Raw genomic sequence first — 57671 nt, 5'->3', positions numbered from 1 at the left:
AAACTTTGCGCCTTTTGCGTCCACGGTTGATCTGATCAACATGCCGTACCTGTGTGGTTCCAACCAGCGTTTCACTAACCTTGTGAATTCCGGTTTCTGGAAGGGCAACGTTGAGCCAAAGGTTGAAGAGAACGGCTTTAAGGCCTTGTTCTATATCAACATCGACCCGCGTGTTGTTGCTGTCCGCAAAGGTGGCGCTGGCGCCGTTATCACACCATCCGATCTGGAAGGGGTTAAGTTCCGCGTTCCCGGCTCCAAGATGCTTCAGCAGTACTATCGCTTGGTCGGCGCAAACCCGACACCAGTTGCATGGGGTGAGACACCGTCCGCGATCAAACAGGGTGTGGCTGACGCGCTTGACCCGTCTGTCGGCGCGCTGTTCGTGTTCGGCTTCAAAGATATCCTGTCACACGTGACATTCACGCAAGCGGTTCCTGACTCGCAGGTTTTCTCGTGTAACCTCGAGTGGTTCAACTCGATGCCAGCGGATATCCAAGACGGCATCATGTGGGCATCCGAAATGACGTCACACCAGAACCTCGCCAAAGTTCCATCGGCACGTGCCTACGCGATGTCCGAATTGGCCAAAGCAGGCGTAGAATTCCACAGCCTGTCCGAGGATCAGCTGGGCGAATGGAAGGCCGCCGGTGGCTACCAACGTCCAGAATGGGATGAGTTCAAACTCGAGCTTGCAGGTTCGATGGACAACTTTGCTCAAATGGAAGAAGCGGCGAGCACGCAGGGCAAATACTACGTCCACGACGCTTAAGCCAAACCAACGGGCGCCTCATTGCGGGGCGCCCGTATTTCTTCAATGCTGCGCGCCTTGTGTCGGCTAGACCTTGGGGTCTGATATGGAAATTCTACGATCAATTGACCGAAACGCCGAACGGTGGCTGCTGCTAACGTTCTACGTGATGCTCGTCGCCACGATGGCCGTCGAAGTTTTGCGCCGCGAGGTCTTTTCTTATTCGTCCATTTGGGGCGAGGAAATCGTTCGCTATTCATTCATCTATCTCGCGTGGATTGGTGCCGCTGCCGCTGTCAAAGAACGTGCGCACATCCGAATTGATGTGTTGATGCATTACCTCGGGCCACGCACCAAAGCCTGTCTCTATATCTTCGGTGATCTGGTGATGTTCTTTGTCGCCGTCATCGCCCTTTATTGGTCCTATGAGGCAGTTCACGTCTCAGCCAAATTTGGCTCTGTGACGGACGGTTTGCGCGTCTCAAAGGTGTGGTTCCTGATGGCCGTACCACTGGGCTTTGCTTTGATTATTTGGCGGTTGGCCCAATCGCTGCTCCGCGATTTTCGTACCCTTCGGACAGGTGAACCTGTCTACGAAGGCGACACTCTGTTTGATTAAGGTAGACGCAGAATGCTCTTTAATACGCTTCAACAAACGGTAGAGCTGGGCTGGGATTTCTATCTGCCCGTGCTCGTCTTTGTGGGCCTGATTGCGCTGGCTGTGCCAGTTTGGGCCTCGATCGGATTTTCCGCAATCCTGATGCTCTACATGTCCGGCGACCTCCCTCTTAGCCTTGTCGGTGAAAGCCTGTTCTCAGGCATCGATGCGTTCGCCTTGACCGCCGTACCGCTGTTCATCCTGACGGGTGATGTCTTGGTGCGCACAGGTCTTAGTCGCAAATTTCTCGACGTGGCCGAAGCGTTGACCTGCTTTACCAAAGGCGGCTTTGGCTCTGCGACCGTCCTGGTTTGCGGCATGTTCGCCGCGATCTCTGGCTCGGACGCGGCTGGTGCCGCTGCTGTGGGTCGCATGACAATCGCGCGGCTGGTCGAAAGCGGCTATCCGCGTCCCTATGCCTGCGCGTTGGTCGCGGCGGGTGCCTGTACCGGCATCCTGATCCCACCATCCATAGCGTACATCATCATTGGCCTCGTGCTGGGAATATCCGCATCGACACTGTTTCTTGCGGCGCTGATCCCTGGCATTGCGATCTTGCTGGCAATCCTGATCACAAACCTATTCGTCAACCGGATCTATGCCTACGAGGACGGCGAGCCGATGACCTTTGGTGAATGGGCGAGCAACCTTGGTAAATCGCTGAAATCCGGCTGGTACGCATTCATCGTGCCGGGCATCATTTTCTACGGCATCTTCTCGGGTCGCCTCACCCCGACCGAGGCCGGTGCGACAGCCGTTGTCGTGACCATCGCGATGGGCTTTTTGCTGCGCACGCTATCATTGGCAGACTTCCCTGCGATGCTCTTGAGCTCTGCCAAGGTGAACGGTGTCATTCTACCGATCATCGCCTTCTCTGCCCCGTTGGCCGAAGCGTTGGCAATCATGGGTGTGCCACAAGGGTTTGTGACATCTGTCACCGGCCTTACAGACGAGCCTTGGTTGCTGATTTTGCTGATGATCGGCATTCTGATCGCCGCAGGTTGCGTGATGGAGACGACACCAAACATCGTGATCCTAGCGCCGATCCTCAAACCACTGGCCGACAATATCGGCATGAACGAAATTCAGTTCTGTATCATGATGATTACAGCTCTGGGCGTCGGCTTCATCACGCCGCCGCTAGGGTTAAACCTATTTGTCGTGGCTGGCATCACCGGAGAATCCATTCTCAAGATTGCAGCCCGCGCTGTGCCGTTCGTGTTGTGTATGTTTATTGTCGTACTGTTAATCGCATACATCCCTGCGATTTCGACAACGCTCTTGCCAGAAATCTATAAATAGCTCTGACACCTTGGGTCGTGGGTTGGTCTGCAAACCCACTCACGGCCTGACTACCAGTATCGCAGAGACCGCCAGCGCCGGGGATGGTTTCATTCCAGTCGATCGCCCCTGCCCTTTGTGATGTGTCCAAGCAGGTCATGCCGACCTCAAAGCCGAGGTCCAACCCTATCCGCCAGAACCCAATTAGTTTGGCCAGATCAGAACCGCAGCAGCCGCCAACGCACCAATCACGAAAGTCCCAAGCGCCGTTCGAATTTCACCAAAGTTTTTGATGGCCTTAATCGCCAAGTTTTCTGCAGACTGAAAACCATCTCTCCAAATGGTGGACGTGTCATAGGGGGTGACAGGCATCTCCCCCATTAGAATTTGAATGCATAACCAGCACGTAAAAAACATGACGAATGCACACCAGAAATACTTCATTTTCTCAGTAGCTTGTTGATCCAATTTCTTAAGGCTTTCTGAGGTGCCCCTAGTTTCCTATACGCCTGCCTCGTTCATTTTCCTTTGTTCTGTTTCATAGTCAACTGGCGACAGCATGCCGTTGTTGGTGTGCTTGCGAGTCGGGTTGTAAAACATCTCGATGTAATCGAACACGTCCTGCCTTGCTGGACCTGTCACGCTTTTGTGCCGCTCCAAGTGCTCGTTTAAGCCACCTTCCGTTCAAAAGCGACCGGGCTTTTCCAGCCTAATGTTGAGTGTCGGCGGCGCGGATTGTAGAATCCGTTAATGTATTCAAAGATCGCCATCTCTGCCTTCCTCCGTGTTTCCGATGAATGCCGCCAGATCAGTTCTGACTTGATCGTTTTGAAGAAGGTTTCGACTGCCGCGTTGTCATAGCAGTTACCCTTGCCGCTCATCGACACCTTGAACCCGTGCTGGCGCAGGATCTTCTGGCAGTCGTGCGAACAATATTGCGACCCGCGATCCGTGTGATGAATGCAGTCCTTGGGTGGTTGTCGGAACGCGATTGCCATTTTCAACGCCCGGATCGCCAGGTCACGTTTCATCCGGTTGCTTACAGCCCATCCAATGACACGACGGGAATGCAGGTCCAGGATCACCGCGAAATAAAGCCACCCCTCGCGTGTCCAGACATAGCTGATATCGCCAGCCCATTTTTGATTGGGCTTGTCGGCGTTGAAGTCGCGATCCAACAGGTTCGTGGCAATGTTGAACTTTTGATCGCTGTCGGTTGTGACCTTGTGTTTGCGCGTTCTCACAACAGATATGCCGTTCTGACGCATCAACCGTCCGACACGACGGCGACCGACTGAACCGCCCCTTGTTTGCCGGAGACCCAGAAGTAAGGATACTGGGTTATGGAAAAGAACAAATGTGGAAACAGATGTTCGCCAGAGGTACGCGAACGTGCTGTACGGATGGTGTTTGAGCATCAGGGCGAATTTGACAGTCAGTCTGCAGTGATCAAATCGATCGCGCCTAAGATTGGTTGTGGGCCTGATACGCTTCGGGCGTGGGTTCGACGAGCTGAGGCGGACAGCGGTCGACGTGATGGTGTGACGACGGCTGAACGTGACCGGATCAAAGCCCTGGAGCGCGAGAACCGCCAGCTTCGGCAAGCCAATGAGATACTGAAGAAAGCATCAGCGTATTTCGCTCAGGCGGAGCTCGACCGCCCGTTTCGGAAGTGATCAGCTTTATCAAAGAACATCGTGATGTCTGCGGGGTCGAGCCGATTTGTCGCGTTTTGCAGATTGCCCCTTCGACGTTCTACGCGCATCTGGCCGTCGAGGATGATCCAGACAAAGCGTCGGATCGCGCCAAACGTGATGCTGAATTGCGCGCTGAGATGAAGCGGATTTGGGACGATAACCAGTCTGTCTATGGTGCCCGTAAACTGTGGCATGCCATGCGCCGCGAAGGCTATGATTTGGCGCGCTGTACGGTTGAGCGGCTCATGCGTGACATCGGTATCGAAGGTGTCCGTCGCGGCAAGAAGGTCAAAACGACTTGGGCAGACAAGGCTTTGCCGTGCCCGATGGACCGAGTGAACAGGCAGTTCCGCGCAATAATGCCCAACCAACTCTGGGTGTCAGATTTTACCTACGTCTCGACCTGGCAAGGGTTTGTCTATGTGGCATTCGTCATCGATACCTTCGCCAACAAGATCGTCGGTTGGAAGGCCTCCAGATCGCAGCAGACACAGTTTGTCTTGGACGCGCTTGAACAGGCCCTTTACGAAAGACGGCCTTCAGAGAGCCTGATCCATCACAGCGATCGGGGCAGCCAGTATCTGTCGATCAAATATACCGAACGCCTCGCTGATGCGGGCTTGGAGCCGTCTGTTGGAACAGTCGGTGACAGCTATGATAACGCGCTGGCCGAGACGATGATTGGCCTGTTCAAAGCCGAAGTCATCCACAGATTGGGGCCATGGAAATCCGCTGACGCGGTCGAGTGGGAAACGCTCAATTGGGTCGACTGGTTCAACAATCGCCGACTGCTCGAACCCATCGGATACATCACACCAACTGAGGCAGAGGAGGCCTTCTATGCAAACATGAACACACTCGATAAAGTCGCTTGAGAAGAACTAAACAGTCTCCGGTAAAACCGGGGCGGTTCAGGAAGAAGCCCTTAAGAATTCCGTACGGGAAGAAGCTCTAGAGCTGTCTCCCAGCCAAAGTGCCTACAGAAATTTTGCTTACCTAGCCAACATTCTTGCGGTGGGAGCAGGGGCGATCCTTTTTTGCGTCATACTGGTCGACGTTGGCACTATCACACCTGTTGAATTCCTCATTTGCCTTGCCATAGCCACACCACCGATTTCAGCAGTTCTCGCACTACGCAAAATAGCTCAACCGAAAGGCGCGAACGAAGAAAAATCAACTTACGCACTTGCGCGAGAAGTCGTTAGAGCAAAGCTACGGCGTGCTGCCCAAGACTGACGGAGACCCTCTGGTAAACTCTGGAGGGTCACACTCTGACCTTAAACCGTCAAAAACATCCCAACCTGCTGACATCAAGGTTCCTATGATGAACCGAGGCTTTTTATGAAAATGAAAGTCAAAAAAGAAAATGCTAATCAGGAAACAAGAGGACTTTTGCGAACAGCTCAAGACCATGACGAACCGCTCGACAGGTGTACGAGGACTATACCACGACAGCTTCACTGGGTACTTCACTGTGCGCTATCCGGGACGTAAGGCTGAGGGGAACGGTGAGGTATCATAAGGGTTGAATTTTCTTTTCAGAACTCTCGTTCGGAAGTATGGTTTCTAAGGGGCCGTAATCCGCCTTGTGCAACACTTTATGTCGAATAAACCACACCACCGCCAAGATTTCAGCAACATGGTACGCAATCTTAACCTCTCGGCATACACTCTGTCGCAACACAATTAGATGCGGCACCAAAGTCGTTTGAGGCCACGATGATAGACGCAAACCCTTACACAAAGCTGCCCCGCAGCAGCTACTGGCGCACCTCCGTGGTGCGGGCGGCCAAGTCACAAGGCACGGTCGCAGACCTCTGGACACCAAAGTTCGCCATTGCGCCCACCGACAAAACCCTCACCACCGGGTCATGCTTCGCGCAACACATCGGCAAAGCACTGACATCCGCAGGCTTCGCATGGCACGACGCCGAACCAGCACCTTTCGGCATCAGCGACGACCTCAAGAAAGAATTCCACTACGGCGTCTTTTCCTTCCGTGTCGGCAACGTCTACACACCCGAAGTCCTGAAATATTGGCTGTCATGGGCGATAAATCCAGACATCCAAGACCGGGAAGTCTGGGAACAAGACGGCGCCTTCTTTGACCCCCTCCGCCCCCAAATCGAACCGGATGGCTTCGAAACGGCAGAAGACCTGTTCGCCGCCCGCGACGCTACCTTCGAGGCGATCCGCAACGGCATCAAAGACGCCTCGGTTTTCGTCTTCACCCTCGGCCTGACCGAATGCTGGTTCAACCAACAAACCGGCCTCGTCTACTCCAGCTGTCCCGGCACCATCGCGGGCACCTTTGACGCGCAAAAACAGGCCTTCCGCAACCTCGACTACCCGACCATCCTGGACAGCCTGCATCAGGTCCAAACCCTCCTCAAACAAATCAACCCAGACATCCGCATGCTCCTCACGGTCTCGCCCGTTCCTCTCGCAGCCACAGCAGCGCCAGCGGCACACGTCCTGACAGCCACGGTCGCCTCCAAATCCATCCTGCGGGCGGCAGCCGGGGCCTTCACCGACCAGCACGGCGACGTCGATTACTTCCCGTCCTACGAAATCGTCACCCACCCCGGCCTCGGACGGGACATGTTCGAACCGGACCGGCGCGGGGTCACACCCAAAGCGGTGGCCTACGTCATGCAACACTTCTTCGAAGGCTTGGGGGTCACCCCAACAAACGCCCCACCCCAAGAAACAGACGCCGACAAAGCGGTCGCTGCCGCATTAGAGGCCGATGACCTCGTCTGCGAAGAAATCGAACTGGAGAAATTCAATGCCAACCCAGATTAACGCAGCCTTTGTCGGCGACTCCCACGGCATGATCATTCAGGCAGCAGCCGCCGATGCGGGCATCACCTTCAAGCACCCGATCACCGCCGCCAGTGCGATGTTCGCCGAATCTCGCTTTGCCCCTGATGACGCGGGCAAGCCAACATTCCAGCCTGCCGCTGGTCGCATCGACCCAGAGGTACACGCGGCCAACAAGATCGCCCAACGGCTTAAGAAGGCACACACTCTGACCGGCGCGTTCCAAAGTCTTTTCGCAAATCCTGTGCCTGTCTTCGCAAACATCGGAACCACTGCGCGCACCTTCGTGCAACGCATCGTCACCTCCCAGAAAAGCAATGGCCAGACCGGACAAGCCATGTCTATCAAGCTGGCGAAGCGCGCAGCAAAAGAATTCTTTCAAGATTTTCGCCAACAATACGCCGAAATCGCTTTGCACTGCCCAGAGGTCATCTTTTTCTACGGCCCAACCCGCTTTACGCCTGAAACCCGCGATCTCTGGCTCGCCTACGACGAAGCTATCGCAGCAGAACTCGCTGAAATCGCCGTCGACATGCTTGATTTACGGTCCACCCTTGGAGATGACGATCTGCTTTTGCTGCCCGAATACTACCCCGAGCCAGACGACGATGTGCACGCCAACGCCAAGTGGGGCATGGATGTCATGACAGCGATCCAAGCGCACAAAAGCCTGCAAACGGGCACCTAGACGTGCCAAACACCCTTCCCAGCGGCCCCACCAAAAAGGGCCAAGGCCACCTTGTCGCCTTCCGGGCCGACCGCCTTGGGGGGCGCCTGATCTCGCTCCTGAACACCTTCCGCCTTGCACAATCCCAGAACCTCCCCTGCCTCGTGCATTGGCGGGACGCAGACAACCTCGACGATCCTTGCGATATCTTCGCGCAGGATTTCGTCGATCAATACTTCGTCGACAAACCCAAATTCACCAAACTGCGCGAGGCAGCAGCTCCCATCGCCTCTGTCATCAGCTCACCAACCCCGGAAATTTTCGCAAAAAACCTGCAAAACAACCGCAACATCATCGTCGACCCGGCCTTCGACGTTCTGACGCTTCTCTTTGAGAACGCAGACGAAACCCAAGCGCATTTCGTCAAAATCGCCCAAGCGCTCCCGCTGAACCCACTCCTTGCGGAACGCCTTGCCCAGGCCAAACAGCTGTTCACCAGCGACATCCGCACCACGGCCTACCACATCCGCCGGGGCGACCTGACAGCAGACCGCCGGGCGATGAACAAGGCGTGGCCCAACAAATTCGTCCCCGACGAATTTTTTGAGGCGCACATGCGCGCCAACATCTGCAGCACCTCGCGCGTGATCCTTTACAGCGATAACCAAGAGGTGCTGACCCGCTACAAATCCATGTTCCCCGACCTGCTGACGTTCAACGACATCGCAGACAGCAGCGGGCTGAACGCACCCCAAGGCGACGCGCTCGAACTTCTGACCATGGCGATGGCCGACCAACTTATCGCGCCGCCGTCCAGCGCCTTCAGCTCCACGGCGAAAACCATCGGCGGGGCGGCGTTTCACGACGTGGAAAGCCAGCTCGACCCGCAAGTCCGCTCTGACGCGCTTGATCTGCTCACCCACCGCCTACGGGACGAACCGGAACTTTTCGCCAACGAAGGCGAGATCGGTCAATACCTCGTCTACGCACACACGCATCTCGTGGCCCAAGACCGACGCGGCGAATTCGCGGCCATCGCCTCAGACCACATCAAAGGTGGCCTGAACATCGCGTTCATCCACTCACTTGCGGCCCGCGAACTCTATCACGACGGGCAATACCAAGCGCTTTGCGACCTACGCGACCACATCGACCGGGGCTTCGTCGCGCACTCGCGCAGTTTCGCACATCTGACCTTCTTCCACTGCCTGTCCCTCCTGATGCTAAACCGCAAAGCAGAGGCGATCGCCCAAGTTTCCACCGCCTTCTGGCTAGAGCCGACCGAAGGCGAGATCAACGCGCTTGTCGGCATCATGGAATCCCAAGGCGACCTCGGTCGGCACAATTTCTGGTTCAGTGACCCAATCGTCGAGCGGGTCTTCGCAAACCGCTTTCTACTTGATTTCGTAAAGCAATATTTCCACCCGCTGATGGAAAACGGGTCTCTCAACATCACCAAAGCCGTCCCCAACAACCGCATCAAGATCTGGGAATGGCCCTATTTCGCTAAGTCCGACGTCGAGACGCAGCACCGCTACAAAGGGCACTTCCGCAAGCTCTTAAAGATCCTGCATCGCCATGACTGGTCCGGCAAGAACAAACCCCATTTCGATAGCTTCATCGGCCTGATGGCCCTGCGCGAAGGTGACATGGCGCTCGCGGAAAAACTGATATTGCCCGCCGCCAAAGGGCATCCTGACAACGCCCTTTTCCACAAACGCTGCGCCGATTTCTACTTCACCAAAAGGAAATGGGGCCAAGCGATCAAGGCCATCGACCAAGCCATTGCTTTGGAGCCGCGCACCGCCCTTTTCCAAGCCTTCAAAGGTCTCATTCAGGTTCACGCCAAAGACCGCAAAGGGGCCGCCACGACCCACACAACCGTCCTCGACACAGGCCTACAAATCCCCGGCCTCTTCTTCCTCGCAGGCGAAGCGTTAGAAGCCGCCAAGCAACCGCAAGCGGCGGCAAAGATGGTGGCAAAAGGCCTGCACCTCGCCCCAATGGACTGGAAACGGCAAGTGGCACTGGCCACCCTCGAACGCGATCTCGGCGACACCGATGCCGCCACCAAACGCATGCAATGGACCCTGCAATGGGCCGATGAACGCCCCCCCGTCGTCAAAACCCTGACCGACCTGCTCACCGACGCGGGGGACCCGCAAGAGGCGCTCAAAATCCTCGCCTACGTGCGCGACCGCTATCCAAAAAAAGAGCAGTTCGCCAAATTGCATGGCAAACTTGCCAAAAAGCTAGACCGTGACGCCAAGAAGGCCGTGCGCAAAAAATCAGGAAAGAACAAGCAATGACAAAGCGTTACGACAAAACGCATTTCATCGTCTATTCCAACAACGCCGAACCTTTCCAGGTCAACGGCGAGAATTACTGCGCGGCCGCCCTGCGCTGTGGATTCGACACTGCGACCCATTTCACTGAAGAAGACCTGCGCGAAACCCCCTTCTGGGCGGAAAACGCGGGCATCCTCGAACAAGAACGTGGCGCGGGCTACTGGCTGTGGAAACCCTATATCACGCTGCAAAAACTGCGCGAAGTCGGCCCCAACGACATCGTCGTCTACAACGACGTCGGCCGCTACGCCCCTGGCTCCTTCACGCCCTTCCCGCGCTTCCCGCAAGCCGCCGTCAATATGGCCGCGCTCTCGCCCAACCGCTATCTTTTCGGTTTCATCACCGACTGGCTGATCCAGGGCCACTACACCAAACGTGACTGCTTTATCGGCCTCGAAGCAGACACCGAAGACATGCACCTCGCCGCGCAAATCTCGGGTGGCCCCATCTTCGCCATGCCAAGTGAACAAAGCTTTAAATTTCTCGAATCCTGGCTCAAATACGCGCAAGACCCACACATTCTGACCGACATGCCCGACGAACGCGGCGACCCGCTGCAAGAATTCGAAGACCACCGGCACGACATGGCGATCTCTTCGATCCTTCTGCACCAACAACGGGGCAACTACCTCGATTTTTCCAAGACCGGGGGTTTCGCCTTCGCCGAAGAGGTCCGCCGCCGCAACCGGCACGTCCCGCGCGCGCAGACCCACGCTGGCTACTTTTCCCTCATGCTCGAACGGGCGCTGCCCGACGACTTCTTTATGCGTGAAGACCCGGACTTGGCCGAGGCCGCACACATCGTGCGCAACCTCACCGACGCCGACCCTTTGCCGGTGCATGAACGGATCACCCCCCGCACAGTACTCGCTGAAGAATTCCAGCAAATGCTGCGCACCGGCCAGGTCGCCATCTCGCAAGACCACCTGATCGCAGCGCTCTCAGAAAACCGTCTGATCAATTCCAAACTGCACGCGCTGTCCAAATTGCCGGAAGACATCACAGCACCCTTGTGGAAACACGCGGTGGATCAGGCCAACACCATTGCAAAATCCCTTTTCGATAGCGGTACGCCCAATACACCGATCCACACCGCGTCAGAGGCTTTCGGCGCCGCTGAATTGGCGCATCCATACCTGCAGACAGAAATCATGGTGCAAGTCGTCTGGGGTCTGCTCGATGACGACGCGCGCAGCATTTTCAAAGGCCGGCACAAAAACGTCAAAACCGGACAAGGACGGCAGGCGATGATCAATTTCATCACGGCAACTGGCCACGACACCCTTCTGCCCCGCGAAAACGAGCTGGGCGGCAGGCCAACACAGGAATCAGAGCGGATCTCAGCGCTTGTTCTGGCATGGCTCGCTGCCCTCGACCCTACCTGATGCACAGCACCATCACCCTCACCGGCACGCTGGACCAACCCCAACTTTTACCGTGGTTTCAAGACCATGCGGCTAAGCTGGGTGCGCGCATCCATACGAACCGTAGCGAGAACACCGTGGTCAATAACTAAGTCGCCAACAAGGTGCCAAGTCGTTTTGCTTCGGGCTGTTGGAGCGCCTGACTAAGTGGCCTGCAAATCCGGCGTTGCGGGATCAGGTGATCTCGTTATACCCTGAGCGCTGTATACCGCCGGGGAGTTGATGTCGTCAGCCCTTTCACAAAGGTTCCTTTAAGGAACAGGTCACGCTGCACGTGCTTCCTGTGCTATCCGGCGAGCCCGCTCAATTGTCGTCTCCCGTTCAGAAAGGGAATTGAGCGCACATTCCAGCTTTTCAAACAGGGGTAGATATACGTCACCGTTCTCGAGAACGATCGCCTTTGCAATGTAGAGCAAAGCATTCTCCAAGCTTGCTCTTTCACTTTTTGACGCAATGCTCGCAACCTTGTAGCCCATCGAATTCGCCTGACCTCTTGTTCATTGAGGTCAGGACATGGTTCCGAATAAATTAGGCAGAAAACGCCCGTGTTTAAGGTTCGATATCTATCAGATTCAGCATTGGAATTTCTGACTGGTGTTCAGTTTCCAACATGGGTTTGGGGTAACACTCTCACCAGCATCACCAAGGTTTCCGCCGAAATGGGCTCGGAGAGATGCAGTATCACGTCTTCTAAACGCCGCGCCCGATCGGTCATTCCTGAAATACGTATCTCCATGCGACGCTGTTCCGCGGCAATCTGCCCCTCGGTCATTTGGATTTGTTGTTTGTCTTGAATGTTGCGCGCTCGCAGCTGCTCGATTCTGAGCTGCTTCCATCGAACGTAAGTCTCGGTCTCGGACGTGAGGATCTGTCTTCTATCTGCAAGGGCGGTCAACGCCTCATCGCGCAAATTGGTAAGGCGCTCGCGTTCCTCTTTTGTCATTTCCCTTTCCAGCACGGATAGAAACTTTTGGACTGCGCGGAACGGTTTAATCGTCCTTTGAATTTTCTGGTTCTCCGTCGGCACGCATTTTTCACTCAACAGCGCTCGAATGTTCTTTTCAGAACCCAATTGAGGCTCACCATCGTCAGAGATCACAAGACACTTGGTCCTGACTGCGTCCGGAAACAGTGTGGTGACCCAGCGACGATCGGCAGCTCGTCCTATTTGGACGGCCGGAGCGTCGTCTTTGCTGCCCTCGAGGCGACGATCCTCTATCAAAGAAGGCCTCCAAGCAGCGCGAACCAAGAGCAGCGTCTTGCCAACCAACTCTGCCGCCGATTCCTCATCTTTAATATAAACGCCAACAGGCGTCGGAGAAATGGTTTCGGTTTTTGATGTTTTGAAAGCCTGATCTACCAGATCGTCGTGCAATTCATCGCCTGTCGAAAAAAAACGTGCACGTTTTCCAAGCCGGTCTCCCGGAAGGATAACATCCTTCTTGGGCGGTCGCCCGAGTCGGTCACGACGCCATCGAAATACCTCAGAATCCCGCGTTGTCATTGTGCCAAGGTTGTAAAGACAACTTTCCAAGAGGCGTGGCAATGATAGCGTAGCGACCCTCTCTCCATCGTTTGTTTTCGGAAATCCACCTTTTAAGGCACCACTTGCGTGCAAGAGATGCAGCCAAGCATTCCCCGCATGCTCAGCAGCACGAATACTGCCTACTATTGTGCCTTCGTTCTGGCTTTCCCGTTCCACTTTGGAAGCGCTGGCCACAGATGGCTGTAGCCCAAAAGACAGCTCCCCTTTCAATGCGATTGCAGACTCCTTGAAATCGGCCCGTCCTGCCGCCGCATCAGTGATGATCTGGTCGATGCGTTGGGAAAGGTCTTCGTCGAGGTAAGGCAATGGATGTTCGAACACGTCAAGGAGGTCGAGTGCCTCAAGCACCCTTTCATCTGCCGAGCCGACGACGACCATGCGCCAAATGCCGATCGTGCCCACGCTGCGGTCGTCCAAGTAGGACTTGAGCCCGCCAGAGCGCAGTCGGTCGAGGCGGCCAATAAGCTGGTCGATCCGCGCTGCCTGCCAAGGAAGATTGAAGAAGACCATGTCGGCAGCAAAGTTATGGAGATTGAGACCCGCTTCGACGAACTCCTCCATGATCAACACGGTCGCCTGACTTTGGACTGCGCCCACGACATCCACCAGATCCGTGCTATAGCGACCGCGCATGGTCGCTATGCCGTTATTTGCCAGATGGGGGAACATATCTCCAAGACGCCGTTCAAGCATGTCCACAGTGGGCGTATCTCCCGCAACAATGATGATGGGCCGCTCAGGATCCTTGTTCCAGAAATGGAGCAGCAAGTCGCACAGGTCATCAAGCAATGCATTGCCGGGATTGCGAGACAGGGTCGTTTCCACCTCGTCGCGCAGTTTCGAATGTGCCGCTAACGTCCGGTGACGCAGTACATCTCGAACACTGGATGTGGCGCGGAACAATTGACGGCACTGAAGCCATGGTGCGGACTCGAGAGCGTTGTCTTGGCCGTCACGACACGCCGCGTTCTGCAGCATGATCTTCGGCATCTCGGCATCGGAAGGTGCGGTCCGGACAGTGTGAACCTTTCGCACCGGCGCAATGCCCGGCCATTGGGCCCGAGTCTGGCGTAGGATGCGGCGGTCTGCCGCGAAGGCTGTCTTGTAGGCCTTAGCCGACAGGGACCCATCCAACACACGTTCCTGCGCCATAGCGGCGTCCTCAGCAAGAAAGTCGAGAGGTTCAAGTCCAAGAATGCCAGCGATCGCAGTGCGCTCTGGTTCAATTGCGCCGATGACAGCACGCGCCCACGCAGGATTTCCAAGTCGCGGCGTTGCAGTCAGCAGCAACACATGTCTGAAACGAGCAGAATTTCGGCGCTCGCGGCAAAGGCTTGAAAGGAACGCTGCGTCTTCAAGATTCATGGCGTGAATCTCGTCGACGATCAACATATCATAGTCTTCAGGAGAGGGGCGTGCTGGTTGCCTGCGGACCATGTCTGCTTTGATTAGGTGGACGTGGCCCTCACCATCCGGGACTTCTGGGGCTCCATCTGCATCCGAAAGGATTAGCGCTGCGCAATGTCCGCGAGCAGATAATTCAACCTGCCACTGATAGCAGATCCGGTCCGGAGCAACGATCGCGACCCTTAGTGATGGATCGCGCCGTCGCAGGATGTTCAAAATCATCAGTACCTGCACAGTTTTCCCCATGCCGACCTCATCAGCGAGCAGGTGGCGAATTTCCGTATCAGCAAGTATACGGCGCAGGTTTTCGATTTGGTGTGGATAGGGGTCGGCCGCGACACCAAGGGCACCACCCATCTCCGAGGATTCGGCTGCTACAAGGCGTTCGAGGGCGTAAAAACCCGATTGTGTGAGATGAAAGGTATTCATGAAAAGCCAACATTCGTCATTGCGCGGTAGCGCAGGGCAGCATATCGCACCGCGCGTGCAGTAAAACGATCCGCCCCGAAGCGTAGCAGTCTGCCCCTCCATTCCGGATCATCCATGACACGTTCCGGAGCAAGGAACAGATGCAACAGGGTTCGCAGATCAGCAGGGGCAATCCAGCGACCGCTGCGGGACTGCACGTCAAAGTGGGTGGAAACCAAGGCAGCAATTAGATCGTCAAAGTTGCTGGATTCATATGGAACCCTTTCGAGACTGACAGCACGCGCTGACGGCAACAGAAGCGCGGTCAATTCAGGAAGACGAGCCGCATCACGGGCAAGACCCACCGCCTTTTGCCAACTTCCATCGGCGTTGCCCGCGTCGAATTCGAGCTCCGAAGAGCCGGTAGATATGGCCTTCTCCGAAAGCCGCTCCCAGGCGTCAATAACCGCGTCGTCCATTTCCGGCCACATCTCGCCATCAGGAATGACAATCAGGTCTGGCGCGGGCAAAGCGCGGCGAAAGCGTTCCTCCAGAAAGTCGGCCAATTCGATTCTATCATGCTCACCCAACGGCGAGAAGGCGGTGGTGCCACAAACGAGACCTAACCTCATTGCTCCGGCGACCAGCCGCCGGTGAAAACTTTCATCCAGACCACGGCAGGATTTTTCCGCCTTCATCCAGAGATCACCGCAGAGCGCGGCGACCAGCCGTTCCTCAAGGCATCGACAAGCGCTCGATCTAATGCCTTCGCCCACCACAGTTTCTGCTGAGGCAAGGCTCCAACTTAGAAAAGCTTCAAACCCGCTGATCAAGCCACAGATGTCATCTCGGGTTTCGGAATGGCGTGCGATCGGATCTGCAGCCGTGCGGGGCAATCCCTCAAGAATCGTCCCAGCTTCGGGCTCTTCCACCAAGCAGCTTTGCAAGGTGCCATCGCTCGACCCACTCGGTTGTAAAAGCCGATATCCCGACGACCGGCTGGTGGATGATGGACTTTTTAGTTGAAAAATGGCGCACGATTTGACGGGATCGCAGACAAGCGACTCGACCGGCTCTTGGCCTTCCCTGTTCCATTTACCGCTTCGACGGTCATACTTCCATTCCGGCTCCGGCACCGCCAAATTCCAAGACCGGGTGTCCAGCGATGCTGCATGAGCCCGCAAGCGGGCGTGCATAGCGCCCCCGGCCCAAAGACGTGCCGCAGCCCGGAATTCAGAAAACTCGGGTCTGTCAAATGCAATCGTCGTGGGCGAGGTCGATGCACGGAAATGTACTGTTTTGGATTGACCGTCACTGGATTCCAGCGTGATATCGATGTCGATATCGTGCAACGTGATCGGTGTCATGAGATGCAGAGCACCTGCGCCTCGCGCCATTTCCGAAAGGCCGATCCCTTCAGGTTGAAGAGACAGGGTTGCAGGCGCGGGCGGTTCGATATCACGGAACAAGAGATCAATCGATGGAGCCTTCGGGTTTTCGATTGGGGATAGTGTCCAGATCCCCTCTGTCATTGGCAATTGGTGCCAGCGCTCATCAGTGAACCGGAACTCGGTGCTTTCCGGATGGTCAAGCCGCTCGGCGATGAGACCGATTGCGGTCCTACCCCGCGCCTGAATTGGTCGCCCAGAAGCCTGCGTTACGACCGTTGTGTCGTAATGCAGAGTTAGACCACCGAAAAAATCTATTGGAGGCTCGACGTTCACATGGAGCCCATGCCGAGCCAGCACGGTATCGCCCTCCTGAGTTCCGCTCACAAAATGGTAAAGCCCGTCCTCCCATTCATCGGGGGTTAGGCCTTCAAGCAGCAGTTCATAGAATGATATTCCTGCAGTCACCCTGTCTGTGGGCCGAAGTTGAGTCTGATACCCGTCGTCGCCTTCATCTCGAAAAAGCAGACTCTGAGCGGGAACAACGACGGCTTTCAACCACTCTGGCGCTTCAAGTCCTGTTACTTGTGGTTGAGGAATCTCGCGAACTGGGCGCCCTATGAATACGGCATCCCCGTTTAGGAACCGCTCGAGTGTAGTAGATCGGGCTCCGACTGTTACAGTAAAGTGCGATAGCGGGAGATCGAGATCGGACTGGACAGCTTCGATTTCTGTTTGGGTAAGGCGGGGGCCCCTGACGGCCAGACCGCGTGCCTCTGCATCATCGAGCAGAAGTTCATAAGTTGCCTTTGGAAGGCTTCCCAGCTCTTGATGCTGAGCAAGCCGCCGAGCCCTAATGACACGCTCAAGACGTTTGACTTCACTTTCAGAACGCAGGTCTACGGCGAGACGCTGCATGAAGTCGGTCTCTATACTCAAGTCCCCAGCCCGCCCGGTAGCGAGATAGCCGATCACTGAGAGTGCAAGGTCATCGTCTTGGAGCCACGCTTCAAGTCGTCGAGACCCAAAGCCGCGCGCGAGTTCACGCAAGCCCGGCAGCGTGGCTCGGTTCACACTCATACTTCTGGATTGGTTCAGGAACACTCTGACAAGGCGCGCCAATGGGGCATGAACCTCTCGGGGAACCATAGCATTGCGGATGGGCCAAGCTATATGTGGGAACACCGAGGACCATGCATCTTCAAACGGTCGCACCGTTCCGACACGCTTGGCGCATACTCGGAACAAATCAGAAATCACAGGTCGTTGCTGAATTGGAATTTCGATATTGATGGCCGTTTCAATCATTGGCCAGAAGTCAGTCCCCGTCCCCCGATATTCATAAGCTGCTTCCGTTATGGCCACACATGCAGAAAAGGGATAGTTTTGCCATGCCTGCTTATTGAATTGATGCCGCTCTACCCTTTGCCGCACAAGGTATTGTAGCTCCTCGATACTGTCGCGCGGAAGTCCGTGTTCTATTAGGTAAATACTTCCCCCGTCTCGTTGTCGGGACAGGTCCGAAAAAATACGTGCCAGAAAATTTTCATTGGTATTTAGTTCATTCATCTTTTCAAATCATCATTCAGACGCCACTAATGGTTGTGGAAGATTGAAGGTCTTCGAGAAATATTTCAATAGACATGGCCGTTTACCGGGTCGAATAGAAGACAAAATGTATAAAACCGATGCTGCCACCTTAGACGATCTCCCACCGATGCAAAAACTCGCAACGCAGTTGCGCAGGGATCTTCATGATCTGGGTGCCTTGCCAGAAACAAGGGCAATCGCAGCTCTTAGCGCCGCGGCCATTGTCTTCGGAATGGCGGAAACGGAAGCAAAGAAGCAGGCCGAAGTTGTCGTGGCTGCGCTCATCACTTGTGGTGATCTCGGGTCAGGCCGTTCTTACGGTGACAAGGTCCTCGTTAAACGGCGGGCGGTATCGATATTGCATCAAGGGGACCAATGCATCCTCTTGGGCGGAGACCCGTCGCAAGGCGAGCCTCATGGTTTATTGCGAGCTACAGACGTGGTGCCACAAGACGCTGTCGGTGTTTTCGACTATGTTGGATACCTCTCGGATGATGAAGTTACCGCTCTCTGGCAGTTGCTCGATAACGGGGTCTGGCACTTGGATTTTGCGCCCTCTTCCCCATTAATTCGATTGTTATGTCTTGCTGGTATCATGCCGGGGCAAAAAATCTCGGATGCTGTATCAACTTGGATACGTGAGCATTTTCCACTGTCTCAGAACAATGGTAATGTCGCCGATGCGTCACAGTTAGCAGTCATCGAACGTTCGGCAACCGCGCGGCAGATTGTCACCGCAGGGCCCGGCAGTGGTAAGACGCACACAGCTACAGAACGCGTCATCAACCTGGTGCAGCAGGGGCTTTCGCCGGCACGCATCCGTCTCATCACGTTCACCCGGGTCGCCGCCGAGGAGGTGGGACGTCGCATTTCGGCCGCCTTAGGTGAACACACCTACTCTGGTGGTGTTGTGTGCGGCACCATAGACTCACTAGCGTGGAACCTCGTAACAACACTCGGCGACGCTCCCCCAGGTGGATACGAGCGGGTCATCCGCACCGCCCGGAAGGCGATCACAGGCGGCGAACAGGCTATGCTGGATCAAATTTCGCGCATCTCCCATCTGGTGATCGACGAGGCGCAGGATATCGTCGGTGAACGGCGCATGTTTTGCCGCGCCCTGATCGATGCCATGCCTTCGAGCATCGGCGTCACGATTCTGGGCGACAGTGCGCAGGCGATCTACGGGTCTTGGGCAGGCGACAGCGAGGGCGGGCGGCCTCTTCACGCCGAACTCCGCGATGGACATGGTTGGGAAAACCGGCAGTTAGCCGCTAACCACCGGACGAGGTCGTCAGAATTACAGCAGTTCTTCAGGCAAGCCCGAGCGCTCCTTGAGTCAGGCGGTGACCCGCATTCCACTTATATCGAACTCCGAGAAATGCTCGAAGACGTGGCGACGGATCCAAATGTGAGCCTAACCGGGCCGGTATTCCCTTGGCGAGATGACAGTCTCATCCTTTTCCGAGGGCGCGCCGCAACCGAAGCGGCTTCAGTTCGGCTAACACGAGCCGCGCGCACCCATCGCCTTAAACTTTCTGGACAGACCACAGTTTGCGATCCTGTGGTTGGTGCAATCTGTGCTGGCATTTCTCCTGGGGCGGCCATTCGTATTGAACATGTGCGGCGACGACTCGCAGACCTCCACCCAGCACCTTTCGCTTTGGAGGCAGAAGACATCCTTACCGATCTACAAGCCCTCGGCAATGAGTCCGCGACGCGTCTAAAAGACATCGGCGAAACGATTGCCCGAGAGCCAGTGGAACTCACACGTGACCATGTGGGCACCGCAGGTCCGCTGTTGGGGTCGATTCATGGTGCGAAGGGCCGAGAGGCATCGAACGTCCTTCTCATGCTCCCACCAGTTCCAACCTATGAAGACGTAAACTGGGAAGAAGAAGCGCGGATTCTGTTCGTCGGTGCGACAAGGGCATCGACGAACCTTTATCTCGGGAGGGCTCAATCTACCACGGTTCGATCCGGACCGAACGGTAGCCGATGGTTGCGCGGTAATGGCGGAGGCCTTTTGCTGTCCGGCACGGAGGGCTTACGGCCCTTAGATGGGATCGCTCCAGCTCTGTCCGTCTGGGAAGCAGCATTCCAGCAACCGAGTTGCTCCTTCAGGCGAGCTTCGCCGGATGCCGGGGCACCTTGGCGTCTCTTCACCGAAAGAGGAGAGCCTTTGGCGGAAGTACAAGCAACGCTGGCTGAGGACCTCGATCACATCGAGGTCACAGGAGGAAAGATTGCTTCTGATACCATTCGCGTGGTCGGGGCCTCAACGGTTGTTGACCGTCGGAACGACGGCAGGATCGATGCTGTGACCTTGTTGCCGGTGCTTCACGGCGTAGCGCGAGGAGGGAGAGATGAAGGGATTGAAGGTGACAGATAAACAGACAGACGTTGCACGCCAGCGAATGGTCGAGCGCCTGACACAGGATCTTATGGGTCCGCTTTCCGCGGACGAAATTCTGCAAGACAGCCCGTCAGAAATCTACATGACCGGCATCCTCTTTGCGCAGAAAAGCCCACATGGAGTCGATGAGACGGAAGGTGCGGTACTTGCATCGGATGAGGAAGACGATGCCATATCCCGTGTGCCACCGGACACGTTTCGCCCCAGCTCAGCGGGTCTCTCATTTGCGGTGCGGCCCGAGGATGGAGAGAATGTTCTGCTCAACCTGAACGTCTCGGCATCCCAATACGAGGCCTGTCCTCGTGCGGCGTCCGACAAAGGTCGCCCCGGTTTCGATTGGAAACGAAAACCCTTGGCAGCCCGAAAGTCTATAGAATTACCCGGCGACGAGGACGGCAAGTACGACGTTCCCGGCATCCCAGACTTGGCGCTCTGGCTGCGGACGCGCAAGCATGGCGACCTCTATCTCGTGACAATCATTCTTCTGAACCAGAATGTGATGCCGGACAAACCTGAACGTGGATTACGGGATGTCGGAAACCTGCATCAAGTCGAATTTGCCGTGGAGGCTGATCCAGACTTTGCCACCATCGTTCCCCGCCCGGATCCGTTGCAACGTGTGTGTGAAGAAGACCGCGCCACAGCAGCGCTGCTTTATCGCGATGCGCCGGATTATGGTGCTGGACACACTTGCTCTATCCGAAGCGAAAGACTGCCAGATGGAGCAATAAGGCTCTCGACCGAGTGGCTGCCGTCGAAGCTGGTCAAGTCACCCGGACCGCTTGGCGATCCGGCACACTTTGCAAAACTCGTCGCGTCAAAACTGGAGGGTGCCTTGGGATCCGAGTGGTTGTCTGTGGCAGCAGCTGCGGACGTCTGTGCTGCGCTCGAAGCGCTCTGCGCATGTTACGACGACTGGATTTCAGACCGTGAAACCGAGGTGGGCACGCTGCCACCAAGTCTGCAGGACACGGCGCATCGCCATATGAATGAGTGCCGGAACGCTCTCATGAGGATGCGGGGCGGCATTGAACTCCTCCAGAAAGATGGGCCCGAGATGCTCGCATTCCGTCTCGCCAATCGAGCATTGTGGCAGCAGAACGAATGGAAGCGGAAAAGGGACGCTCGGGTTTCTCCTTTGATTTGGCGGCCGTTTCAAATGGCCTTCGTCCTTCTTTGCATGGCATCGACAGGAGACAAGGATCACACAGATCGCGGTGTGATGGACCTGCTCTGGTTCCCTACCGGGGGCGGCAAGACCGAAGCCTATCTTCTGTTGACCGCCTACACCATTTTTCTTCGTCGCCAGCAGGGCGGACAGGAAACGGAAGGCGTGACCGTGCTGATGCGCTACACGCTGCGGCTGTTGACGGCACAGCAGTTCCAACGAGCTGCAGCGATGATCCTTGCCTGCGATCTGTTGCGGACAGGCGACTGCGATTGCCCCGGCATCAGCATTCCACCGTCACTCGCGAAAGGCGCGCCTATTTCCATCGGCCTCTGGGTTGGCAGGGATACTACACCGAACAAGATTGATGAGACTAAAAAGACCGGCTCCCCCGCACAGATCGAACATTGCCCGGACTGTGGGTCACACTTGGACTGGGATGTGGCTGAGAGTGGCGACCGGATACATGCATGCTGTCGCGACAACACATGCAGATCGGGCCAGACGCGCGATCACCTTCCGTTCTGGACGGTCGACGAGGATATTTACCGCGAGCTTCCGACACTGCTTCTGGGTACAGTAGACAAGTTCGTCCAGATCGTGACAAAGAAAGAAACCGGTCGCTTGTTTGGACTTGGTGACGCAGGGCGCCTGCCGCCAGACCTAATCATCCAAGATGAATTGCACCTCATCTCCGGGCCTTTGGGCAGCATGGCAGGCCTGTTCGAAACGGCCATTGACGCATTGTGCGCCCGAGACATCCGACAGCCGAAGGTGATCGGTTCCACCGCAACGATCCGGCGTGCGGAAGATCAGGTCCTGAATCTGTTCAACCGCACTGTCATGCAATTTCCACCGCCCGGATTGCATCATTCCAATTCAGGCTTTGCCTGTATTGAAGAGGACAGTCCCGGTCGGCTGTATTTGGGCATTACCACAGCGGGCCGCACCGGAAGCTACATTTATCAGGCCATCGCATCGTCGCTCCTCCAATCGGCTGCCGACCCCTCATTTTCCAGCGCAGAGGAGGATCACTACTGGACCCTCGTCGGCTACTTCAACTCGCTGCGCGAACTGGGCAGCGCTTCGATCATCATGCAGGACGACGTCACACACGGCCTCAAACTGATTTCGGCACGGCGTGAGGAAGTCCCCCGCCACCTTCAACCGCCAACCGAGCTAACGAGTCGGGTGAAGTCTGAGGAAATCCGTGACAAGCTGTTGGAGCTGGATACAACCCGTGACAGCGGGGAGGCTGCCGATGTCGTGCTCGCGTCCAACATGATCTCAGTCGGTCTCGATGTCGGGCGTCTGGGCCTGATGTTGGTAAATGGTCAACCGAAGACCATCGCGGAATACATTCAGGCGACGAGCCGCGTCGGGCGCGGAAAGGTGCCTGGATTGGTCGTGACGCTCTACAATGCGAGCAAGTCCCGCGACCGCAGCCGCTACGAGACGTTTCCGACTTGGCATGGCGCCCTCTACCGGGATGTAGAGGCGACGGGGGTGACACCTTTCGCCCCTAGGGCGCGCGACAAGGCGCTCCATGCTCCCTTCGTTGCAATGGCACGGCATCTGGTGCCAGGCATGCTGGACACACCGTCTGCCGCTGAAAAACATCAAGCAGAACTCGAAGCGTTGATTGATCAGATATGTCAGCGGATCTCCAACGTGGACGCCGGCGAGGCCATGGCCGCCCGTCGCGAACTTGATGATTTCCTGAAGCTCTGGCTGCGTCGCGGAACGTTGCCGGAATACTGGGACAACTGGTCGGACAACGCCCTGCTGATCTCGGCCGACGCACATGCGACATCGAACGCTGTCGGGTTTTCCAAGGGTCTCGCAAGGGCTACTCCGGGAACGTTGCGCGTTGTCGAACCATCGACAGGATTTGTCATCAAGGAAATTGAGCCATCGGGCGCTGAGGAAATCCAATGAGCAAGAATGTCGGCAGCATCCGCCGCAGCCAAATCATTTCGACCTTCGGACCAGGGGCAATCGTCGATTTCCGGCTACCCGGAAGTGGAGCGCTGCTTTCCGGGGTCATGCAGGGGCTGGAAGCTTGGGAGGCCTACACGAAAGGCGGCTACAAGCAGGATGTGGTTCGGGAACCGCGACTCGAAGCGCTTCTGGGCGTCAATCACTTCAGGGCACCCCCAGTCGGGACCTACGTAAAGGACGGACAGACAAAGGACCGTGTGCTTCCGATCGAACGCTTTCCCGACTGGCTCTCGTGTCCCGAGTGCCATGTCATCAACCGTTCCGGGCAATGGTCGCCCTCGCGGAACGGAGATAGCCTGCATTGCGGCCGATGTCGTGGCAAACCAGCGGTGGTACCCGTCCGGTTCGTTACAATATGCGAAAAGGGCCACCTCGATGATTTCCCTTGGACTTCCTGGCTGACGCACGAAGCCGGGTGTTCGGGCCCAGTTTTGGCGCTAAAAACCATCGGGGCCGGCATCGGCGGGCTGCTGCTAACATGCAAATCCTGTGAAGCAAGGCGCTCCATGTCCGAGGCATTCTCTCCAAAGGGAATTCCGGGTCATAAATGTCGTGGTGGCAGACCATGGCTTGGCGGTCGCGAGACTGGATGCGAGGCCACGCCGCGGACCACGCAACGGGGGGCAAGTAACGTCTATTTCTCGATCGAGCAGAGCGCGATTACCCTTCCCGATTGGAAGGTGGGTTTCGCAGACAGACTTCAGGACCACTTGAAGGCATTGAGTCGGCGAAAAGATGATGACGCCGCACTGATCGATTACATCAATTACGACGTCCTTCCCGATTGGGACGGTGATGACACAGCTGAAAACATTGCTCGGCTTTACCGTGAATTCTCAGAAGGCGATACGGAAGCCGAAGAAGACCTTCGACTCGGCGAGTTCCGCATGCTGTTGACAGACACGTCATCCTCTGACGAAGACGCGTCGATTCTGCTCAACCGTCATCAACCTGTGCCCGATGTACTCTCTGGAGTAATTTCCTGGATATCATCAGTGGAGCGCTTGCGGGAAGTGCGGGCATTGACTGGGTTTACGAGGCTGAAGGCACAGGTCGGCGGCGTACCGGATCCGGTACCACTGTCTCGGTCAGACCTGTCATGGTTGCCCGCCGTCGCAATGCATGGCGAAGGTGTATTCCTATCGCTAAACCTTGAGGCAGTTTCCACCTGGGAGGAGCGGTCGGATGTCGAAGCGCATATTCTGCAGCTTATCCAAACTCACATGGACACGGCTCGGGCCGAAGGCAAACTGGTGGATGGCGCGCCGTCTCAACTCAACGCGCGATACATGCTGGTCCACACCTTGGCACACGCACTAATCGCGCGACTGTCACTCGACAGCGGGTACTCCTCGAGCGCCTTGCGTGAACGCCTGTATGTAGGGCCGAATATGGCCGGGCTACTTATCTACACCTCTACGCCGGACGCGGACGGCACGATGGGAGGACTTTCTCGACAGGCACGACCAGCAAGGATGGAACAACTGGTCCTACAGGCACTGACAGACCATGAGCTCTGCTCAGCCGATCCGCTCTGCTCAGAGGGAATGGCCCGGAGCGGCTCGAACGGGAACCACGCAGCCTGTCACAATTGCGTCTTCTTGCCAGAGACCAGCTGCGAAGCTTGGAACGGGTTTCTTGACCGTAATTTGTTGAGTGCCGGATCGCTATCATATTTCAAAGACTTGCTTAAATGAATCTGTGCGACTTTGAGCCTCCCCCTTGACGTGGTCCGCGCATATCGCCGAGTTGCTGCCCTGCTGAGAGATGCAGGCTGGCAAGTGAATGACAAGAGGGTCAAACGCCTATGGCGACGCGAGGCGCTTAAAGTGTCAATGAAAAAACCCAAGAAGGGTATGGTGCCGGGCCTATGTCCCCCTAAAGGGATCATGCGCCAAACGCATCAAAGAGGTCATCTATTTCCTTGCCGGCAGCAGCAAGCGCGGCTTGCTTGGCGCGGTCCCCGGTGTATTTTTTGCGTGCTTGCTGCGATGTGTGATCATTCATTAGCATCCCAGCCAGCGTCGCGTCCTCACTGATGGCAAAAACCACGTCATAGACGATGGATCGGCAGATATGGTACCCGAAAATATTACGACGCGGTTGTCGTGCGCGGAGCTCGAACCGTCGTACCTCTCGCAAGAACGCCAAACCGTAGAAACCCTCGAGCGCAGGCGCTATCATTCGGAGCGAGGCCGCAAATGTCTCAAGATATCTGGTTGTTACCATCTGGCGGCGATGAAGCGGATACCATCGCCGAAGCCGCGCCGAAACAAAGACGCACTGTGTGAAGCTGCTGAAAGAAAGACCCATTGCGAGGAACTCTGCCCCGTAGGTCACAGAAACCCAACTCTGCAACGCCACTCTGAACCGCTATCGGCATAGCTGGCACCGAAGCAGTTGAATCAGGACACTTAACTTAGGACAAAGGAGAGCAAGCCCCCAACTGCTTCGCGCAAAAAAGCCTCGGGTTAGCGCAAAATTGGAGATGGCCAAGTGCGCCATTGGATGGGCTTACTCGGCAAGCGATACACTCCTTCTATTGCAAGCCTTGGACGACATGGGATGTCCTGTGGTCATTGCGAGCCACGGAGTTGGATCCATGGCCCTTCCCAGATGAATAAAATATCCAAGAGAAAGGTTACCTTCATTCTGGAGGCTACACTGAAAGGCTCAAAGCTGCAGAACTCATTCACTGTAGCAATTTCCGTAGCAAATACTGTAGCAATTCTGAGCTTACCCAAACCGAAAACGCTTATATACTCATGTTTTTAAGGGAAATTGAGTATATCCGTTTCGGAAAAATGGTGCCCAGGGGCGGAATCGAACCACCGACACGAGGATTTTCAATCCAATTATTTAACAGGCAAGTTATTGTATCTAATATTAAAATATCAATCAGTAGCCGTTTTGGTAGCCAAATGATCCAAGGCCAACAGCTACTGGAACCAACCAGACGGCCTGAGACGGCTCATCAACTTCAGGCTAAACGCTCCCAGCCATATACGCGCCAAGCAGCTTGCCCTCTTTATGTTTGAGGCTCATGCGGGCGGCGGGGCCGTAGTCGTTGAAGTTGCCGTCAGCAAGCTGTGGGAAGAGCGTGAGGATCTCATCCCGTGTGGCTTGATCCAAGGCTGTCCAGCCCTGTTGGCCCGGGTGGAAGCTCTCAGAAGGGCAGCCTTCAGCGTAGATAATCTCGTGGGTATCAAACAGCATGTGGAAATACTCCACCTCACCCCCTTCGTCACGCAGGATTGTCTGGTCATTCAGCAGAGACTTGGCTGTTGCCAGCACTTCAAGTTCGCCAAAGAGCATCTCTGCCTGCCAGCCTTGCAGGAGCATACGGTGCTGTGGGCTGACGCGTAGATCACGGTCATTCCCGAGAGCACCCTTGCGGATCAAAATGGGGGCAAGATCGCCTGTGGCCGCTCGTTTGGACGACCCGATCCAGCGTATGGGCTGATACCCGTGGTCCATCGTCAGCACCATGTCGCCAGCAGCAAGCTCTTCAATCGGACGCTCGCCTTGATCGGTCTTGATCAGGGTGCCACGGGTGAAGCAGGGGGCTAGGGTTTCATACGGCGCAGACGTGGCCGGAAGCTGGGCACCCGGCGTGTATGTGACCCCCACGACAAAAGGAAAGTCGGCAGCAATTCCTTGAATGCCACTACCGCTGGCATTAGACATATAATAAATGGTTCCAGTAGAGCCGTCAGATCCAGACACGGAATATGCTCGAAAATATTGAACTGTCTCCCCAGGTTCAAACCCGGTAGTTCCAGAAGGGTTTGAGTCATTCTGAGCGATCCCTGGCGTTCCCCCAAGGTCATTACCCTGTACGTCCAAAAATCCATCATCATCGTCCAGAGTAAGCGATACGATATCGGCCGCAGATCCAATGGTGAAAGCATTGGGAACTCCAGTGAAGCTGGGTGAATCTGCATCAATGTAATTGATTGTGAAAATAGTCATAGGTGCCTCTAGATTTAGCTTGCCCCTGCTTTTCGTCCGGAAAATAAGAGAGGCCCCAGTTCTAAGCCGCGACTCCTTCGAACAGGTTAAGTATCCAATTGGATGTAATTGGGCCTGTTACGCACTCTAAACTGTTACTTTTCAGGCGACTGTTTTCATTAAGAAAGCAGTCGCTTGAAACATTAGACCGGACTGGTCACGAGGAAGTGCGGATCCATCACCTGGAGCGTTTAAGCCCTTCGTTGACGCAGACGGCATCAGCGACTTGAACAGACATCTCTTCTGGTCTCCCAATAGATCGGTCCCACGTAACTTGCTCTCTCGTGTAAAGTTGGCAAGTCACTGGACCCTGCGCTGTAGAGACGACGACCGGTGCGGTTTCATAGTTCACGGCACTGAGGCATCCAGAAACTCCGAACGCCAGCGGTATGACGAGATATTTAATTTTTGACATGTCCAAGACACTCCTTTTTGTTCGCATTTTTGACAGCGGCTGTTCGATTGCTGTCCCAGTTACGGTTCGTTCGGGCCAAAACTCAGACAAGCCGCGACCTGACTTAGATCAAGCGCTAAACGCTCCCAGCCATATAGGACCCAAGGAGCTTGCCCTCTTTATGCTTGAGGCTCATGCAGGCAGAGGGGCCGTAGTCGTTGAGGGTGCCGTCAGCAAGCTGTGGGAAGAGCGTGAGGATTTCATCCCGTGTGGCTTGATCCAAGGCTGTCCAGCCCTGTTGGCCCGGGTGGAAGCTCTCAGAAGCGCAGCCTTCAGCGTAGATAATCTCGTGGGTATCAAACAGCATGTGGAAATACTCTACCTCACCCCCTTCGTCACGCAGGATGGTCTGGTCATTCAGCAGGGACTTGGCTGTCGCCAGCACTTCAACTTCGCCAAAGAGCAGTTCTGCCTGCCAGCCTTGAAGGAGCATACGGTGCTGTGGGCTGACGCGTAGGTCACGGTCATTCCCCAGAGCACTCTTGCGGATCAGGATGGGGGCAAGATCGCCTGTAGCTGCTCGTTTGGACGACCCGATCCAGCGTATGGGCTGATACCCGTGGTCCATCGTCAGTACCATATCGCCAGCAGCAAGCTCTTCAATCGGGCGCTCGCCTTGATCGGTCTTGATCAGGGTGCCACGGGTGAAGCAGATAGGATCGCTACCCAAATAATAATCAGGAGCAGTATTTGAGATAGTATTTATCCCGGTTGGGATAGCTACTGTAGCAACTCCCGAGCCGTTTGCTGCAATTTCATCGCTTGATGAAGGGAATGATGAATTTCCAAACGAGAACAGTGTGCGGCCATCAGCAAGCTCAATTATCATTGCGCTGCCTGCTGCGTTGGAAGGGGTAAAAACTGTGCCGTCGTTCATCGTATATTCGTAATCATAATCAAAGGCAAAATATTTGGTTATGATGCTACCATCAAACGAGTCACCATCCTCAACGGTGGTGCCGACATCGGAGGTTAGGGTAACTACACCAGTTACATTGAAGGTGGCAGCAGCACCCGTCCAATTACCGTCCAAAAGTAAAAACGTGCCTGTTCTCATTGATTTTCCACTTTCAGATTAGATTTGGCTTACACTTGCTTGTGCTTTTTGCTCTTGGTCAGAGAATAAAACAGCACTCCCGCCCTAAGCGACGTCTCCTTTGATTAGGTTAAGCACCCAAAAGTATATAATTGGGCCTGTTACGCTTCCTAAACTGTTGTCTTGCAGGTCACTGTTTTCATTGGGGAAACAATGCGTGAGATGATGGCGTGAAAATCACGAATGAGGAGGCCAACACGCGAATGGCTGCTGTGTGTTCATCGTCCGACCAACACGATTTGCGGACACGTCCAAAAGAAAAAGGCCAGACCCGAAGGCCCAGCCCAAAAGTGTCCGTCGTCAGGTTTTTTGGGACCAATGGCGGCTTCAACAATGTCTCAGAAGCGGGACAAAACCAGGCTTTCGCTGCGGTTGCGCCAATGGATGCTTTCGAGAGGTTCAACAAACGGTGGTTTTTGAAACCCTCCGGGCTCGAACCCATAACCTTGGCTCCTACTGCAAATCACGTTCTTTGGCGGGGCATTCACCATTTCAACTCAAAACGACCGCTCCACGCGGATCACGATGATTAGGTCTGGTTTTTCCTCTGCACTCGTAAGGTCTTGTGGAAGCGTGCGCAGTTTCGAATCCCAGTGCCCAAGATAATGGACCTCCTTAAAGCTCGCGTTAATGTAGGGCTTCAGAGCTGTTGTGAAGGAATCGCCAATAACCCATACGGTCTGCTCAGACAGTGGTGCCTTGTTCATCACAATCTCAGCGCGACCAAAGGCGGTTTCCGGTTGGTTCGCCAGAGGCTTGATTTCCAGGTCAGGCTCAGTGGCCCATTCGATCTTCCAATTATCGCCTGTGGTCATGGGAAAGCCCTCAAGCTCAGAGATCTTGATTAAATCACCTGAGTGCGGCATGTCTGCTTCGAAGAATACGTCAGGAACGGGCCAGCCCATGCGGTCTGCCAAAACAGAGAAAGCCAGAAACGCTCCCCTATTGTTCCAGTGCGTGTCTGTTCTGTAATACAACAATCCCGCACTTTCTTTGGTGCGCAGCAAGTCTTCGACTGGATCAACCACAGTCATGTTTGCAATGGTATCCGATCGCTCAGTGAAATAAGTCACGTAGCGCCGCTCAGAAGGCTCGATCTCACCGGGGAGATATTCCGGATAGAGCGTCGATTTATTGGGACCAATTAACAATACAACCGAAGTGTTTGCTGTTTCTGCAGCTTCAGCCAAGTTCGCGAAAAGATTTGCCTCTCGCTCAATGTTCGCCGAAGCGGGAGAAGAGGCAAGCTTCAGTTTGGCAACTGTATCGTTAAACGCATTCCCCAAAAACAGCCAACCTTCCTGACCCTGATACCATCTGGAAGATGAGCCATAAATGTGTTCAGCCCCCGGGCGTTTGACTAGGAGCTCTTCCAGCGTGTGCGACTCCGAGAAATCCGTCCGACTAATCAACAGCCCCGCCGCACCTACGAAAATCATCGCTCCCGTCAAACCGACTACCTTCAGGTGAACGTTCCGGCGTCCAAATCGTAAAGGCTTTTCAACAAACCTGACCGTAAGCCAGGCAAGAAGAATCGCCAATACTACCGCAATAATTCGTGCATCTCGATTCGGAAGTTCACCACTTTCGACAATCTGGAGAAACGACAAAATAGGCCAGTGCCAAAGATAAAGTGGATAGCTGATCAACCCAAACCAGATCGCAACCGGATTCATCAAAAAGATCCGATTGGACCAAGCAGTTGCTCCTGCTGCTATTATAAGAATGGCACCGCAAACTGGAACAAGGGCCCAAGTGGACGGGAACGGCACGTTTGAGTTGATCTCTACTAAACCGTAAAGAAGGAGGCAAAGCCCCCCAAAGGCCATAGCATTTTCGGTAAAGGCCGTCTTTTTTGACGCGATCCCCGAAGGGACCATCCGCCCGATGAATGCGTCGACGCGCACCTTGGCACTTTCCAGCTCATCCCGCTTGTATAGCATCAACCAAGCAAGCACACTGCCGCTCAACAATTCCCAGAAACGGCCGGAAGGCCAGAAAAAGACCTCGGTCGGTTTCGACGCCACAAAGCGAACATTGAAATAAAAGGACGCCACTCCGACCAATATTGTAATCCATATAAGACTGAAACGCTGCCTACACGCCAGCCACAGAACGAGTGGCCAGACGATGTAAAACTGCTCTTCGACGGCGAGACTCCACAAATGCAGCATGGGCTTTGTGTCTGCGGCAGTGCCGAAGTATCCGCTTTCGCCCACTAGAATGAAATTGACGATAAACGCCGCGCCACTGGCTACATGTTGTCCAAGCTGTTGGAACTCTTCTGACACCAAGGCAAACCAGCCGAAAATAAGAGAGCTGGCCATCACGAGAATGAGGGCCGGAAAAATCCGCCGGATGCGCCTGACAAAGAACTCGAGAAAGGAAAACTTGCCTTCGTCAAGGCTCGCGAAGATGTGGGCGGTAATCAGATACCCGCTGATGACGAAAAAGACATCAACTCCGGTGAAACCACCCGTTAAGCGTGAAGGAAAAGCGTGATAAGCAACAACCGAAAGCACAGCAATGGCTCTCAGGCCGTCTATTTCAGCTCGGTAAACAGTCTTTGTAGGCTCTGCTGAAGACAAAAAAGTTCTCCGTAGAGTAGTGTCACCGTTGAACGCAATCGTGTGCTGCTTCCAAATTTCTTAGCGGCCCTCATGACAAGCATTCTTTGTTCGCGCAAGCAGCGATCTTTTAGACTGTTTACTCTGGCCCCTAATTCGCTGCAATCTAGTCAAAGAACAGCGTTGGCGCATTTTTCAGAGTTCGAGCAAGTCGACAAGACGGCGGTTTCGTCCGCAACTCGGTCATCGGTGCTCGAATACTCGCTGCGCTTCAAATGAATGGCTGCTTTTCTTGCCGCATCGCAGCTGACGACTCTATTCGATTTCATTGCTGCATCGGCGAGCATCACCGACAGAGCGTTTCCGCATGAGGCTCCTTGCAGCCGTTAGCTGCAGGTGGCACCAATGTCTGCTGTGGCCCGGAAGCGCCAGTCTGCCTAATCAGTGCGAAGCTTCACATTGTTCCGCATAGCTAACTTTAGTACGCCTCCCCCTACCCGCTCCAAAGCCTGTGTAGCGATACCCAAAATCCCTGCAGAAACCGTACAAAAGACGATTTTATACGATACTAACACATTGATTACCAATTATAATCAGTGTTTAGGCTGACAATTCGTCCAGGTGCCATTGCCAATTCGAATGTGCCCGTAACTACTGGACGCGCCGTTTGCGTATTTCAGCGGCGAACGGCGGGCCAAATCTATTCCACTAAGACCGAACTGTCTCATGGCTGATATCGATGCCGCGTTCATCCACATAGCGCAGTGACAGCGGAAATCGAACGTACAGCATTACCGCTAGGCGAATGATCTCTGAGCTGGTCTTGAAATAGCGAAATAGGGAGCGTTTTCTCATGGCAGAACGCTCAACCGCCGCTCTGCCCGTCTCAAGCCGGTTTCTTCTGACAACACCCTTTCAGTTGTTTCGCGCTTATGGGCCTATTTCGGGTGATTTAATGTGCGTGTAGACGGTGTTGCGGGACACGCCCAATTTGCGGGCCGCTAGGGCGACATTGCCGTTGCATTGGCGAAAAACACGGTTGATTTCAAGACATTTCAATTCACGCACCGTGTGGCCTGCACAGCGAGGACAAGCTTGATCGCCTGACGCAAGTTGACCGTCGCGCTGCCCTTCTCCCAGATGACGCTCGGCGGCTTCCTCACGGATAACGCCAAGTGGGCATTGAACGGCCAGAACGCGCAATTGGCTCGCCAGATCGTTGAGGTTTTGCGGCCTATCGATGGCGCGCAAAACTTCGACTGCGCCGTTCGATAGCTGATGCCCATGGGAAATTTCGGACAGGATAAAGCCCGCGACTTGTGCGAAATCCGTACGCTCCGCGAGGGGTGGTAGGTGGAGTTTCATACGCGTGATCTGTGAAAACGCCATCTTGATATGGGGCGGCCAATCGACCTTATCCAAGGCGTGTTCTTCGCTGCCTGTAGTGATGATGACCCATTTGGGACCATTTTTGAGCTGTAACAAACGGTTGGTGACTTGGGCCAATTTTTCGGCTGCGCCCCCTTGAATGAGGACGAGGTTTTCGAGCACCAGCGTTCCCCCTGAGCGTACATTGAAGTCCTGCGTGTTGGGATCGCCGAGAATGTCGGCCATGAGCCGTTCGGCCTCGCCAAGCGCATTTGCCGTGCGGCAATCGACAACGATAAGGGGGCTGTCTTTGTGCAGCTCTTCATGGACCGTGCGCGCCAGAGTGGTGCGGCCTGATCCAGCAGGGCCAAGAATTGTGAAAGGCGCACCTACTCGGGCTGAGCGCATCGCTAGGCGTAGACTATTGCACAGCTGTTCGTCGCGATAAACAGGCGCGTCAGCAACCGTCGGCAGGTTGAAGACGGCAGGAACGGAAAGGGCAATCGAACGCTTTGCGCCTGTGGAGCCGTCATGTTTTCGCGTGATGCGGATCCGCGCAAAATAGGCGGCGTTGAGCCAGTCGATTAGGCGGATCACCTCACCGCCTTCGAGCGGTTTCATAGCCGCGCCGAAACCGCCCTGAAACAGATCGGCGAAGCTGCGCGCCGCACCAAGGTCCATGCCCTTGAGCAGGTCGCTGGCGTGACGGTTCACGCCGGTGATCGCGCCCTCGGCATCCGTAGAAATCATGCCAACGCTTTGAGTTGTGAGATACTCACGACGCGGGTGGAATTGGATAATGTTGTCGTTACGATGCTCGTCGATAAACAGGCGATTTTCGATGTTTGATGCGGCCAATACGACGAGAGCTTGGGTGTGGAACTGACGCGCGGCCACTTCCGAGGACGCGTCGAGCAAACCCACGATTTGCCCCTTACTGTCAAAGATCGGGGTGGACACGCAGGAGACATTCCCGTGTTTGGAAAAAAAGTGCTCGCCGCCAGTGACCATGCTGGTGACGCCTGTGTGAAGCGCGAGGCCAAGCGCGTTGGTGCCCCGCATCTCCTCGCTCCAGATCGAGCCCGACCGGATAGACCGTGCGCAATCTGAGGCGCTAAACTCGCTGTCCATAATCGCGTCGAGCACCACGCCGGTACCATCAGCAAAAGCCGTCATATAGTTGGTGCCCGCAATCTGGTTCGAAAGCAGTTCCAATTCGGGGCGTACGATGGCGATCAGGCGTTCGTTCTTCTCCTTACGCTCGCGCAACTCCTGAAACGACAACACGGCGTCAATTGGCTCGCCTATCGGGTCCAGGCCGCTTTGAAGGCAGCGATGCCAACTGTCGGCGATGGCTTCGGGCACGGCACCCGCGGCGAAACGTCCCTTGGTCTCAAGCGAAGTGCGCGCTTTCATGAAAATGGATTGCACTACGTCCTCCCAGCGTTTTTCGCCAAACGTTAAAGTTTCAACGTCAATGGCCGGCGTTATCGGCGATGTTTACTGAAAAAATCGAGAAAAAGAAGTAATTGATGGCAATATGTGCATAAATTGAACACCGTTTTTGGCGACGACATCAAATTCTGAACACCACCACGGCCCACAGCGAAGTCCCGAACTGTTTAGGTAGATGCACGAAACGTCGAGTGCTCATGCGAGCAATGAAACTCAACGTGCGGCCGCCATGTGGCGGCTCTGGGAGGAAAGTTTATGTCTCAAAAACTGATCGGTAAAACGGCACTTGTATCTGGTGGTTCGCGTGGGATTGGGCAAGGCATTGCACTGTCTTTGGCGCATGAGGGTGCGGACATCGCCTTTTGCCACTTTGGCGACGATGAGAATGCAGCGAAAACCAAGCAACAGATCGAAGCGATGGGGCGCAAATGTGTTGCAGCTGAGTGCGATGTCTCCGACGTAGCCGCCATTCAGGGCTTCTACGCGGCAGCGAAAGGCACGCTGGGTGACATTGACATCCTGGTCAACAACGCCGGCCACAACATCACCGAAAACTTCGAAGAGATCAGTGAAGAGAGTTTTGACCGCATGTTGAACGTGCACGTCAAAGGTACCTTTTTCATGGCGCAGACCGTCTATCGTGACATGAAAGCGCGCGGCGAGGGTCGCATCATCAACATCACCTCGCAACTGGCCTACAAAGGCGCGCCGACGCTGACGCATTACTGTGCGGCCAAAGGGGCGAACGCCACATTAACCCGTGCGCTCGCGCTGGAATCTGCGGACACAGGTGTATTGGTCAATGCCGTCGCGCCCGGTGTCACCAACACCGATTTACTCACCCCACTGTCGGATGAATTACTCAACACGTTGAAAGACGCCATCCCGCTGGGCCGTTTCGCGGAAGTCAGCGAGATCGCGCCTTCAGTCGTGTTCCTCGCTTCCGAAGCGGGCAACTTCTTCCACGGTAGCTGCATTTCGCCCAACGGCGGAGAGGTGATGTTCTAAAGCGCGCGCTTTTGGACTCGGGAGGATACTATGAAAGCGCAAGTGCTTCACACCTATGATGATGAGCTGACGGCCGAGAATTGGCTGTCGTATGAAGACGTGCCTGATCCGGTGATTTCCAAGGGCTCGGACGTAATCGTTCGGGTTGGCGGGGCTGGAGTCTGCCGTACCGATCTTCATGTCATCGAGGGCGTTTGGCGTCCGCATATGGACCCCGATGGGGACGCACTTTTGCCTCTTATACTGGGTCACGAAAATGCCGGTTGGATTGAGGAGATTGGCTCAGAGGTCGAGGGGCTCAAGAAGGGTGATCCGGTCATCGTGCACCCCAAAATCTCCAACGGGACATGTATTGCGTGCAGGCGTGGCGAAGATATGCACGGCGAGGGCAGCTTCCCTGGTCTTGATAGCAATGGCGGCTATGCAGAGGCGCTTGTCACCTCCGCGCGCAACCTTATTGCGCTGCCAAAACTGCTCAAACCCAAGGAGGTTGCGCCCTACTCCGACGCAGGTCTGACGGCCTACCGTGCTGCCAAAAAGGCCACCCGTCACCTGATGCCCGGGCAATATGCGGTGGTCATCGGAGCGGGGGGATTGGGCCATATCGCCATTCAGGTGCTGCGCGCCATGTGCGCCGCAGAGATCATTGTAGTCGACACTTCGGATGCCTCGTTAAAACTGGCGCAGGAATGCGGTGCCGATCACCTGATCCGTGCAGATGGCGGCGAGGTGGAGGCGGTTTTTTCGCTCACCAAAGGCCATGGCGCGGAGGCCGTTTTGGACTTCGTGGGCGAAAAAGGCACCACCGCTAAAGGCATCGCCATGACCCGCGCCGCGGGTAGTTATTACGTCGTTGGCTACGGCGAAAATGTGCAGGTGCCGACCGTAGATTTGGTCATCACTGAGAAAAACATCATCGGAAATCTGGTCGGTACTTGGGCCGAGCTGACCGAGCTTATGGAATTGGCGCACCGCGGATTGGTGAACCTTGAAACCCATGAGTTCAAACTCGAGGACGCTAACGATGCGCTTCGGGCCCTACACCACGGGAAGATCAAAGGACGCGCCGTTCTCGTCCCCTAAGGGGCGGGCGCGGAGCATCTGCAATACCAGCGCGTCAAGGACGCGATCACCACCGTGAACATTCAAACCTTTGGGAGGAAAAACCATGAAACACTACCTAACGGGCTCTTTGTCCGCCGTTGCACTGGCCGTCACGGGCGTTCTGAACGCCCCTATGGCACAGGCTGCCGATTACACGTCATTTGGCATTGAAAAAGATCTGCCTGGGACTTGTAACTACGCCGCGATCGATGCCAAAGATTACTCAGGCCGCACGCTCGATGTCATCACCCATGCCATCCCCGTGATTGGCGAGCCGACAGCCCTGCACGCCGAGCAATTCGCCGCCCTCACAGGCGCCGAGGTTAATGTTGTCCACGTGCCATTCGGCGATCTGTTCCAGCGCATCATGATCCCTTTCCAAAGCGGTCAGGACGCCTATGACGTGCTGTTCTATGCCTCGCTGTGGATCGGCGATTTCAACCGCTTCCTCGCCCCCGTGCCTGAGGCCTATACCGCATCCAGCGGCATGTCGGATGTTACCGACAGCTTCAAAGGCGTGGCGACGTGGAACGGGGAAATGGTACAATATCCGATGGATGGCGACCGCCACTACCTGAAGTACCGCACCGATGTATTCGAGAATGAAGAGCTGAAGGCGAAGTATCTCGCCGAAACGGGTAAAGAGCTTGAGATCCCCCAGACATGGGAAGATTACAACGCGGTCGCGGCCTATTTCTCTGGCTTTGACTGGGACGGCGACGGCGAGGACAACTACGGCTCCGCCGAGGTCTCCAAACGCGACGATCTGATGTTCTCCGCCTTTATCTCGCGCGCCGCACCCTACGCCAAACACCCTGACGTGACCGGGGGCTTCTTCTTCGATCTGGAGACCATGGAACCGCTCATTAACACGCCTGGTTTCGTGCGCGGCCTTGAGCTGTTTATCGATGCGCAACAAGCCTTTCCTCCAGGTGGCACGAGCTTTGGTTTGGGTGACGAGATCTTCTCCTTCGGAGGCGGTCAAACTCTGATGAGCTACTCGTGGGATGATGCCTTTATTCAGGCCCAGCAAGAAGAGAGCCGCATCCGCAACAAGGTTGCCGCAGCCCCGCTGCCCGGTGCCAAAGAGGTCTGGAACCGCGACACAGGTGCGTGGGACAGCTTCGAGGAACCCAACCGCGCGCCCTACATGACTTGGGGTTGGTCCTCGGCCGTATCCGAGATGTCGGATGATAAGGAAATGGCCTTCGACTTCCTGTGCTTCTTTTCGAACGAGGCCAACACCTTCCACGACCTGCAAATCGGCCGCTTCGGTGTGAATCCCTACCGCGACAGCCACTTTGACAGCAGCTTCTGGCAGGGTCTGGGCTGGGAGGCTGATGTGGCCGACAGCTACGTCAACACGCTCTCGGGCATGGAAGAAAGCGCCAACCGCGTCTACGACCTACGCGTTCCCGGTGTCGGTCAGTTCATGTCCTCGATGGCTAACGGTGTCGCAGAAGCCATGGCGGGCCAGAAGTCGGCACAAGAAGCGCTCGACGACGTGGCCAAGGAATGGGCTGACATCGTTGAGCGGATCGGCGAGGATCGCTTACGCGATGCCTATGCCAACGTTGTGCGCCTCGAAGACAACTAAGAAACGCCCACCACTTCCCTAAACCGAAGCGCGTCGCGGCTCTCTCTGATCGCGGCGCGCGCCCCCAAGTTTCCTAAGGGCTCCGAAACGGAAGTGCCCAAACGGCGGTGAAAGACCTATGCTCAAACCCAAACATTTCTTCCTGCTCCCCGCGCTCTTAACGCTGGTGGCCATTATCTTCTTCCCGCTGATTTTCACGGTCCGCGTCAGCTTTTCGAGCTGGGACGTCTATCAGGCGGGGCTCGATTTCATCGGGCGCAAGAACTACCTGCGGGTCTTTGAAGATGCGCGGTTCTGGGAAAGCCTGATCCGGCTCTCGGCCCTCAGCCTCATCACCGTAACCTTGCAATATGTTCTCGGTTTCGCCCTCGCCATGGCTGTGTGGAAAGAGGTCAAAGGCCAGCGGTTCTTCCGCGTGCTCTTTCTCATCCCGATGATGACGACGCCCGTTGTTATGTCGGTGATCTGGCGCACCATGCTGCACGAAAGCCTTGGGCCCACAAACGACATCCTGTCGATGATGGGGATCGGTCCTGTGCCGTGGCTGTCATCCGCGGCGGGCGCCTTTGTCTCCGTGGTGATGGTAGAGGTCTGGCAATGGACGCCATTCATGTTCCTGTTGATGTTGGCGGGGCTGGTCTCACTACCAAAGGAACCCTATTTGGCGGCCGCCATCGACGGCGCAGGCCCGTGGCGGACCTTCTGGCAAGTGACCTTCCCACTCATGGCGCCGATCTCCATCGGGGCGGTCATCATTCGCCTGATCGAGGCCTCCAAGATCATGGATACCGTGTACGTTCTGACCTCCGGCGGGCCGGGAACCGCCACCGAAACCCCATCCTACTACATCTACATCCGTGGCCTGCGTGACTTTCAGGTCGGATATTCGGCGGCCCTGTCGCTGACCTATTTGGTGCTGATGATCATAACCCTGACTATCATCGCCAAACTCCTGATGCGCTTTCTCGTCGGAAAGGACACCTAAGATGACCCGTACCTATCACACCGTCAAATACCTGTGCCTGTTGGGTTGGTCGATCTTCGTGGTCTTCCCCTTCCTGTGGGCGCTCTCCACCTCGTTCAAAGACGCCAATGCCGTCACCAGTGGTGCAACCTATATTCCGTGGCTGGAATTCGAACCCTCGACCCAAGGCTGGGCATCGCTCTTCGCCTCGGGCAGCCGCGGCATTAATATCGTCACGCCGTTTCTCAACTCGGCCACCGTAACAGTGCTGGCCAGCATCATCTCCCTGATGCTCGGAACGCTCGCCGCCTATGGGCTGAGCCGCTACCAGTACCGCGCAGGCTTCGTGAAGAACTCCGACATCACCTTTTTCTTCATTTCACAACGCATCATGCCACCCATCGTGCTGGCCATTCCCTTCTTCCTCATGCTCAAAGAAATCGGGGCGCTGGATACAATCGCCGGCCTCGTGATTGTCTATATCGCGCTGCTTTTGCCGATTGCCGTTTGGGTGATGATCGATTTCTTTGGCTCGATCCCGCGCGAATTGGACGAGATGGCGATGATCGACGGCTGCACACCCATCGGGGCCTTCTTTCGCGTGATCCTGCCCAACTCGGCCACCGGAATCGTCGTAGCGGGGATGTTCTGCCTGATCTTCGGCTGGAACGACTTCTTCTTCGCCTTCATCCTGACTTTCACCAAAACCCAACTATTGCCCGTGGCCATCGTGTCGCTCAACTCCTCGGTGACGCCGTGGTGGTCGCTCTCGGCCTTCGCGCTGATCTCGGTGACTCCGCTGGCGCTGGTCGCGGTTGTCGTTGAACGCTTCATGTCGCGCGGCTCGCTCGCAGGCGCATTTAGGTAACATCATGCTGAAACTCGAAAATCTCTCCACCCCCGACCCCAAAGTGCCGCTGAAATCACTCTCGGCCAATTTTGAAGCGGGCAAGATCTACACCATTTTGGGCCGCACGGGCGCGGGTAAAACCGAACTATTGCGCACATTGATTGGGCTCGACCCGATCAGCGAGGGTGCCATCCATCTAGATGGATCCGACCTCGTGTCTACGCCCATCCGCGCACGAGAAATGGCCATGGTCTACCAGCAGTTCATCAACTACCCGCACCTCGATGTGCTCGACAATGTGGCCTTCCCACTGCGCCGCAAAAAACTCGGCAAAGCCTTAGCCCGCGCCAAAGCTCGTGACGCGCTGGCCATCGTGGGGCTCGCAGGGTTTGAGACGCGTTTGCCTTCGGAATTGTCGGGCGGGCAGCAACAACGAGTGGCCCTTGCGCGAGCCATCGTCAAACACGCGCGCATCCTTTTAATGGACGAACCACTGGCCAATCTCGACTACAAATTGCGTGAACAGCTGCGCGAAGAATTTCCGCGCCTGCTGCATGAAAACGCCGAAGGAATCATCCTCTATTCGACTACGGAACCGGCCGAAGCCATGCAGCTTGGCGATGAATTAATCGTCATGCATGAGGGGCGAATCGTGGCGCAAGGCGACCCCGCCGCACTCTTTGATTCGCCGCCCAGCGTGGATGTGGCGCGCGTGATTTCCGACCCGCCAATCTCGATCTGCGCGGGCGAGATCCGCGACGGCGCGCTGCTGTTCTCGGACGGTTCCGGCGCAGGCGCAACGGGTCTCACCTTGTCCAAGGATGGCCCTGTGCAAATCGCCATCCGCCCCGACGCGCTCACCATCGGCGGGGATATTTTTGCGACAGTCAAACTGGCGGAGTTTTCTGGCTCCGACACCATCGTGCACCTGCAACTTCCCTTCGGCGAAGCGGTCATGCTGGTTGATGGCATCCACGAATTCCATCCGGGCAATCCCCTCGACATCATGCTTGATCCAACTGCGCTGCTGCTTTTCTCGCACACGGGCGCCAACATCACTGAAAGGACTGACTGACTGATGGCTGAAATTACACTCAAAGGCCTGGGGCATTCCTATTTCACCACTCCGCGCGGCGATGATGATTATGCGCTTAAACCCGTCGATCTGGTCTGGGAAGACGGTAAAACTTACGCGCTTCTCGGGCCATCAGGCTGTGGCAAGACTACGATGCTTAACATCATTTCAGGCCTGTTGAAACCCTCTGACGGAGAGCTTTTGTTCGACGGGAAAGACGTTACCGAGGCGGGCACCTCGGCCCGCAACATTGCGCAGGTCTTCCAGTTCCCCGTTATCTACACGACCAAATCTGTCCGCCAAAACCTAGCCTTCCCACTGGAATGCCGAAACTGGGCACCCGCGAGAATCGCCGACCGCGTCGCACATATCGCCGCGCTTTTGGAGCTTGATGACATCCTCGATGCGCCCGCTAGGAAGCTGAGCGCGGATCAAAAACAGCTGATTTCGCTGGGCCGTGGTCTCGTACGCGACGATGTGAGCGCGGTGCTGCTCGATGAGCCTCTCACCGTGATCGATCCCCAGATGAAGTTTAGTCTGCGCCGTAAGCTGCGTGAGATCAACCGAGCCACAGGGATCACGATGATCCTTGTGACCCACGATCAGGCCGAAGCCATGTCGTTCGCCGATGTGGTGGTCGTGATGAAAGACGGGCGCGTGCAACAAGCAGGTCCGCCCGAGGAGTTATTCGCGAGGCCGCAAAACGAATTCGTGGGCTATTTCATCGGCTCGCCCCCGCTCAATCTCTTCGCCACGCAAGCGCAAGACGCGGGGCTGTACTGTCCAGCTTTGGGCGTGAACATCACGCCGCCTAAGCAGATGAAAAATGATACGGCCAAGGTCGGGGTGCGCCCCGAGCATATTCACCTCAGCCAGGAGATCGGCGATCTGCCGCGAGCCACAATCAAGGCGATTGAAAACCTTGGGATCGATCGTGTCTTTAGTTTATGGACTGCAGGGGGTGAGCCGTTCAAGGTGAAATCTAGACGCCACAAACATCTCGTGCAGGGCGATGAAGTGGGTCTGACAGTTTCTCCGGATGATGTGTTGTTGTTCTTAGGGAGCCAACGCGTCGAATGCAGCCTGTCGAATTAACCGTTTGGAAAGCCATGGAATGGGGGCCTTGGCGCTCCCAGTCCATTCATAGATTACCTGCACGCGTTTGAGGCTGTAAGTTCAGATTTGGAAAAATTGATGCTATCAGTTTGTCAGGGAACCTCGCATGAGTAACCGGCCAAAACCAGGCGTTAACCGGGATCCAAGTTGCCACAACGCTACTTTAAAACCAGTCCGGTGATCATCGGTGAGCCTGTAGATATGGATGGCTTCTGGTGTACTGATCTACAGGTAAATCACCAGCTAACTCTAAATGTCGCCTTACAGACTGCTCTGAGGGCTTTGGATTGACCTCTTTTAGGTCCAGAAACTCATCGAAAACTTCGCTTAAAACGACCATGCGCTAACCTCTTGATTGGTTTGTTAAATCAAGAAGTAGTATGGTGCGGTCGAGAGGAACCAGACAAATCTGTAAGTATAGATTTTTAAAACTAAAATCTAGGACGCAAAACTCAAAAACAACCTCGTAAGGAACCCCGTAACACCACTGAAAAGACTTTACCAAACGTCAAAAAACGACCTCGAAAAGTCAGAAACGGACGAACCCTGAACAGTCACTCTGGGCATTGTTTTCGCAAAAGCCAAGGAGACAGTTTTGGACCATACTTTCAGAGAAGAAGACCGTGTTGTGATTGCAGAGTTCCACGGTGTTGGACCCTTGCGAGGAACAGTCATCCAAGCCGATGATGAACAGGTTGAGGTGCTGGTCGATGAGAAAGAAGGCAACAAGCACTGCTGCACAGTGTACTCCGAGAACTTCCGCCTACTGTCTCACGAAGGGACTGAAGAACCCCTGACAATCGAACAAGCTTTCGAAGCAGGGTTTCGTCTAGGTGAGCAACAGGGACGCGATCAAGGGTATGTCGGTGGATATCAGGATGGCAAAGTTATCGATAAGTCCGCCACCCCGTAGGGCTGGTTAGTCGCCAGTCCTTCTTGGGAAACGCAAATATGTTCGCAAGAGGATCCGGCGCTTCACCGAGATCAAACACAATGCCTTTATCAATCACAACAAAAGGGCCACTAGTCAAAACCGTTTGTCCGAACGGGTGACAAACCAACACAAAATCAAGTTATCCTCACCGCAAAGACTAGAAATCACGTTTGGGCCACATGTTGGATGGCTGAACAAAGACGCAGGGTCCCAAAGGTAATTGAGTTGGTCACAAAGCAATTGCAATAAACACCATAAGCATTCTACTTGAGGAATGGCAGAAAAAGCATTTTTCTTTTTCGTGCGTCCTGATGAGGATCAGATGGAAAATAAGACCAAGCGACGAATTGCAATAGGAACGATTACTCGAGGGCGGCCAGATTTGTTGGTTGGCTTGCTCGAAACCTATGTCCAAATAAAACGACCCAAGGATGACGAGATCGCCTTTATTGTCGTGGAAAATGAGGTTGAGAAAACACTTGGCTCCGTGATCGAAAACTTTGATGCGTCCGTGCCTGAACAGGTGATCTATGAGAGCGAACCCAACGGTGGGATCGTCCCTGCACGCAACCATGTTTTGCAGATCGCATTGGATCAAGGCTATGACATCCTTACGTTTTGTGACGACGATGAAAAAGTTTCTGAGACGTGGCTCGTCAATCTGATCGGTGGTTTGGACGAAGGCGGCTATGATCTGGTTTCGGGGCCTTTGATGCCCGAACCACTAGAGCCAAATCTGGGGATCTGGCAACGAGCACTGTATGAGTCTGCAACGCGGCGGATGAACGAAACTCGTGAAAAGAACAAAGACCCGATCATTGCGCAGGCCCAAGAAGCGGCGACAAACAATTGGGCATTCCGGCTTGATTTTGCGCGAAAGCATGATGTGCGTTTTGACATTAGCAGAGGCATGACTGGCGGTAGCGATACCAAGTTCTGCATTGATGTTCGTAGGCGTGGCGGGCGCGTTGGATGGGTGCCCAATGCACTGGTGCGCGACCGTATCCCCAGCAGCCGTCTGAAATTAGGGGTTCAATATCGCCGTACAAAGGGGCGGGCGATCAACAGCGTCATCCTGCGTGGAAAATCCAAAGGGCAGACATTGAAACGTGTGATTTCAAATGTAGTCGAAGCGGTCGTCTTGATGATTGGATCCATCGTGATGGGCCCCAAGATGTTTGTCAGAGCCGTCATGAAAATCGCGGATGCACATGGTCGTATCCTGTCATTTTTTGGCGGGGGTGTAGACATCTACGCGCCCGACAAATTGACCTGATTATTCCATTACTGGAATGCTGAATTCGCCGCCTTCTTTGATCCCCGAAGGCCATCGTCCTGTGACGGTATCAATATTCCCTCATTCAAGCAAACGAACGATATCAGCAGCAACGCGCCGTGCTCCAGAAACTGAAATATGATCATCGTCATAGTACATGGCCTGGCTATCGCGGATGGCATAACATAGGTCAGATTCACAAAAATGATCAGCTAGGTCAAATATTTTCACACCAGGATTTAAGTCTTGAAGTGATGCGTATACATGATCATTCAATTCTCTCCAATTAGCTACACTACGCGCACGAATATTGCTTTTTCCAGAATGAAATGCTTGCCGCAAATATGGTGTGATATCTCCCTCTAACGTCGGTGCCTGTAAAACTACGATTACATTCTTTCCGTTTTCTAATAGGTAATTAGCCAATTCAACAAGTGAGCGAGCAGTTTCAGATCCAGAATGCTCAGCTCGAAATGTTAAAATAACATTTCTAACACGCTGATTATCGTGCAAAAAACGCAGTCTATCCTCGTAAAATACACTGCAATATTTCTCAATGTCCTGTCGAAATCCTACTGCGCATCCACTTATTGTAAAGTGAAATAGAGATCGGTTCGACCTCCTTAACTCTTCGGCAACTGCGTAAGCCAACTCAACGCCGTGGCTATTGCCGTAAATGGCAACATCAGCGCTCTCTCCAAAATACTCACAGGATGTTTGGGCATCGAAAGTACTATTCCTGACGTAATGGCAATCTTCACGCATGGGGCTTCGATCTGCAGTGCTAACCAGCACTCTTTGCAATTCATTCAGCCGCCACTCAAACCCTCTGCCAACATGTCCAGCCAACCCAAGCGCTAAAAACACGCACTAACACAGCCACTTGCGACAAACACGCTGCGCCGTGTTTCGAGCAAAGGACTATTGCGTTTTCTAAACGGCTGCTCAATCCAGCGCCACGAGCCCCAAGCAAGTAACAGTGCTGCAACAGCCAAGCTGGCCATCAAATAATGTACTGCGCCTCTTCGTCGTTTCTGGATCCTGTCTTCAAAGTTAGATATATCTTGGCACGCTATCCAGCTTTGCCAGAATACTTCAGAATCCCAGATCAAGCCAATTTGTGCAACAAAGCCAGGGGGATGATTTGAATTCCATCTTGCTATTTAAGGCGACCATTGTGTGTTACATTATCTTAAATCCAACAGCAGGAGCGCTCTATAGTTGTGCAAAACCCCTTTAGTGATCCATCTTACCATCGACCATTGCTGATCGGAGCATCTAGCCGGATTGGTAAGATGGTGTTGAGATCGTGGCGCGAAGGTGACGGCACCTGTCAGAACTATCCCGCGCAATATCGCGCGACCTCATCCCAGGTGTGCCGATCTCAAGATTTGATTTGGGATATATCGGATGGACCTGCGGCGCTCATGGACTGGATTGCCGAATACGGAACCCTGTCGTCGTTCATCGTGCTAGCCGGTGTTACACCGGTCACGCACACAGACATGAACAACAACGTAAAATTAGCTGACGCCTATTTGCGTGCGGCACAGGAAGCTGGTATAAAACGTGTTCTCCTTTCGTCATCTTCGGCAGTTTATGGTGCTGGCATCGGACGACCTTTTGAGGAAGAGAGCCCGTGCAAACCCATAAATCCGTACGGCGTGTCGAAAAGGCAGATGGAAATACGTGCTGAAGCTTTTGGGTCTGCTGATTTAGAGGTCTGTTGCTTACGAATTGGCAATGTAGCAGGGGCGGATGCCTTGTTGTTGAATGCGCCCAAAACAATAGCGGACGGACCGATGATTATAGATTGCTACTCGAATGGGCATGGCCCACGTCGATCTTACATCGGCCCCAAAAGCCTTGGTGACATCCTTGCAAGGCTTGCGACGTATGACGGTCCTTTGCCACACGTCTTAAACGTTGCGGCGCCGTCGCCCGTTTATATGGATGCCCTTGCCGACGCTGCAAGCTTGCCATGGCGTCCACGAAATGCCGACACAAGTGTGCCGCAAGACATTGTGTTGAATTGCAGTCGTTTGATGAGCTTGCTAAACATACCACCTGAAGTTGAGGTCGCTTCCAAATTGATCTCCGAATGGAAAGAGAACACCTAAAATGCCTGTTAGGAAAAGACTTTACGACATTTTCATGGCGGTTGTATTCGCCGTATTAATTGCCCCGGTCTTTATTGTCATTGCGGCTCTTATTCTTGCCCTAGACGGTCGGCCGGTTTTCTATGTTTCCGAACGGATGAGATCCATGTCCGAGGCGTTCGGTCTAGTCAAATTCCGCACTATGCGGACTGTAAAAAAAGACAGTGGCGTTTCGGGGGGCGACAAGGCCGCTCGGATTACTAGAACGGGTCGCATTTTACGCCGGACCCGCCTAGATGAAACGCCACAGCTTTGGAACGTGCTGTTAGGTCATATTAGCTTTGTGGGACCGCGTCCGCCATTGCGCCAGTACGTTGAAAAATTTCCAGAAATCTATCAGGAAGTTTTGAAGTCGCGTCCAGGGGTCACTGGACTAGCATCAATCCGGTTCCACGCCCATGAAGAAATGTTGTTGTCGCGCAGCGAAAGCATCGACGAAACCGATGAGATCTATTCTCGTATTTGTGTACCGCGCAAGGCGCAGTTTGACCTGATTTACCAAAAAAACCGTAACATGTGTTACGACATTCGCATCATGCTCGGCTCCGTGTTCAAAAAACTGCGCTAAGATAGTCTGCACGGTTCGCGACACAAGCTGTCCGTCATCAGGGCTTTGGAACCAATGACGGCTTAAACTAAGAAGGGGTTTGGCTCATGTTATTGGTTTGATTGCGCCGCGTGCGCTCGAAAATCGCCTCAACACCGCCCTCATCAACCGCCGATTTGTAGCGGTAGAGGTTGTCGGGCGACATGCCCATGACCTGGCTAGCTTTTGACAAGTTGCCCAGTTCCTTGGCCAGGTTCAGTAGGCCGGTCTTGTCGTTAATGATCTTTTCAGAAGCATTCAACATCGTGGTTTCCTTTCTATGGTTTGGTTTGCACCACCATCAAAACGAACAACCAACATCTCATTCAAGAGATGTGCCGTTCCCATTCCAGCTTGCTGGGAAGGGGACGGTGTCAGATCACATCAATATTAATTCACATGAACGGCGGTGAAATTCTACGTACTTCGCATGCTCCAGAATCGCTGCATAACCAGTTCTTGTCGTCGAAACGGCAGGTGCAAATTCTCCGCCCGATCATTCAGCCAGCGGCCAGTTCCCCGCTTGTCGACATCCTTTAGTCCCGCGCAGTAGGATCCGGGTTTGTCGGTCACAAATATGTGAGCGTGACCGCTCCGCTTCATTGATTACTTGAGGAATTTCAATGCTGCTTCGCGTTTCCGGCACCTTGTGATGAAGGCCTCCAGCACTTTAACCTCGTGATCAAAAGCGCGCCACAGGTCGTGCCGCTCACCGTTAATGTTCATGAACACCTCGTCCAGATGCAAATTCCAGTTCGAGTAAGCTCGTATTCGGCTGACCCGCTGTTTTGCGGATCTCTGCTGCTAAGATAGGGGCAAATCTATTCCACCAGTACCGCACCGTCTAATAGCTGATGTCGATACCGTGCTCGTTCATCAGTCCCTCGACATTGCGGAGCGAAAGTGGAAATCGCCCGTACACCAAGACCACTAGGCGAATGATCTACAGGATGCAGTGAAAGAACTTGAACTGGGTTTTTCAATCAAATGCCGAAGCTACGAAACCACCCTGCTTGCCTCAACCAGTATTCCTCTGACAGCGCACCCTCGTTGTAATAGATGATCGTAACGTTACCATGATTCAGGCCGAAATCACCATACTCGTTGAACGGGTTAGTTGTATTTTGACCCACATCAGAGAACCCGCCGGCATCATGAGATTGCGCCATCCCAAGACCGCGCAGCATTTCGTGGATGATCAGGTTGAAACGGTTGCCCCAAACGTAAGTTTGTCTCCCGCGGCGTCATCCCATTCATCGGCGTCTAAAATGCCTTTTCCTGCACCAGATGTTCCTTGCGGGTTGAAAGCCAAGGAAGGCCTGCATCAAGCTGATTGTCATCGATGACAAAGATAAAATCGGCAGAAGCTGCGTCATTCATTGTGTTGAAGGTCAGGCTGATGAAGTTCTCGATTGGCTCAAGCGCCAGCAGGAACTGTTGGGTCTCGTACGTACTCCAAGCCTCAGCAGCGTAAGTCACGTTGTCGACCGTGTCGAAATAAGAATAGCCGGCCGTCGTAAGGAAAACGTTCTTAGTGCAGCTTCCCGTGACACCCAGTATGTTCGCACCCGAATCAAGCATAGAGAACAGATCAGCCGTGCTTGGCACATAGGCCTGAACCTCGACTTCATAATCGCCCGATCGCTGATAATTTTTCGCCACAATAATGTAGCAATTATCAGTGAAAGCCGCCGTCAGCTCGATCTGCGAAGCGTTTTTGGAAAATTGAACACCGTCGATTTCATCATTTAACCAAACCAGCACAACAAAGTCTACATCTATGAACATGCGCGGATCGCCGGATACCTTGATCAGGTAAGGTTCACCCTCAGCGGCGTCGATTGCAATCCGATCCACCTTACCTGTCGGGCTGGGCGTGCCTTCGAATGTATCACCGTCATCCATGTTGTTCAGCGTGTCGTATTCATCCGGTGCCAGGGTCGTCTCGCATAAGGAAGCTGGCATCAGCACGACTTAAAGGAGTTCGAAGATTCAACAGAAAACAAATTATGCATGGCAGATCTCTCGATTTGGCTAAGAGCTGCGGTGGAGCGCACTTTCAAGTGGTAGTGGCCGTTGTTGCAACGGTTTTGTCCTCGATTGAGCGGTTTTTGGCGAATAAGTCGCACCGATTTCTTTGCACCTTGCCCAAGGCAACTTATCCTCAACTTTCTTGCGCCTTTGGGCTTTCATGACTCCGTCCCGAAACGTATAAGTATATATTGGAGAATATTATGCTGCGACCATTAACTGTACTCTGCTCCTTTGTATTGATGACGGCCTGTGCGGCAGTCCCGCGCGGCGCTGGATTACAGTCCGAAGTCCTTGCCGTTGACGATAGTGCCCCCGAAGCCGCACTCCCCGAATTTGCTGTTGAAGTTGTCACTCGTGACAACCTCGTGACGTTTTTGCGTTGGCCCAAGGTTTCAGATGAACATTACAATTGGATCAGCCGCACGGATCAGCCCAACAACCGGATGATCCGGCCTGGTGACACGCTTACGGCCACGATCTGGAGCACGGAAAACGATGGTCTTCTGACAGGTCCAGGCCAAAGGTTCATCACCCTTCCCGACAACCTCGTATCGTCGTCTGGTCTTATCTTCCTCCCCTACATCGGTAACGTGAAAGTCTCCGGCATGAGCCTCGAACGCGCCCGTTCCCTGATTGAAGAAGCCTATTCTGCCGCCCTGCCCGCGGTTCAGGTGCAATTGCAAATGGCCGAAGGGCGCGAACAAGCGGTGAGCCTTGTAGGTGGTGTCAGCTCCCCCGGTACGTTCCTGTTGCATGATAGCGATTTAACTATTCTTCAGCTCATTGCTGATGGTGGTGGGATCTCCGCTGCGCTGTCCAATCCTCAGGTGCGCCTCCACCGCAATGGCACGATCTATGGTGTGTCGGCGGCTCGCTTGCTCGCCACCCCACACCTCGACACGATTCTGCGCGGTGGCGACAAAGTTATTGTCCTCAATGAGGCCCGCACGTTTCTGTCTCTCGGTGCCGCTGGGTCCGAAGCCGTACACAACTTCCCGACAGATGCCGTCACGGCTCTCGAGGCTCTTTCTTTAATCGGTGGCGTGTCCGACACCCGCGCTAACGCGCAAGGCATCTTGATCCTGCGCCGCTACCCCTTGTCTAAGGTCACGGCTGACCGCTTCGGTCCAGACCACCCCCGCACCGTCTTTACGCTTGACCTGACGTCAGCGGACGGGCTGTTCTCTGCAGATCAATTCCTGATCCAGCCAGGTGATCTGATCTATGTCACAGAAAGCCCGATGACCGCCGCACAATCGATCTTCAGTCTGATGGGCTCAGTGCTCCGCCTCAGCAACGCGCTTAATTGATCTAGGTGTTTGGCTGCCTGTGAAGCACTTCCACGACGGGGTGGCTCAGCGGCAACCAACGGCGCAGAACCTCAATCGCGCCCTCATTCGATCCCGCATCCAGCGCATCGCCAAGCGCTTTCAGCGCGCTTGCCATTTCAAGCTCTGACAAACAGTCCTCCGCAGCGCGAAGGATTTTAGGATGCGTCGTAGTCTCTAACCGATCGGCAGAAGTCGCCAATTCCTCATGCAGCTTTTCGCCTTTGGACAACCCTATCGACACGATTTCGATATCGCCCTCTGGATTAGCGGTGCTGCGTACAGAATACCCCGCCTGCTCAATCATCTGCTCAGCCAGATCAAGAATGCGCACCGGCTCCCCCATATCAAGCACGAAAAGCTTGCCCCCCTCGTCAAACATTTCGGTCAACAACACTAAACGCGCCGCCTCACTCAGCGTCATAAAATAGCGCGTCGCGTCTTTATGGGTTAGCGAGACAGGTCCACCCCGCGCGATCTGCTCGTCAAACAACGGAACCACAGAACCGGATGATCCCAGCACGTTGCCAAACCGCACAATCGAGAACCGCGTCCCCTCACCGCTGCGCGTACTCAGGTCTTGCACCACCAGTTCCGCCAACCGTTTGGACGCGCCCATGACGGAGCTTGGGTTCACAGCCTTATCCGTAGACACAAGAACAAACCGCCTGACATTAAGATCCCGTGCAGCCTCGGCCACAACACGGGTCCCAAACACATTATTACGCAACCCGGCGACAATGTTTTTCTCGACCAGAGTGACGTGCTTATACGCCGCCGCATGAATGATCACATCGACCGCCTTGTCCAAGATCGCACAGCGCACAGCAGCGCTATCCAGCACCGAACCAAGCACTAAGTCGATCTCGACGCTGAGGCCCATTTCATCAAGCTCTCGCCCGATCTGATAGAGCGCGTATTCCCCGATTTCATACAGAACCAACCGCTTTGGACCACATGACAAAATCTGGCGCACCAGTTCCGCTCCGACCGACCCACCTGCGCCGGTGATCATCACACAGCGCCCCTCATAGAGCCCCGTCAGCCCAGCCAAATCAGAATCGAGGCCAGACCGGTTGAGGAAATCCGCAGGGTTTACAGGCTGTATCTTCTGCAAGATATTCGCATTATCGACAAGCGATGCAAACGACGGGAGCACGCTCACGTCGCAGCCCATTTCTGTCAACCGCCGTGCGATCTGCGCTTGCTTGGGGCGGCTGATGGATGGCATCGCCAACACGACCCTATCCACCAAGAGGTCTTTCACCAAGTTCTCAACTCGTGCCGGGGAATAAACGCGCAGCCCTGCAACGGTCAGGTTGTTTAGCGTCGGGTTGTCATCTATAAACCCCACAGGCATCATCGCATTATCATGACCAAGGGCAGTGGCCAATTGCACACCTGTTTGCCCTGCCCCGTAGATCAAGACGCGCTGACACAAGCGCCCTCGCCGATAAACACCGACCAGCACTTTGCGCATCAAAATGCGAACACCAACCAACAGAATCAACAGTACCATCGAAACCAGAACCATCGTCTGGAAAAGTAAGCTGCCCTTAAACAGCAAAAGCGACCCGATCCAGCCTACGAAGCCTACGCCAACCGCATGAGCCACAGATCGCCAGATCCGGCGCAGTTCATACACATTCAATTTGATGTGGGCCAAACCCAGTGCGTAGGAAAGAGCTACAGACGTGGCCGACATCACGACCGTTAGGCCCGCGAACCAGCCCTCCGATTGCATCGGCCCACCAGACAGGATGCCTCCAAACAGCACCGACACCGCAAAAACAGCTACCAGCACCACCGCCCCGTCCACAAACAAAAGTATCGTGACCTTCTGGCGTTGTGACAGGTTCGTTACTTTGGTGAACACAGTTTCTTTTAAACCATTCAACATCAAACCCCGAATCGCGTGTCACATTGACCCATACTTTCGAATGGATCAATTGTCTCTTTTTTACAAACTTACACGATGTTGTGAGAGTACGTCGTGCCAATCACACGCACTGTTCTGATCGCGGGATTAGAACGGCGAGGGCGGTGCGGTCAGACGAATGCGAACCCGTCTCTTCCAGAACAGTGACGCTGCGATTTATGCCGCGCAGAAACCACGCCACTCGGCAAGAGCAGCCGCGCGGTTAAGCTTAAAGTGATGTCTGCTGAAGAGGCTTCTGATAGGCTGGCCGCACGATGAATCCTATTGGCGGATACGTTCGCAGGTTGGCTACACGGTGGCTAAGGCGCTCAGAGAGGCGATGATCGAACACGGGTGGATCACTCACACGATACAGGCCGAGAGGGGCGTCCCCGGCCAAGTGGGACATTTCTACTTTGCGGAACGACGGACATTCCAACTTGGTTGCAACAAGCGGTAACACCAGCCGTGTCGATCACCCGATGTGCAACCGAGTCTGTCAGTGCTTAATCATCAGCCCGTTCCGGCCAATGCAGATTGGCAAATTCCGTTAACCCACAGTCATCAAAATACCTTCGCACAACATGGTCTTTGTAAAAAGCCTCTACCTCGGATTGATCGCGCCCCGAATAGGTCGACGTTTTTTTCCCGTTTGCCTTTACGATGCCATCCTTCAAATCGCTCAATAGCTTTCTGGATTGGCCATTGTTGGGCACCTTTCCTTTCAGCAGATCTTCAAACCGAAAGAAGGGGAAATACTCGGTGATGGTTTTGGAAAACGTCAGCCAGAAGTCGCTATCATGTACCAGCAGAAAACTTTTGAAACGATCAATCCCTGACATGGACTGCCACACCCGATCTTCTGGCTTTGGTTTGATTTTCGTGGCTTTGAAATGCATCATCGATGCGGCCTGATCATAGGGGTGGCGAATAACGGATATAATTTCGATCCCCATAGACCGCATTTTGCTCAGCTCGTTGGGGTCATCCACATGGCCCACCATAAATTCACCCGGGCGGATCAATCCGGCAACGGCGGACGCGGGGCAGGACACAAGGCGCGCGTTCGGGTCCCAATGAATTTCATCGCTCGGGACGCCGCGATTGTCATGGAAATGCTGCGAAGCCAGATGCAGATGAAGCGGGGTATACCCTGTTTCAATCAGCGCTTGCGCCACCAAATAGGTGCCGGCCTTTGCCACAGTGTTCACAAAAACCCGAGGGCGGCGTTTTGCCTGTTCCGGCCCCTGTAACGGCCCTAGGGAAAAGACAGGTTCCAGAACATGTTCGCCGATTGTCGAGGGTGTAAAAAGCAGTTTCATGTGGCCGCTTTCCTTGAACGTCGATGTGCGTTTCCAAAGAATGGAAAAGATGGACAGCGTGCCGTCCTTGAACGTGTAGCTGTGTTCGTTTGGATGTTTGTAGCCGCGGATTTTTCCGTTTTCGCCAAAACTCATGTACCGATAGGGCGCATGACCCATAAGACCGAACCTGAACACCGTGCGCGTCAGCTCGGTTTTGGTCGACGGCTCGATGGGGGCGTGCTCACTCATCTTCCGCTAAGCCGTTTCCATCCCCGCCTTGCAACGCGCAGCGGTGCGCTCACTTTCCAGGAAATGCTGTTGCGCATGTAGTCAAGTTCGTTGATGTGCTCTTCAAGGTCGCTGCGCATCCGGTTCAAATCGTGGATGCTGACCTCGGCCATGTCGCCCAAACGCTTGTATTTCGTCTTGATCGACGACGCCACCGGAGCGTCCGCGCCAATCGCGCCTGAATAAACGCCCGCCTGACAGATTGCTTCAATGTAGTCCGCCGGAATGTCCACTTCGTCGGGTTCCGCCTTTTCAACGGCGGCTGTTTTCCACCGCTCACGCGGGTCATCCAGATTGCGCGCTTGAAACACGTCGGCTGCATTGTCGCAAAAAATATCAATTATGCGCTCACGTTCCGCGCGGGTGAAGATTGGGCCGCGCTGTGATGTCGGTTTTGTCAGGTTGAAAAACGTGCGCAACAGGTTTTGACGGCTGGTTTTGTCGGTGACGGTCAGACCCAACATGCGCGCCACGTTTACCTGCGCGTTACAGCTGGCCGGATATTTCGTCCCGTCCTTGATGACCAACGCATCTTTGTCGTAGGTCAAACCACACAAGTCCAGAAAGGCATGGGTCAGATCATCATGCTCAGTCAGCGCGCGTTCAAATTCCAAAATATTGCAGGGCTGGCCCGTTGCCTCTTCGATACCCGCAACAATGTCGCCGAAGTGCAGATAGGTCGCGTTGTTTTCCAAAAACTCGGCGGGGGTTTGATAGCCGATATCGTTTCCGTTGCTCACAAGCTCGCCGTAAAAGGACTGTAACCAAGAATCCGGGCGTCGATACATCGCGACAGAGCGGACGTTTCCGATTTGGCGCAGTACGTTATAAACCTCACGGATGCTCCGCGCGCGCTGGCGCTTTCGGGACTGCGGCTGGCTCAGGTTTTCGTTGGAAATAATGACCGTCTTACAGCCTGAATTTGCGATCTCTGCCTTAAGCTCATCCAGAACGGTTTTGTTTTCTTTGAAAATGGCGGTGATCAGCCTCTGGTGGCCAGGCAACCCGGTTCTTTTGACAGATGTGCTGTTCGGATTACATCCCAGACCGGTTTCAAGAAACAAAATACCCTCGGAGATCAGGTAGGCGCGATTTGCGTCCAACTGCTGCTGAATATGCGTCGTCCCTGTCTTATGAAGACCGAAATGCAAAATGATCTCTACCGGATCGTTTATTTTTGGGGCGGCGGCCGCTGAAAGTTCAACTGTCTCGGGCCGCTCAAGGCATCGCAAAACAATCTCACGGGCGGTTTCGTAGTTCCTGTTGGCGACCGCATTGATAAACCCGTAAAGATCTTTTGGGTTAATCTTGCCGTTCTTTGTGGCCACCTTGTCGTATCGTGGGTCTTGGGCCGTAAAGCCGATCATGACATCAGCCTCTGTGACCTTAAGGCTTGCAAACAGTTCGGTCAGTGTTTCGGTGACGGCATTGCTTTCGACGTCGTCCGAAAAGCCAAAGGCGGAAAACCAAGGCGAATTTTCGTTCTTGGTAATCATGAAACAGACCTGACGTGTAAATTCACGCATCATCCAGTAGCGCGCGTCAGGGCGGGGTGCGGACTCCCAGCGGGCCAGACACTTTCGAAGAAGATTGATCTTCAGGTCCCGCTCGGTCTTGGTTTTCAAAGAGGTCGTGATCGAATTTTTCCGCTTACGCCACGCGCGAACGGGCTTGCCCATAATCGCCAACCGATCCGCAGCCAAAAGCATCTCGACCACAAAAATACGGTCTTCGAATTTGACCTGTTCCTCGTCAAACTTGACGCCCTTTTCAGCCAGAAACGCCGCGCGATAGATGCTCGACCAGCTTGATTCAATCGCGAAACCGGCCTTGATGACGTCTTCGCCTTCGTAAACGCCCCGCGCGTCCTCTCCTAAAAAGACAGAGTCCGTGTGCAGGACGTGGCCTGAATATCTGTTGATAAACGTAATCGCAGCTTGACCATGGGTCACATCCGCGCTGGATGTTTGGGCAGTTTTCAGCTGAGCATGCAGCCCGCCCGGCAAATAATAGTCATCTGCGTCCAGAAACCCGATGTACGCGCCACGCGCGGCCCGAATCCCTGTGTTGCGTGACGAGGGAAGACCACGGTTCTCTGCGTGATGTTCAACACGGACAAAATCAGGAAAACCCAGACCGTTAAAATAGGACTGTTTGAACCGGCCGGGGTTGTCGTTAACGATAATGATTTCAATATTATTGATATGTTGTGACAATATGGACGACACCGCCGCTTCAATAAATGCGGTTTCATTGTAGAATGGCACAACAATCGAGAGAGCAATTTCCCCGTCAGAAAAACCTAGGTCTGTCATGTGTCCTTTCCAATAATCGTAAGTGCACTTGTACTGAGTGATTGCCACCTTACAGACGTGACCGCAAGGGTGCGAACCTCCATCCCCGCTGTCCTGCCGCTTTCGCAGTTGTACGGCCTTGGCGCATTTGACAAAAGACCAATGAAGAACCGCTAGGGCAACACATCATGACAAAAACCGGTTTCTCGACATCTTGGCGAACATGGCACGACTTTGATGCGCGCGTCCGCGATAGCGGTGAAAAGGACGCGATGACCGTGCAAGGCCGCACCTATTCGTATACCGACCTTGGGGACCGTGTCACGGCCATTGCAAACGCGATCTGCGCGCATGAGGCACCGCAAACAGCCCCCGTTGCTGCGATCTTTGCCAGCCGCAAGGCAGACACCTATGCGGCCATTCATGCAGCCCTGTCGCGTGGGTATGCCTATGTCCCGTTGAACCCGAATTTCCCTGCGGAACGTAACCGCTATATCCTCGATCGCTCTGGTGCGTCGTTTGTGATCCATGCGGATGATGACGCGGCTGAAGTTGACCGGATATTGTCTGCGCGATCCGACTTTGACGACCTGCCCGCGCCCGGCAGAATTGTCGCCGACCACGCGACATCGGCCGCGCCGCCGTCGCCCGCAATCCACGACAATCCCTATGCCTACATTCTGTTCACATCCGGCTCTACGGGTCGTCCAAAGGGCGTCCCGATCAGACACGCCAACCTTGGCGCCTATCTTGATGCGGTTTTCAAAGTGGTCGACTACGGCCCCACAGATCGCCTGTCGCAGAACTTCGATCTGACCTTTGATCTTAGCGTGCATGACGTTTTTGGTGCGGTGCGTGCAGGCGCCCACCTGATTGTCCCGTCTGATCAGGACTTGGAACGGCCCGCGCAATACATCGCACACCATAAAGTCACATGCTGGTTCTCGGTCCCCTCTCTCGCCCAGAAAATCCGAATGCAGCAGGACCTCAGACCCGCCCCATTGGAAAGCCTGCGCGTTTCGCTGTTCTGCGGAGAGGCATTGGCCGTTGATCTTGCGCGCGAATGGGCGGCCGCGACGCAACAGCGCGTGGAAAACTGGTACGGCCCGACCGAAGCCACAATCGCCGCAACCCGATTTGTGCTGCCATCCGATCCAGACCTGATCCAAGGGCACAACAACCTTGTCCCGATCGGGGCAGCCCTTCCGGGAATGGAAACTGCCGTGGATCAAAACGGTGAACTTTTGCTGATGGGTCCCCAGCTGGCTGACGGGTATCTTGAAGACCCCGAAAAAACAGCCGCGGGCTTTGCGTC

Annotated in this window: 39 protein-coding genes, 1 tRNA gene, 6 pseudogenes and 1 other annotated feature (1 of these 47 only partly in view); of the genes and pseudogenes, 26 read left to right on the top strand and 20 right to left on the bottom strand. The window is 54.7% G+C overall.

The genetic code is table 11. The annotated features are described in order from the left end of the window. The 3 genes from TR2A62_RS16905 to TR2A62_RS16895 all read left to right on the top strand — a co-directional run. On the top strand, positions 1-769 hold the 3' portion of the coding sequence (locus TR2A62_RS16905) for a TRAP transporter substrate-binding protein (protein ID WP_009160746.1). The gene continues 371 nt to the left of window position 1, outside the view; 769 of the gene's 1140 nt are visible here — the last part of the coding sequence; its start codon lies beyond the left edge, outside the window; it ends in the stop codon at positions 767-769. Positions 770-854: 85 nt separating this feature from the next. Continuing rightward, positions 855-1367: a TRAP transporter small permease gene (locus TR2A62_RS16900; RefSeq protein ID WP_009157875.1), complete on the top strand. Its 513-nt coding sequence runs from the start codon at positions 855-857 to the stop codon at positions 1365-1367. 12 nt (positions 1368-1379) lie between these two features. After that, positions 1380-2708: a TRAP transporter large permease gene (locus TR2A62_RS16895; protein WP_009157939.1), complete on the top strand. Its 1329-nt coding sequence runs from the start codon at positions 1380-1382 to the stop codon at positions 2706-2708. A 183-nt stretch (positions 2709-2891) separates the two neighbouring features. Here TR2A62_RS16895 and TR2A62_RS18625 read toward each other — a convergent pair whose 3' ends face one another. From TR2A62_RS18625 to TR2A62_RS16885, 3 genes and pseudogenes are all read right to left on the bottom strand, one after another. After that, positions 2892-3131, bottom strand: a complete 240-nt coding sequence (locus TR2A62_RS18625; protein ID WP_223296138.1) for a hypothetical protein — start codon at positions 3129-3131, stop codon at positions 2892-2894. Between the two features lie 57 nt (positions 3132-3188). Further along, positions 3189-3305, bottom strand: a complete 117-nt coding sequence (locus TR2A62_RS18620) for an IS3 family transposase (RefSeq protein ID WP_040821712.1) — start codon at positions 3303-3305, stop codon at positions 3189-3191. 50 nt (positions 3306-3355) lie between these two features. Further along, positions 3356-3991, bottom strand: a pseudogene (locus TR2A62_RS16885) (IS3 family transposase); the annotation flags it as partial. A gap of 39 nt (positions 3992-4030) precedes the next feature. Here TR2A62_RS16885 and TR2A62_RS16875 point away from each other — a divergent pair. The 5 genes from TR2A62_RS16875 to TR2A62_RS16855 all read left to right on the top strand — a co-directional run bounded on the left by TR2A62_RS16875 (position 4031) and on the right by TR2A62_RS16855 (position 11607). Next, positions 4031-5259, top strand: a protein-coding gene (locus tag TR2A62_RS16875; RefSeq protein WP_369699508.1) for an IS3 family transposase whose coding sequence is annotated in 2 segments (ribosomal slippage) — positions 4031-4328 and positions 4328-5259 — 1230 coding nt in all. Because the reading frame shifts where the segments join, the coding sequence is not laid out codon by codon here. Then, positions 4318-4434 (top strand) — a sequence feature (AL1L pseudoknot). Its footprint overlaps the gene before it by 117 nt. A gap of 844 nt (positions 5260-6103) precedes the next feature. Further along, complete coding sequence (locus TR2A62_RS16870) at positions 6104-7189, top strand: GSCFA domain-containing protein (protein WP_009160009.1); 1086 nt, start codon at positions 6104-6106, stop codon at positions 7187-7189. After that, positions 7173-7895, top strand: coding sequence for a hypothetical protein (locus tag TR2A62_RS16865; RefSeq protein WP_009157829.1), 723 nt, complete (start codon positions 7173-7175; stop codon positions 7893-7895). The genes TR2A62_RS16870 and TR2A62_RS16865 overlap by 17 nt, the downstream gene beginning before the upstream one ends. A gap of 2 nt (positions 7896-7897) precedes the next feature. Further along, the gene (locus TR2A62_RS16860) at positions 7898-10183 is read left to right on the top strand and encodes a lipopolysaccharide assembly protein LapB (RefSeq protein ID WP_150103531.1); all 2286 of its coding nucleotides are present in this window, start codon (positions 7898-7900) and stop codon (positions 10181-10183) included. Then, positions 10180-11607, top strand: coding sequence for a hypothetical protein (locus tag TR2A62_RS16855; protein ID WP_009159921.1), 1428 nt, complete (start codon positions 10180-10182; stop codon positions 11605-11607). Before TR2A62_RS16860 ends, TR2A62_RS16855 begins: the two co-directional genes overlap by 4 nt. 302 nt (positions 11608-11909) lie before the next feature. Here TR2A62_RS16855 and TR2A62_RS16850 read toward each other — a convergent pair whose 3' ends face one another. From TR2A62_RS16850 to TR2A62_RS16840, 3 genes are all read right to left on the bottom strand, one after another. Beyond that, positions 11910-12122, bottom strand: coding sequence for a hypothetical protein (locus TR2A62_RS16850; RefSeq protein ID WP_009158785.1), 213 nt, complete (start codon positions 12120-12122; stop codon positions 11910-11912). 122 nt (positions 12123-12244) lie between these two features. Then, positions 12245-15028, bottom strand: coding sequence for a DEAD/DEAH box helicase (locus tag TR2A62_RS16845; protein ID WP_009159922.1), 2784 nt, complete (start codon positions 15026-15028; stop codon positions 12245-12247). Next, positions 15025-17475, bottom strand: a complete 2451-nt coding sequence (locus TR2A62_RS16840) for a hypothetical protein (protein ID WP_223296137.1) — start codon at positions 17473-17475, stop codon at positions 15025-15027. The genes TR2A62_RS16845 and TR2A62_RS16840 overlap by 4 nt, the downstream gene beginning before the upstream one ends. A gap of 532 nt (positions 17476-18007) precedes the next feature. Between TR2A62_RS16840 and TR2A62_RS16830 the strand changes: the two genes are divergently transcribed. The 5 genes and pseudogenes from TR2A62_RS16830 to TR2A62_RS19270 all read left to right on the top strand — a co-directional run. Continuing rightward, complete coding sequence (locus tag TR2A62_RS16830) at positions 18008-20377, top strand: UvrD-helicase domain-containing protein (RefSeq protein ID WP_009158085.1); 2370 nt, start codon at positions 18008-18010, stop codon at positions 20375-20377. Continuing rightward, the gene (locus tag TR2A62_RS16825) at positions 20352-23507 is read left to right on the top strand and encodes a hypothetical protein (protein WP_040820917.1); all 3156 of its coding nucleotides are present in this window, start codon (positions 20352-20354) and stop codon (positions 23505-23507) included. Before TR2A62_RS16830 ends, TR2A62_RS16825 begins: the two co-directional genes overlap by 26 nt. Continuing rightward, positions 23504-25267, top strand: coding sequence for a DUF1998 domain-containing protein (gene drmB / locus TR2A62_RS16820; RefSeq protein WP_009159480.1), 1764 nt, complete (start codon positions 23504-23506; stop codon positions 25265-25267). Before TR2A62_RS16825 ends, drmB begins: the two co-directional genes overlap by 4 nt. Before the next feature lie 42 nt (positions 25268-25309). Beyond that, positions 25310-25426, top strand: a pseudogene (locus tag TR2A62_RS18615) (IS3 family transposase); the annotation flags it as partial. Between the two features lie 213 nt (positions 25427-25639). Beyond that, positions 25640-25893, top strand: a pseudogene (locus TR2A62_RS19270) (IS5/IS1182 family transposase); the annotation flags it as partial. 482 nt (positions 25894-26375) lie between these two features. On the opposite strand, the gene TR2A62_RS18610 reads toward TR2A62_RS19270, so the two are convergent. The 6 genes and pseudogenes from TR2A62_RS18610 to TR2A62_RS17810 form a co-directional block, all read right to left on the bottom strand. Further along, positions 26376-26446, bottom strand: a tRNA-Phe gene (locus TR2A62_RS18610). 109 nt (positions 26447-26555) lie between these two features. Further along, positions 26556-27542, bottom strand: a complete 987-nt coding sequence (locus tag TR2A62_RS16810) for a Hint domain-containing protein (RefSeq protein WP_009159424.1) — start codon at positions 27540-27542, stop codon at positions 26556-26558. 569 nt (positions 27543-28111) lie between these two features. Then, complete coding sequence (locus tag TR2A62_RS18270; protein WP_009160109.1) at positions 28112-29092, bottom strand: Hint domain-containing protein; 981 nt, start codon at positions 29090-29092, stop codon at positions 28112-28114. A 536-nt stretch (positions 29093-29628) separates the two neighbouring features. Next, positions 29629-31719 (bottom strand): acyltransferase family protein, encoded by a 2091-nt coding sequence (locus TR2A62_RS17815; RefSeq protein WP_009158937.1) that lies wholly within the window; start codon positions 31717-31719, stop codon positions 29629-29631. Positions 31720-32352: 633 nt separating this feature from the next. Then, positions 32353-32553, bottom strand: a pseudogene (locus TR2A62_RS18265) (IS6 family transposase); the annotation flags it as partial. Between the two features lie 75 nt (positions 32554-32628). Further along, positions 32629-34482, bottom strand: coding sequence for a sigma-54-dependent Fis family transcriptional regulator (locus TR2A62_RS17810; protein WP_050761102.1), 1854 nt, complete (start codon positions 34480-34482; stop codon positions 32629-32631). Between the two features lie 294 nt (positions 34483-34776). On the opposite strand from TR2A62_RS17810, the gene TR2A62_RS16780 reads away from it, so the two are divergent. The 9 genes from TR2A62_RS16780 to TR2A62_RS16740 all read left to right on the top strand — a co-directional run bounded on the left by TR2A62_RS16780 (position 34777) and on the right by TR2A62_RS16740 (position 44445). After that, a complete protein-coding gene (locus tag TR2A62_RS16780; protein WP_009158605.1) occupies positions 34777-35529 on the top strand; it encodes an SDR family NAD(P)-dependent oxidoreductase in 753 nt (250 codons plus the stop codon). Between the two features lie 30 nt (positions 35530-35559). After that, positions 35560-36612, top strand: coding sequence for an NAD(P)-dependent alcohol dehydrogenase (locus tag TR2A62_RS16775; RefSeq protein WP_009158657.1), 1053 nt, complete (start codon positions 35560-35562; stop codon positions 36610-36612). An 85-nt stretch (positions 36613-36697) separates the two neighbouring features. After that, the gene (locus TR2A62_RS16770; RefSeq protein ID WP_009159602.1) at positions 36698-38230 is read left to right on the top strand and encodes an extracellular solute-binding protein; all 1533 of its coding nucleotides are present in this window, start codon (positions 36698-36700) and stop codon (positions 38228-38230) included. 118 nt (positions 38231-38348) lie between these two features. Next, positions 38349-39215, top strand: a complete 867-nt coding sequence (locus TR2A62_RS16765; protein ID WP_009160642.1) for a carbohydrate ABC transporter permease — start codon at positions 38349-38351, stop codon at positions 39213-39215. Position 39216: 1 nt separating this feature from the next. Then, positions 39217-40062 (top strand): carbohydrate ABC transporter permease, encoded by an 846-nt coding sequence (locus TR2A62_RS16760; RefSeq protein WP_009158139.1) that lies wholly within the window; start codon positions 39217-39219, stop codon positions 40060-40062. Between the two features lie 4 nt (positions 40063-40066). Next, positions 40067-41119 carry an ABC transporter ATP-binding protein gene (locus TR2A62_RS16755; RefSeq protein WP_009157287.1) on the top strand — a complete coding sequence of 351 codons (1053 nt, stop codon included), beginning with the start codon at positions 40067-40069 and terminating at the stop codon, positions 41117-41119. A gap of 3 nt (positions 41120-41122) precedes the next feature. Continuing rightward, a complete protein-coding gene (locus TR2A62_RS16750) occupies positions 41123-42214 on the top strand; it encodes an ABC transporter ATP-binding protein (RefSeq protein ID WP_009158344.1) in 1092 nt (363 codons plus the stop codon). A gap of 616 nt (positions 42215-42830) precedes the next feature. Then, entirely contained in the window at positions 42831-43148 is a 318-nt protein-coding gene (locus TR2A62_RS16745) for a hypothetical protein (protein WP_009160482.1), read from the top strand. 295 nt (positions 43149-43443) lie between these two features. Continuing rightward, entirely contained in the window at positions 43444-44445 is a 1002-nt protein-coding gene (locus TR2A62_RS16740; protein WP_009159563.1) for a glycosyltransferase family 2 protein, read from the top strand. Positions 44446-44526: 81 nt separating this feature from the next. On the opposite strand, the gene TR2A62_RS18595 is transcribed toward TR2A62_RS16740, so the two are convergent. Next, positions 44527-45312, bottom strand: a complete 786-nt coding sequence (locus tag TR2A62_RS18595) for an SGNH hydrolase domain-containing protein (RefSeq protein WP_150103527.1) — start codon at positions 45310-45312, stop codon at positions 44527-44529. A 395-nt stretch (positions 45313-45707) separates the two neighbouring features. Here TR2A62_RS18595 and TR2A62_RS17805 point away from each other — a divergent pair, with 395 nt between their 5' ends. Further along, positions 45708-46565 (top strand): NAD(P)-dependent oxidoreductase, encoded by an 858-nt coding sequence (locus tag TR2A62_RS17805; protein WP_223296135.1) that lies wholly within the window; start codon positions 45708-45710, stop codon positions 46563-46565. A 1-nt stretch (position 46566) separates the two neighbouring features. Further along, positions 46567-47172, top strand: coding sequence for a sugar transferase (locus TR2A62_RS16730; protein ID WP_009159725.1), 606 nt, complete (start codon positions 46567-46569; stop codon positions 47170-47172). Positions 47173-47251: 79 nt separating this feature from the next. Here the strand turns inward: TR2A62_RS16730 and TR2A62_RS16725 are convergent. The 4 genes and pseudogenes from TR2A62_RS16725 to TR2A62_RS16710 all read right to left on the bottom strand — a co-directional run. Further along, positions 47252-47455 (bottom strand): annotated as a pseudogene (locus tag TR2A62_RS16725) (helix-turn-helix domain-containing protein); the annotation flags it as partial. Positions 47456-47607: 152 nt separating this feature from the next. After that, positions 47608-48133 (bottom strand): annotated as a pseudogene (locus tag TR2A62_RS18260) (transposase). 40 nt (positions 48134-48173) lie between these two features. Beyond that, positions 48174-48377: a hypothetical protein gene (locus tag TR2A62_RS16715; protein ID WP_009159803.1), complete on the bottom strand. Its 204-nt coding sequence runs from the start codon at positions 48375-48377 to the stop codon at positions 48174-48176. 76 nt (positions 48378-48453) lie between these two features. Then, a complete protein-coding gene (locus tag TR2A62_RS16710; protein WP_009160568.1) occupies positions 48454-49161 on the bottom strand; it encodes a hypothetical protein in 708 nt (235 codons plus the stop codon). 263 nt (positions 49162-49424) lie between these two features. Here TR2A62_RS16710 and TR2A62_RS16705 point away from each other — a divergent pair, with 263 nt between their 5' ends. Continuing rightward, positions 49425-50534 carry a polysaccharide biosynthesis/export family protein gene (locus tag TR2A62_RS16705; protein WP_040820909.1) on the top strand — a complete coding sequence of 370 codons (1110 nt, stop codon included), beginning with the start codon at positions 49425-49427 and terminating at the stop codon, positions 50532-50534. A 1-nt stretch (position 50535) separates the two neighbouring features. Here the strand turns inward: TR2A62_RS16705 and TR2A62_RS16700 are convergent, their stop codons facing one another. The 3 genes from TR2A62_RS16700 to TR2A62_RS17800 form a co-directional block, all read right to left on the bottom strand. Next, on the bottom strand, positions 50536-52452 hold the full coding sequence (locus tag TR2A62_RS16700; RefSeq protein WP_009159693.1) for a nucleoside-diphosphate sugar epimerase/dehydratase: 1917 nt from the start codon (positions 52450-52452) through the stop codon (positions 50536-50538). A gap of 524 nt (positions 52453-52976) precedes the next feature. Then, positions 52977-54023, bottom strand: coding sequence for a hypothetical protein (locus TR2A62_RS16695; RefSeq protein ID WP_009157724.1), 1047 nt, complete (start codon positions 54021-54023; stop codon positions 52977-52979). Continuing rightward, positions 54020-56377 carry a glycosyltransferase family 2 protein gene (locus tag TR2A62_RS17800; protein WP_009158500.1) on the bottom strand — a complete coding sequence of 786 codons (2358 nt, stop codon included), beginning with the start codon at positions 56375-56377 and terminating at the stop codon, positions 54020-54022. Before TR2A62_RS17800 ends, TR2A62_RS16695 begins: the two co-directional genes overlap by 4 nt. Positions 56378-56544: 167 nt before the next feature. Here TR2A62_RS17800 and TR2A62_RS16685 point away from each other — a divergent pair. Beyond that, on the top strand, positions 56545-57671 hold a 1127-nt coding region (locus tag TR2A62_RS16685; RefSeq protein ID WP_083791085.1), incomplete at its 3' end, for an AMP-binding protein.

The organism is Thalassobium sp. R2A62, assembly GCF_000161835.1.
Classification (GTDB): Bacteria; Pseudomonadota; Alphaproteobacteria; order Rhodobacterales; family Rhodobacteraceae; genus Thalassobium.
Note: the sequence above shows the minus strand (reverse complement) of the source record. Positions and strands in the feature narration are given on the sequence as shown.

Excerpts from the sequence above, each read along its gene's own strand:
- TR2A62_RS16900 (WP_009157875.1), top strand. The coding sequence starts at position 855 with ATGGAAATTCTACGATCAATTGACCGAAACGCCGAACGGTGGCTGCTG.
- TR2A62_RS16895 (WP_009157939.1), top strand. The coding sequence starts at position 1,380 with ATGCTCTTTAATACGCTTCAACAAACGGTAGAGCTGGGCTGGGATTTC.
- TR2A62_RS18625 (WP_223296138.1), bottom strand. The coding sequence starts at position 3,131 with ATGAAGTATTTCTGGTGTGCATTCGTCATGTTTTTTACGTGCTGGTTA.
- TR2A62_RS16870 (WP_009160009.1), top strand. The coding sequence starts at position 6,104 with ATGATAGACGCAAACCCTTACACAAAGCTGCCCCGCAGCAGCTACTGG.
- TR2A62_RS16865 (WP_009157829.1), top strand. The coding sequence starts at position 7,173 with ATGCCAACCCAGATTAACGCAGCCTTTGTCGGCGACTCCCACGGCATG.
- TR2A62_RS16855 (WP_009159921.1), top strand. The coding sequence starts at position 10,180 with ATGACAAAGCGTTACGACAAAACGCATTTCATCGTCTATTCCAACAAC.
- TR2A62_RS16850 (WP_009158785.1), bottom strand. The coding sequence starts at position 12,122 with ATGGGCTACAAGGTTGCGAGCATTGCGTCAAAAAGTGAAAGAGCAAGC.
- TR2A62_RS16845 (WP_009159922.1), bottom strand. The coding sequence starts at position 15,028 with ATGAATACCTTTCATCTCACACAATCGGGTTTTTACGCCCTCGAACGC.
- TR2A62_RS16840 (WP_223296137.1), bottom strand. The coding sequence starts at position 17,475 with ATGAGTGTGAACCGAGCCACGCTGCCGGGCTTGCGTGAACTCGCGCGC.
- TR2A62_RS16825 (WP_040820917.1), top strand. The coding sequence starts at position 20,352 with ATGAAGGGATTGAAGGTGACAGATAAACAGACAGACGTTGCACGCCAG.
- drmB (WP_009159480.1), top strand. The coding sequence starts at position 23,504 with ATGAGCAAGAATGTCGGCAGCATCCGCCGCAGCCAAATCATTTCGACC.
- TR2A62_RS16810 (WP_009159424.1), bottom strand. The coding sequence starts at position 27,542 with ATGACTATTTTCACAATCAATTACATTGATGCAGATTCACCCAGCTTC.
- TR2A62_RS18270 (WP_009160109.1), bottom strand. The coding sequence starts at position 29,092 with ATGAGAACAGGCACGTTTTTACTTTTGGACGGTAATTGGACGGGTGCT.
- TR2A62_RS17810 (WP_050761102.1), bottom strand. The coding sequence starts at position 34,482 with ATGAAAGCGCGCACTTCGCTTGAGACCAAGGGACGTTTCGCCGCGGGT.
- TR2A62_RS16780 (WP_009158605.1), top strand. The coding sequence starts at position 34,777 with ATGTCTCAAAAACTGATCGGTAAAACGGCACTTGTATCTGGTGGTTCG.
- TR2A62_RS16775 (WP_009158657.1), top strand. The coding sequence starts at position 35,560 with ATGAAAGCGCAAGTGCTTCACACCTATGATGATGAGCTGACGGCCGAG.
- TR2A62_RS16770 (WP_009159602.1), top strand. The coding sequence starts at position 36,698 with ATGAAACACTACCTAACGGGCTCTTTGTCCGCCGTTGCACTGGCCGTC.
- TR2A62_RS16765 (WP_009160642.1), top strand. The coding sequence starts at position 38,349 with ATGCTCAAACCCAAACATTTCTTCCTGCTCCCCGCGCTCTTAACGCTG.
- TR2A62_RS16760 (WP_009158139.1), top strand. The coding sequence starts at position 39,217 with ATGACCCGTACCTATCACACCGTCAAATACCTGTGCCTGTTGGGTTGG.
- TR2A62_RS16755 (WP_009157287.1), top strand. The coding sequence starts at position 40,067 with ATGCTGAAACTCGAAAATCTCTCCACCCCCGACCCCAAAGTGCCGCTG.
- TR2A62_RS16750 (WP_009158344.1), top strand. The coding sequence starts at position 41,123 with ATGGCTGAAATTACACTCAAAGGCCTGGGGCATTCCTATTTCACCACT.
- TR2A62_RS16740 (WP_009159563.1), top strand. The coding sequence starts at position 43,444 with ATGGCAGAAAAAGCATTTTTCTTTTTCGTGCGTCCTGATGAGGATCAG.
- TR2A62_RS16730 (WP_009159725.1), top strand. The coding sequence starts at position 46,567 with ATGCCTGTTAGGAAAAGACTTTACGACATTTTCATGGCGGTTGTATTC.
- TR2A62_RS16715 (WP_009159803.1), bottom strand. The coding sequence starts at position 48,377 with ATGCTGCGCGGTCTTGGGATGGCGCAATCTCATGATGCCGGCGGGTTC.
- TR2A62_RS16705 (WP_040820909.1), top strand. The coding sequence starts at position 49,425 with ATGCTGCGACCATTAACTGTACTCTGCTCCTTTGTATTGATGACGGCC.
- TR2A62_RS16700 (WP_009159693.1), bottom strand. The coding sequence starts at position 52,452 with ATGTTGAATGGTTTAAAAGAAACTGTGTTCACCAAAGTAACGAACCTG.
- TR2A62_RS16695 (WP_009157724.1), bottom strand. The coding sequence starts at position 54,023 with ATGAGTGAGCACGCCCCCATCGAGCCGTCGACCAAAACCGAGCTGACG.
- TR2A62_RS17800 (WP_009158500.1), bottom strand. The coding sequence starts at position 56,377 with ATGACAGACCTAGGTTTTTCTGACGGGGAAATTGCTCTCTCGATTGTT.